General features: G+C 69.6%; 30 protein-coding genes and 3 pseudogenes (1 of these 33 running past the window's edge). 22 read left to right on the forward strand and 11 right to left on the reverse strand.

Annotated elements, in window-relative coordinates; translation table 11 throughout:
- From HDA43_RS34055 to HDA43_RS34110, 12 genes and pseudogenes are all read left to right on the forward strand, one after another.
- Positions 1–1,183, forward strand: the end of a protein-coding gene (locus HDA43_RS34055; protein WP_179829169.1) for an LAGLIDADG family homing endonuclease. It extends 1,715 nt beyond the left edge of the window; the window shows 1,183 of its 2,898 coding nt (coding positions 1,716–2,898); the start codon falls outside the window, past its left edge; its stop codon occupies positions 1,181–1,183.
- Between the two features lie 318 nt (positions 1,184–1,501).
- Positions 1,502–1,903 (forward strand): hypothetical protein, encoded by a 402-nt coding sequence (locus tag HDA43_RS34060; protein ID WP_179829171.1) that lies wholly within the window; start codon positions 1,502–1,504, stop codon positions 1,901–1,903.
- Positions 1,904–1,992: 89 nt separating this feature from the next.
- A complete protein-coding gene (locus HDA43_RS34065) occupies positions 1,993–2,223 on the forward strand; it encodes a hypothetical protein (protein ID WP_179829174.1) in 231 nt (76 codons plus the stop codon).
- A 23-nt stretch (positions 2,224–2,246) separates the two neighbouring features.
- Complete coding sequence (locus HDA43_RS34070; RefSeq protein ID WP_179829176.1) at positions 2,247–4,526, forward strand: phage portal protein; 2,280 nt, start codon at positions 2,247–2,249, stop codon at positions 4,524–4,526.
- 88 nt (positions 4,527–4,614) lie between these two features.
- Complete coding sequence (locus HDA43_RS34075) at positions 4,615–19,914, forward strand: helicase-like domain-containing protein (protein ID WP_179829177.1); 15,300 nt, start codon at positions 4,615–4,617, stop codon at positions 19,912–19,914.
- 12 nt (positions 19,915–19,926) lie between these two features.
- On the forward strand, positions 19,927–20,142 hold the full coding sequence (locus HDA43_RS34080) for a hypothetical protein (protein ID WP_179829179.1): 216 nt from the start codon (positions 19,927–19,929) through the stop codon (positions 20,140–20,142).
- On the forward strand, positions 20,135–20,404 hold the full coding sequence (locus tag HDA43_RS34085) for a hypothetical protein (RefSeq protein ID WP_179829181.1): 270 nt from the start codon (positions 20,135–20,137) through the stop codon (positions 20,402–20,404). Before HDA43_RS34080 ends, HDA43_RS34085 begins: the two co-directional genes overlap by 8 nt.
- A 28-nt stretch (positions 20,405–20,432) precedes the next feature.
- Positions 20,433–20,573: a hypothetical protein gene (locus HDA43_RS34090; protein ID WP_179829184.1), complete on the forward strand. Its 141-nt coding sequence runs from the start codon at positions 20,433–20,435 to the stop codon at positions 20,571–20,573.
- A gap of 1,065 nt (positions 20,574–21,638) precedes the next feature.
- Positions 21,639–21,998, forward strand: coding sequence for an alpha-amylase inhibitor (locus HDA43_RS34095; protein WP_179829186.1), 360 nt, complete (start codon positions 21,639–21,641; stop codon positions 21,996–21,998).
- Between the two features lie 493 nt (positions 21,999–22,491).
- Positions 22,492–23,301: an endonuclease/exonuclease/phosphatase family protein gene (locus HDA43_RS34100; RefSeq protein ID WP_179829188.1), complete on the forward strand. Its 810-nt coding sequence runs from the start codon at positions 22,492–22,494 to the stop codon at positions 23,299–23,301.
- A 209-nt stretch (positions 23,302–23,510) separates the two neighbouring features.
- Positions 23,511–23,906 (forward strand): hypothetical protein, encoded by a 396-nt coding sequence (locus HDA43_RS34105; protein ID WP_179829190.1) that lies wholly within the window; start codon positions 23,511–23,513, stop codon positions 23,904–23,906.
- Between the two features lie 169 nt (positions 23,907–24,075).
- A pseudogene (locus tag HDA43_RS34110) lies at positions 24,076–24,859 on the forward strand (transposase family protein).
- Between the two features lie 75 nt (positions 24,860–24,934).
- Here HDA43_RS34110 and lepB read toward each other — a convergent pair.
- Positions 24,935–25,537 carry a signal peptidase I gene (gene lepB, locus HDA43_RS34115; protein WP_179829192.1) on the reverse strand — a complete coding sequence of 201 codons (603 nt, stop codon included), beginning with the start codon at positions 25,535–25,537 and terminating at the stop codon, positions 24,935–24,937.
- 999 nt (positions 25,538–26,536) lie between these two features.
- Between lepB and HDA43_RS34120 the strand changes: the two genes are divergently transcribed.
- Positions 26,537–26,749, forward strand: coding sequence for a helix-turn-helix domain-containing protein (locus HDA43_RS34120; RefSeq protein WP_179829193.1), 213 nt, complete (start codon positions 26,537–26,539; stop codon positions 26,747–26,749).
- A 383-nt stretch (positions 26,750–27,132) separates the two neighbouring features.
- Here the strand turns inward: HDA43_RS34120 and HDA43_RS34125 are convergent, their stop codons facing one another.
- Positions 27,133–27,672 carry a P-loop nucleotide/nucleoside kinase family protein gene (locus HDA43_RS34125; protein ID WP_179829195.1) on the reverse strand — a complete coding sequence of 180 codons (540 nt, stop codon included), beginning with the start codon at positions 27,670–27,672 and terminating at the stop codon, positions 27,133–27,135.
- Between the two features lie 326 nt (positions 27,673–27,998).
- Between HDA43_RS34125 and HDA43_RS34130 the strand changes: the two genes are divergently transcribed.
- Both HDA43_RS34130 and HDA43_RS36820 read left to right on the forward strand, forming a co-directional pair.
- Positions 27,999–29,753, forward strand: a complete 1,755-nt coding sequence (locus tag HDA43_RS34130; protein WP_179829197.1) for a 2'-5' RNA ligase family protein — start codon at positions 27,999–28,001, stop codon at positions 29,751–29,753.
- A 1-nt stretch (position 29,754) separates the two neighbouring features.
- Positions 29,755–30,177 (forward strand): annotated as a pseudogene (locus HDA43_RS36820) (XF1762 family protein); the annotation flags it as partial.
- 24 nt (positions 30,178–30,201) lie between these two features.
- Here the strand turns inward: HDA43_RS36820 and HDA43_RS34135 are convergent.
- Both HDA43_RS34135 and HDA43_RS34140 read right to left on the reverse strand, forming a co-directional pair.
- Positions 30,202–30,819: a hypothetical protein gene (locus HDA43_RS34135; protein ID WP_376770535.1), complete on the reverse strand. Its 618-nt coding sequence runs from the start codon at positions 30,817–30,819 to the stop codon at positions 30,202–30,204.
- Between the two features lie 46 nt (positions 30,820–30,865).
- Positions 30,866–31,363: an LGFP repeat-containing protein gene (locus HDA43_RS34140; RefSeq protein WP_179829201.1), complete on the reverse strand. Its 498-nt coding sequence runs from the start codon at positions 31,361–31,363 to the stop codon at positions 30,866–30,868.
- Positions 31,364–31,634: 271 nt separating this feature from the next.
- Between HDA43_RS34140 and HDA43_RS34145 the strand changes: the two genes are divergently transcribed.
- The 6 genes from HDA43_RS34145 (at position 31,635) to HDA43_RS34170 (ending at position 35,800) form a co-directional block, all read left to right on the forward strand.
- Positions 31,635–32,963 carry a phage major capsid protein gene (locus HDA43_RS34145; RefSeq protein ID WP_179829203.1) on the forward strand — a complete coding sequence of 443 codons (1,329 nt, stop codon included), beginning with the start codon at positions 31,635–31,637 and terminating at the stop codon, positions 32,961–32,963.
- Positions 32,960–33,337, forward strand: coding sequence for a thermonuclease family protein (locus HDA43_RS36585; RefSeq protein ID WP_179829205.1), 378 nt, complete (start codon positions 32,960–32,962; stop codon positions 33,335–33,337). Before HDA43_RS34145 ends, HDA43_RS36585 begins: the two co-directional genes overlap by 4 nt.
- A 110-nt stretch (positions 33,338–33,447) precedes the next feature.
- Positions 33,448–34,158, forward strand: coding sequence for a helix-turn-helix domain-containing protein (locus HDA43_RS34155; RefSeq protein ID WP_179829207.1), 711 nt, complete (start codon positions 33,448–33,450; stop codon positions 34,156–34,158).
- A 63-nt stretch (positions 34,159–34,221) separates the two neighbouring features.
- Complete coding sequence (locus HDA43_RS34160; protein ID WP_179829209.1) at positions 34,222–34,671, forward strand: hypothetical protein; 450 nt, start codon at positions 34,222–34,224, stop codon at positions 34,669–34,671.
- A 149-nt stretch (positions 34,672–34,820) separates the two neighbouring features.
- Positions 34,821–35,471 (forward strand): hypothetical protein, encoded by a 651-nt coding sequence (locus HDA43_RS34165; RefSeq protein ID WP_179829210.1) that lies wholly within the window; start codon positions 34,821–34,823, stop codon positions 35,469–35,471.
- A complete protein-coding gene (locus tag HDA43_RS34170) occupies positions 35,462–35,800 on the forward strand; it encodes a hypothetical protein (RefSeq protein ID WP_179829212.1) in 339 nt (112 codons plus the stop codon). Before HDA43_RS34165 ends, HDA43_RS34170 begins: the two co-directional genes overlap by 10 nt.
- A gap of 91 nt (positions 35,801–35,891) precedes the next feature.
- Here the strand turns inward: HDA43_RS34170 and HDA43_RS34175 are convergent, their stop codons facing one another.
- The 5 genes from HDA43_RS34175 to HDA43_RS34195 form a co-directional block, all read right to left on the reverse strand.
- Entirely contained in the window at positions 35,892–36,749 is an 858-nt protein-coding gene (locus HDA43_RS34175) for a hypothetical protein (RefSeq protein ID WP_179829214.1), read from the reverse strand.
- Positions 36,746–37,531 (reverse strand): ParA family protein, encoded by a 786-nt coding sequence (locus HDA43_RS34180; protein ID WP_179829216.1) that lies wholly within the window; start codon positions 37,529–37,531, stop codon positions 36,746–36,748. Before HDA43_RS34180 ends, HDA43_RS34175 begins: the two co-directional genes overlap by 4 nt.
- A gap of 157 nt (positions 37,532–37,688) precedes the next feature.
- Positions 37,689–38,108: a hypothetical protein gene (locus HDA43_RS34185; protein ID WP_179829218.1), complete on the reverse strand. Its 420-nt coding sequence runs from the start codon at positions 38,106–38,108 to the stop codon at positions 37,689–37,691.
- A gap of 6 nt (positions 38,109–38,114) precedes the next feature.
- A complete protein-coding gene (locus HDA43_RS34190; RefSeq protein WP_179829220.1) occupies positions 38,115–38,396 on the reverse strand; it encodes a hypothetical protein in 282 nt (93 codons plus the stop codon).
- Positions 38,397–38,454: 58 nt separating this feature from the next.
- On the reverse strand, positions 38,455–39,015 hold the full coding sequence (locus HDA43_RS34195; RefSeq protein WP_179829221.1) for a hypothetical protein: 561 nt from the start codon (positions 39,013–39,015) through the stop codon (positions 38,455–38,457).
- Positions 39,016–39,093: 78 nt separating this feature from the next.
- Between HDA43_RS34195 and HDA43_RS34200 the strand changes: the two genes are divergently transcribed.
- Positions 39,094–39,840 carry a hypothetical protein gene (locus tag HDA43_RS34200; RefSeq protein ID WP_179829224.1) on the forward strand — a complete coding sequence of 249 codons (747 nt, stop codon included), beginning with the start codon at positions 39,094–39,096 and terminating at the stop codon, positions 39,838–39,840.
- 52 nt (positions 39,841–39,892) lie between these two features.
- On the opposite strand, the gene HDA43_RS34205 is transcribed toward HDA43_RS34200, so the two are convergent.
- The gene (locus HDA43_RS34205) at positions 39,893–40,399 is read right to left on the reverse strand and encodes a hypothetical protein (protein ID WP_179829226.1); all 507 of its coding nucleotides are present in this window, start codon (positions 40,397–40,399) and stop codon (positions 39,893–39,895) included.
- Between the two features lie 169 nt (positions 40,400–40,568).
- A pseudogene (locus tag HDA43_RS34210) lies at positions 40,569–41,055 on the reverse strand (hypothetical protein); the annotation flags it as partial.

The following is a 41,055-nucleotide window of genomic DNA, read 5'->3' on the forward strand; positions in this document are numbered from 1 at the left end:
CGGGATCGCCGCCGCCCCGCACAACGAGGCGGCCGTGCAGGGTATCCACGCGGCGAACCTGCTGCTCGTGGTCGAGGAGGCCGGAGGCATCGCGCACACGATCGGCAACAACCTGGCCGGTCTGCTCGTCGGCGAGGGCGCGAAGATGATCGCGATCGGCAACCCGCCGACCGATGAAGTCGGGACCTGGTTTGAGAAGCTGTGCGCCGACCCCGAGGTCAAGACGATCCCCATCTCGGCGTTCAGCACGCCGAACCTGACGGGGGAGGACTTCGGGGAGTGCCAGTCGTGCCCGGGCGGTGGCCACTCCCCCGCCAAGCACATGGTGGATGCGGCGTGGATCGACCGGACGACCCGCGTCCACGGGCCGAAGTCCAACTACGTGCGGGCGAAGATCCACGCCCTGTTCCCGAAGGGCCTGGCGAACGTCGTCATCCCCTCCGACTGGGTGCAGGCCGCCGTCGATGCCGAGGAGCCGGAGCCGCGCGACGGCTGGGTGAGGCTGCGCGCCCTCAACCTGGACAGTGAGGATGGCGATTGGGTCGTCCAGGCCGGCGCGTGGGTGCGGCTCGGCGTCGACGTCGCCGCGGACGGCGGCGACGAACTCGTGGTCGCCCGCCTCGTGGGAGACCTGGCCACTGTGGAGCACTCCTCCAGCGGGCCGGAGAACGCCGACCCGGTCGCCGTGGCGGGGATGGTGCTGACGCAGATCCTCCGGGCGGAGGCGGTCGCGGCCGCGCTGGGGTCGCGGCAGCGGGTGCGGGTGAAGGTCGATGGCAACGGTCTCGGCTGGGGTGTGGCGGGTCTGCTGGCGGCGTGGGGTCGGGAGGGCAGGCACGATGCGGAGATCGTGTCGGTGCTGGTGTCGGAGTCGCCGGGCCGGGAGCCGGATGAGGCGACGCTGCGGCCGTACCGCAAGAGGGATGAGATGTGGCTGGCCGGGCGGGCGCTGGTCCGGCCGGATGAGTACGGCGTGACCCGGCTGAGGCTGCGGGTGGACGACATGACCGCCGCGCAGCTATCGGCGCCGAAGTTGGCGACGAACTCCTCGGGGTACTCGGTCGTGGAGTCCAAGCCGGACATGAAGAAACGGGGCGTGTCCTCCCCAGACCGGGGTGAGGCGATCCTCCTGGCGGTGTACGAGCCCGCGGAGGAGGGGGACGCTTGGCGCATCATCGTCTGAAGCGGGCGAAAAGGACTCCCGCGCCCGCATTTCGGTTCACCAGGTATATGGAATTGTTATTGACCAATGTTTCGCGGCGGGTGTCACTCCGGTAGTTGCCAGGGCCTTTACCGCTGCTGACAGTGATCGTTACGGTGTGAGCCGTCCTTCACCCCGTTGAAGGGCTCCAAGCTTCCCAACACTCGTCTTCGCATGCAGTTTCCGCGTCTGGCTTTTCGCTCCGAGACGCGCCCCGGGACCTCACCGGGCGCTCTCGACCCCCGGAGTGGGCCGCCAGGAGCGGGCACGGTGTGCCGCTTCGCTGGGAGAGATAGCCATATGCCTTATCCGCCGGGCCACGCGTGGGGTGTCGCGCTGTTCCTGGAGCCGGCCGACCCTGACCTGATGTGGCGGCTGGCTGAAAAGCCCTACGTCACCTTCCCCGAAGACCTCAAGCACTTCCCTGGATACGAAGAGAACGGCCTCGTGTTCGAGGCGATGGACCGTTTGTGCGTGAAGTGCTGGCAGCGGTTCGACATGTGCGTGTGGGAGCCGTGCCTGGCCGACACCACCAACGGTGAGCACCTGCGGGGCGGTAACCCCGCCGAGCGGGCCGCCCGTACCCGGCCCGCCCCGGGCACCACCGCGGCGGAGATCATGGCCCGCCGGAGCAAACGGCGCCCGGCCGGTCGGGAGACGGTCGCCCTGATGCAGGCGAGTCGCCTGGACGGCCTCAACTAGCGCCGCATGACGTAAACGCCCTGGGCCCCTACCGTGCCCCGGAGCCCGCCCCCACTACCAGGGCGGCGACCGGTACGGAGGGGCCCCAGGTGTATTTCGACCCGAACGAGCTCGAAATCAGCAGCGACCAGCCTGCGCTGGATCCGGCCGCGGCCCGGCGGCGGGTGCAGCGCGACGTCGCCGGCCTGGTCCTGCTTCTCACCGGCGCGGTGGCCACGGTCGCCGCGGTTGCCGCGTGGTCACCCGCCGCCGCGGTCGCCGTGGCGGGCATCTACCTGATGGTCGCCGGCGGGTTCATCGCCTCCGGCCGGTCGAACTAGACCCGGCGAAAGGGGGTGCGGTGATGGCACGCCGATTCCTGCCCGGCCTCCTGTCCGGCGGGGGAACGCCGCGGCGCTCCCCCGGCGAAGCTTTGGCGATGGAGGTCAAACAGCTGCTGCCCAACTACGGCACGGTCGCAGTCGCGGACTGGTCGAGTCACCTGTCGGTCGCGGCGCGGCGCGCGTGGACCGTTGACCGGGCCGTCGCTGAGGCGTTCGAGCGCACCGTGTGGGTGTTCAAGGCCGTCGACTCCATCGCCGAACACCAGGCGAACCTCGACTTCGTACTACGGGACGACAAGAGCGGCGACCTCATCGAGGACGACCCGCTGCTGGAGCTGCTGAACGACGGCAAGGCCAACCAGTTAGAGACCGGCCGCCAGTTCCGCTACCGCCTGTCGGCGCAAATCCTGTTGTCGGCGCGGGGCGCGTTCGTGGAGATCACCACCGACCGGCGGGGCCGGCCGATCCGCCTGGACCTGCTGCCGCCGGGCCGCACACGGCCGGTGCCCGGCTTCAACGGCGACCTCCTGGCGCATTTCGAGACGATCACCCCGGACGGTACCCGGGTGCCGGTCCCGGCGGAGCGGGTCCGCTGGTTCCGCAAACCCCACCCGACCGACCCGTACATGGGCATCACCCCGTTGCAGGCCGCGGGCCTGTCGGTGGATCAGGACTTCCTGGCGAAGATCTACAACAACTCGTTCCTCCTCAACGACGGCCGCCCCGGTGGGGTGCTGAGCGTGGAAGGCCGCACGAACGAAACGGACGCGCGGAAGCTGGAGGAGCGGTTCGGGCGGGGCCCGGCGGAGGCCGGGAAGCTGACCGTGATCGGCGGCGGCAAGCTCAGCTATGTGGACCTGGGCGCAACACCGCGCGACATGGCGTACGGAGAGATGGCTTCCCGCGCCAAGGAGGAGGTCCTGGCCGCCTACGGCGTCGGCGAGACCGTACTCGGCAACTCGAGTGGCCGGACGTGGGACAACGCCGAACAAGAGCTGTTCACGTTCTGGACGATCACCATGCCTCCGCACCTGCGGATCCTCACGACCGGGTTCGCGGAGGACGCCGGCGACGGGGTCCGCAGCGAGTTCGACACCGGGGCGGTGGAGGTGCTGCGCCGTACGGCGGAGGCACGCCGCCGGGAGGCGCGGGAGGAAGTCAAGGAGGGGCTGATCTCACCGGATGAGTACCGGCAGATCGCCGAGTACGAGCCGTACGATCTGCCGCACACCCGGGCGATCTACATCGCGATGGGGCGGACGCCGATCCCGACGCGGCCGGAGGACGCCGCAGCGCTGGGGTTGGCATCCCCTGATCAGCAGGCCGGTGCGCCCGGCGAGCAACCCCCAGCGGAGGCGGAGCCAGAACCCGCCTCTGACGCTCCCGCCGACGCGGCCGCGCCCGACGCCGGCGACGCCGCGGCGGCGGCCGGTGAGGCGGCGGCGCTGGACGAGACGGATCCCGCGACCGGGCAGGCGTTCGGCATGCTGCAAAACATTCTCAACGAAGAACCCGCCACGGAGACGAAGACGCTGCTCACCCCCAGAACCGCGCGGGACGTGCGCGACCAGATCGAACCGGACCTCCAGGCCGTCCTACAGGCCCTCACCCGGCGCCTCGTGCAGCGCACCGCCGCCCGCGTCGCCTCCCCCAAGCTGCGCAAGCACACCCGCCACTGGCAGGCCGAATACAAGGCCGACACCCGCGTCGGCTCCGCCCCCCTCGACTCAGGCAAAGCCGCCGACGTCGAGCAGTGGCAGCAGGAAGCAACCGCGGCCCTCACCCCCGCCCTGGTGGCCACGGCCGCCACGGTCGCCGGGTTCCCGGACGGGCCCCGCATCAGCGCAGCCTCATGGCCCATCACCGAAGCCCGGGACTGGCTCGTGGCCGGCATTGTCGGCGCGGCCCGCCGGCTCAGCGTGCTCATCGCCACCGGCGACGCCGCCGGAGATGACATTGACAGGCTCGTGGCCGAAGTGCGCGCCCAACTGCCTGGGCTGGAGGAGTGGGCGGCTCGCGCCGGCGTGCAGGCCGCGACCGGCCTCACCCACGCCGTGGAGTACGTCGTCGCCCAGGACGCGGCCGGCCCGGGCGGGCTGGTGTCCGCCCTGTGGCGTACCCGCCGCGACGCCGACGTACGACCCTCACACGAAGCCGTGGACGGGCAGGTCCGCAGGGGTGGCATGCCGTTCCAGGTGGGCGAAGCCGAGTTGCGGTGGCCGGGTGATTTCACCGGCCCCATCGAGGAGACCGCGAACTGCCGATGCCGCGTGTCGTGGACCGTCTCCCCGGCGCGGTGACCGGCCGGGCGGGCTGATGAGACGTTAACGACGCAAGGCGGCACCCTGCACCCCGCAACGCACACACCGGGGCATACGGGGGCTGGCTTTGTCCGAGTTCGACGCATGGGATGTCAAGGCGCGCCGCATCGGGCTCGGCGCTTCCAAGTTCAACGCTGACCTGCATCCCCGGGACCGGAAGGGCCGGTTCATCGAGACCGGCGCCGAGGTGCGGATCTGGGGCGGCGGCCGCGGCACGGTCATCAAGAACGTCGGTGGGGGCCGCATCGAGGTCCGCATGCTGGATAAAAAGGGCCGGCCGACCGACCGGGTCGAGCTGATCCACCGCAACTACCTGACCGTGGAGAAGCGGCCGGACGGCAGCAAGCCGACCAGCAAGGCCGCTGACAACCCCAAGCCACTGAAGGCTGAGGCGCCCACCGCGGGCAGCCGCAACTTCACCCCCAGCACGCCGGACGGGCGGACCCCCGTCAAGGACCTCAAGGGCGGCCAAGCCGTCATCGTCTACGGCCGCACTGGCCAGGGCGACGACCAGGACGTGCGACAGCACGTCGGCATGGTGCGCTGGGTCAAGCCCACCGACGACGGCGGGTGGACGGTGCGCCTGGCCGGCGTGGACGAGATCGCCACACCGGTCGACGTCGAGATCGATGACCGTGACGCCGTCGCCCGCGTTCTGCCCACGGGCAAGATGGCTGAGCTGACGGCCGCGATCCGCGACGGCAAGCCCGAGGCGACCCAGCTCGCGCGGGCCCTGCTCGCCGACGCCGTCGCCGAAGACGACCGGGAAGCCGACTGGCAGGGCCTCACCCCCGACGCCGAGTGGGATGAGTGGGCGGCCACACTCAACGACCAGTTCGGCGCGGACACGTCCGGGGAGGACCTGCGACGCGCCTACGAAAGCACCGTGGGCGACAAGCGGGTACGGCAGGCCGCGACCGCCAACAACGACGTCGAGAACTTCGGCTACGTCTTCGATGAGGCGCTGCAGGACCACATCGCCGAGGAGGCGGACCTGCGCGGTGGACTCGCGCAGGCGTTCTTCGCCCACGACAAGCGTTTCCACGAGACGTTCACCCGCGCCGCGCGGGACCGCGCCTACCAGGAGATCCGCGGCGGAGGATCGGGCGGGCGGGCCGAGCGGCCTGCGCCCGCCGCCAAGACGCCGGCCGCACCGCAGACTGTCGTCCCCGGCGACCTGGAGCGCGATGACCGGGTCACGTTCGACATCCCGGTGACGGCGGCGAACGTCGAACGGTTCGCCGGGGCCGGAGCGAAGAACCCGCCCAAGCCCGGCGCGACGGTGACGGTGCGCGGTGTCGTCGAGGGCGTCGAGACCGACATGTTCGGCGGGTCCCGGGTCCACCTGCGCCGCGACGGCGCCCAGTGGCAGAGCACGGGCGGCGGCGGACGCCTGGACGGCGACGGCCTGGAGTGGCCGCTGGATGAGGACCACGCCGTTCACAAGACCGGCAAGGCTGAAGCGCCTCAGCAGACCCGCCGCGGCGGTGGGTCGGTGCAGACTGCGCCGCAGGGTGGCCTGTTCTCCGACGTCGGCCGGGAAGCCGCGGGCACCGAGGACATGTTCACCGCGCACGAGCGCGACCAGGAGCAGACGGGCGGGAAGATCAGCGGCCGGTCGGACAAGCCGCTGCTGCCGAACCGGTGGGGGGAGGCGTCCGCCCAGGCCGGCGGGATCGTCTACCACGAGGACGGCCAGATCGGTCGGGCCGTCCGGGCGATGGGCGATGACGGCCGCCTGGATGTCGACGGTGAACCGCTGGCCAACGTGCTCGGGCTACTGGCCACGGACGCGGTCGCGGGCCGCATCAGTTCACAAGAGCTGCTTGACCGGGTGAAGGCTCTGCGTGACCGGCTGCCGGAAGGCGGGCGGGCCCGGGCGGCTCTGGACCGGGCGGTCGCCGCGATGGACGCGCCGGACCGTCCGGCGCCGAACCTCCCCGATGGGGTGCCTCAGCCGCTCCGCGACCTGGCGGCGGACCTGCACAAGGTGCCCGCCGTACGGCGCGACCCGGACATGGAGCTGAGCCAGCTCAACGACATCGCCGCCCGGTGGGCGGACGGCGGGCTGTCGTCGATGCGGCTGATCCGCGAGGTGCGCGCCATCGGTAACCGGCGGCACGAGTCCGTCGAGGGCAAGACGGAGATCGACCGCGCCGTGGCGCGGGCCGTGGACGGACTGGAGGAGCTGCGGCGCTCCGACCCCGAGGCGCTGCGCCCCGGCCGCGGCCGAGACGACCAGGACGCGGGCCGTCGCGATGCCGTCCCGGGCAGGGACGAGCAGGGGCGGCAGCCCGCCGAGGTCGCGCAGCCGGAAGACGCACCCGCCCCGGGCACCGCCGCGGCGGCCGCCGGGGGTGAGGAGCGGGCCAAGGAACTGCACGGCCAGGCCAAGGAAGCGTTCGACGCCGGCGACTACAGCCGCGCCCTGGAGCTGTACGACGACGCCGTGGCCGCGTGGCCGGACGCGCCGCCCGCGGTGAAGAAGCGGTTCGCCGAGAACCGGGCCGTCATCGAAAAGCGCATGCTGCGCAACGCCGACGATGCGACGCTGACCGAGCTCGCCAAGCAGCGCATCGGCGACGATTACCGCGTTGAGCGGGTCACCTACCGAGCCGACCAGTTGGAGCGCGGCGACCGGGTGGAGTTCCGCAGTGGCCGCATCGTCACCGAAGGCGTGGTGCTGCGAGCGGAGAAGACCGGGCGGGGCCGCACCGCCAGGGTCCGCATCGACTACATCGACCACAACGGGCAGCGCGGGAGTGAGTCCCGGGTCGGCAACGGCAACGTCACCCGCCTGGTGCTGAACGAGTCCCGCGCTGAGGCGAATTTCCAGGTCACCGGCTACACCTTCGACCATGACGGACGCAACCGGATCAACGCTGCGGGGGCCGCATTCGAGGCGGCGCTGGCCGGTGACGACCCCGACGCGGTGCAGCGGGCGCTCGATGAGCTGACGGCCGCGACGGATGAGGGCGTACGCAACGTCAACCCCAGCTCGTCGTACCGGCGCGATGCCGACAACGAGCGGCGGCGGATCAACGGCGCGGCGGCCGCCGCGCACGAGCGGTGGCAGCAAGAGCACAACAGCAGCCACGGCGACGCTACGCCGGACGTTGGCGGCCGCGGCGGTGAGGACGAGCAGCGGCCGGTGCCGGGCCGGACGCAGGACGTCGAGCAGGAGCAGCGGGCAGCACCCACCGCACCCCCCGCCCCCCGGGCGCAGGAGCGGGTGCAGGACGACGCGCAACACGACTCCGGAGACGGCAGCCAGGGCGAGGGCGGTCTAACGTTCACCCCCGCCAAGCGGCAGGTCCCGATGACCGACGCCAGCCGCCGACGGATCGACGGCGGCGCCGGGCAGGCACGCGACGTCATCGAGGTCCGCCGGCCGGGTGACCCTGCGCATGGGGACAAGCCGCTGGGTGATGTGTGGGAGCACAAGCCCAGGCCGACCCGGTACTCGCCGAACCCTCAGCGTGGGTGGAGATGGTCGACGCCGGACCACGGTACGGAGCAGAGGGTTTATCCGTCCCGGGAGGCTGCGGTCGCTGCGCTGCTGGAAGCCGTCGACGACGCTGACCGGCCGTACCCGACTCGCCCGCAGCATGTGGTGCGGCAGGGCGATGTGATCATCGACGAGTCCGGCGGCGTGAAACGGCTGATCACCGTGGACCGGGTTGAACGTCGCCGTGGCGGCGGGTGGCTGTTCCACGGCCGGGACCGCGACGGTCAGGACCGCACTGTGGAGCGGTCGGAAAGCCAGCCGGAGATGCAGGTCGTCGTTGGCGACCGGCCGGAGGTGCCCGTACGTGACCTGGAGATGCTGGGCCTGATCTCTGGTGTGTGGATCGTCCCGGACGGTCAGACCAAGCCCGCCCAGGTGATGGGCGTGGTGATGACTCCGCAGGAGGTTACGGCGCGGATCCGCCACCTGGACGGCCGTGAGGAAGACCTCACCCTGCCCATGGGCAGGACCGTCCGGCAGGGTTTCCCCTCCGATGTGGCCGATGTGTGGCAGGAGCAGCAGGCCGAGCGGCTGGCCGCGGCCGCGAACGCGCCGGGCGACCGCGTCGCGGCCGGGGACCTGATGCCTGGTGACGTGGTGGACACCGGGGACGGGCCCGCCATCGTGGCGCGGATTCTGTTGCCGCGCGGTGATTCGCTGCTGGTGGATGCGCTGGGTGCGGACGGGACGCGTCACGCGCTGTCGTTCAGTGTGTCGTCGCAGGTGACGCGTCGCCGGGTGCCGGGGGCAGAGCCGCGGAAGCGGGATACCACACCACAAATTGACACGAATCGTGATGATCATGCTACTCTGCGTTCTACAATTGGCGCCCCCAAGACCGGGCCCGCGCCGGACGAGGAGAGAGGGAACGATGAACCAGTACGGCGCGACCGCGATGAGGCACTGGAAGACGTACAAGCCACAGGCGTACGCGGAACTGGACGACCCGGAGACGTTCTTCCGGAAGCTGGGCGAGCGGGTGAGCGCGCAGATCGCGGACCTGGCCGAGGACCTGGCCGAGAAGCCGCCGGCCGGAGAGACGTTCCTGGAGAAGACCGCGCGGCTGGAGGCCGCGAGGCGGCAGGCCCGCGAGAAAGTGATGGCCGAAGAGGTGTTCCTGACGCCCGAACCCGGCCGGGAGGACGAGGAGCTTCCGGAGGCGTAGCCGACGCCGGCGGCCGGTTCCGGCCCGCGTCGCAGGCTGACCTCGCCCCGTCCGGGGAGAAGGCCAAGGCGCGGGCCAACATCGCCGCCGTCCGCACTCTGCGCACCCTCCAGGCCGAGAACCGGCCCGCCCCCGACGAAGAGAAGAAGGTCCTGGCCCGCTGGTCCGGGTGGGGCTCCCTGCCGGTGGTGTTCGAGTCCAAGCCCACCCGCGCCCAGTTCCGCGACGACTCCGGACAGGTGGATGAGCAGGCGTTCGCCCGCCGCCTGAAGCGGTGGGAGTCCTTCGCCTCCGAGCGGGACGAACTCCGGTCCATGCTGTCGGATCGGGAGTGGAACGAAGCCAAGCGCAACACCCTCAACGCCCACTACACCGACGCATCGCTGGTGGGCGCCATCTGGGACGCCGTGCAGAAGCTGGGCTTCAACGGCGGCAACGTCCTCGAACCCGGGAGCGGGTCGGGCACGTTCATCGGCATGGCGCCCGAGCGGGCGCACATGACCGGCGTCGAGCTCGAATCGACCACCGCGGCGATCTCCCAAGCGCTGTACCCGGACGCCGAGATCCGCAACGAGTCGTTCGCCGACACCCGCATCCCCGACGACAGCTTCGACGCTGTCGTCGGCAACGTGCCGTTCGGCGACTACCCGCTGCACGACCGGACCCACAACAAGGGCCAGCACTCGATCCACAACCACTTCATCATCAAGTCCCTGGCCCTGGCCAAGCCGGGCGGCCTGGTCGCCGTCGTCACCTCGCGGTACACGATGGACTCCGAAGACTCGCGGGCCCGCCGCGAGATGGCCAAGATGGGTGACCTGGTCGGCGCGGTGCGGCTGCCCGAGGGGGCGCATCGCGCCGCCGCCGGCACCGACGTCGTGACCGACGTGCTCGTCTTCCGCAAGCGCGCGGAGGGCGAGGAGCCCGGCGACATGGGGTGGGTTGATGCCCCGCTGACGGAAGTCAACGGCTCCCAGCACCCGATCAACCAATACTTCATCAACCACCCCAAGCAGGTTCTCGGTGAGATGACGACCGGGCGCGGCCAGTTCACCGACCACGACCTGACGGTGAAGGGTGACCGGGACGCCGGCCCGGCGCTCGCGGCCGCGCTCGACCGGGTCGTCGCGTCCGCCGAGGAGACCGGCCAGACCTACACCCCGTCCGAGGACGGGCTCGGCGACCGGATCGTGATCGCCGCCGGACGGCAGCGGCATGACGGCGCGCTCGCCATCCACCCGGATGGCAGCTTCACGCAGGTCCTCAACGGGCGCGCGTACCCGCTGGAGGTCCACCCGGACCACCGCGACCAACTCGCCGCCCTGGTCGGCCTGCGCGACGCCGCCCGGACCCTCCTGGAAGAGGAGGCGTCCACCAGCGACGACACCCCGTACCTGGCTGAGCTGCGGGCCGAGCTGAACCGCCGCTACCGGGAGTACACCGGCCGGTGGGGCGCGGTCTCCAAGCGCGCCAACAAGCGGTTCACCCCCGCCGAGGCCAAGGCCGCCGCCGACGCCGAGGGCCGCAAGGCCGGCGACGACGACATGCTGCCCACGGCGGTCGGCCACGCCTGGGACGACCCGGCCATGGCGATCGTGTTCGCCCTGGACGACTACGACCCCGACACCAAGCGGACCCGCCAGGCCGAGATCCTGCACAAGCGCGTCACCGCGGCCCGCTCCACCGTCACCCGCGTTGACGACCCGGCGGACGCGCTCGCGATCGTCATGGACCGCACCGGCGGCCTGGTCGACCTCGCCCAGATCGCCGACCTGCTCGGCGTCGATGAGGACGAGGCACGCAGGCAACTCGGCGACCGCGTGTACGAGGTGCCCGCGACCGACCGGGACCTGCCCAGCGCCGGCGTGCTCACGTCGACGCGGCTGGTGTCGGCGGCTGAATACCTGTCGGGCAACGTCCGCAAGAAGCTCGCCGCGGCCCGCACCGCGGCCGAGGAAGACCCCAGGTTCGCGCGGAACGTCGCCGCCCTGGAGGCGGTCGTTCCCCGGGATCTCACCTCCGGCGAGATCGACGCCAAGATGGGCGCCTCCTGGATTCCCGCGTCGATCATCGAGCAGTTCCTAAACGAGATCGTCACCCCCGGCCACACGGTGGTCCACCCGGGCGGCTCCACCTGGGTGGTCGAGGGCCCGGGTAAGGAGTCCGACGCCGCCAGCGTGGAGTGGGGCACCGAGCAGCGGCCGGCCGCCGCCATCGCCGAGGCGCTGCTCAAGCAGCAGACGATCCGCGTCACCAGCACCGTCAAGCTCGCGGGCGGCGGGAAGAAGTCATACCCCGACCCTGAGGCGACCATCGCCGCGCAGCAGAAGGCGCAGGAGATGGCCGACCGGTTCTCCGAGTGGATCTGGGAGGACGAGGCCCGCGCCGAGCGGCTGACCCGCGAGTACAACGACCGGTTCAACTCCTACGTGCTGCGGTCCTACGACGGCGTCAAGCCCGCGCTGCCCGGCCTGGCCGATGGGTGGACGCCGCGCGACCACCAGAACAGCGCGGTCACCCGCATCCTCAACGAACCGGCCGTGCTGCTCGCGCACGAAGTCGGCGCGGGCAAGACGGCCGAGATGGTCATGGGTGCGATGGAGCTGCGCCGCACCGGCATGGCGAAGAAGCCCGCGATCGTGGTGCCGAACCACATGTTGGAGCAGTTCACGCGCGAGTTCCTGGAGTGCTACCCGAACGCGAAGATCCTGGCCGCCGGGACGAAGGACCTGGAGAAGGACAAGCGGCGCCGGTTCGTCGCCCGCGCCGCCACCGGGGACTGGGACTGCGTCATCTTGACGCAGAAGGCGTTCGAGAAGATCGACATGACGGCCGAGTCTCAGAAGGCCTACATGGAGGAGGAGCTCGCGCAGCTCCGCGCCCAGATGGAGCGGGCCAAGGAGGCGGGCGAGGACTCCCGCGCGTTCAAGCAGCTCGAAAAGCAGCTCATGCGTGCGGAGGAGCGGCTGAAGGCCAAGCTCGACGCCCGCCGCGACGAGGGCAACATCTACTGGGAGCACACCGGCATCGACTACCTGATGGTGGACGAAGCCCACATGTTCAAGAACCTCCGCACCCCCTCGCGGATCGAGGGCGCGAACATCGCCGGTTCGACCCGAGCCAGCGACCTGCACATGAAGCTGCACTACCTGCGGTCCAAGTCCGAGTCCGGCCGCGTCGTCACCCTGGCCACCGGCACGCCGATCGCCAACTCGGTGACCGAGGCGTACACGATGATGCGTTACCTGCGGCCCGACCTCCTGGAGGAGGCGGGCATCGAGGACTTCGACACATGGGCGGCGACGTTCGGCAACGTCGTCACCGACGTCGAGATGAACCCGGACGGCAACGGCTTCCGAATGAAGGCCCGCTTCTCCAAGTTCCAGAACGTCCCCGAACTGCTGCGCATGTACCGCGTCAGCGCGGACGTGAAGACGGCCGCGGACCTGCACCTGCCGACGCCGCCCGTCCGCAAGGACGCCAACGGCAAGCGCGGCGAAACCAAGGTCATCCCCGCCGATGACGCCCAACTGGAGTACATCCAGGAGCTGGGCGTGCGCGCCGAGGCCGTCCGCGCGAAGCGGCCGTGGGAGTGGGTCAACGACCCCGTGCGCGGCATCAAGGGCATGCCCCGAGCGCAGTACGAGGAGATCTACGGGGAGATCCCGGACCCGCCGGAGGACCCGGCCGACCGGGACCCGAACGCGCCTCGCGTGATCGAGGACAACATGCTCAAGATCAGCGGCGACGGCAAGCGGGCCGCGCTGGACATGCGGCTGATCGACCCGAACGCCGGCGGGGAGGGCCGGAAGATCGGCGCCGCCGCCGACCAGATCGCCGAGATCTACGCCGAAACCAAGGACCGCGTCTACCCGGCCAGTAAGGACGACCCGACGCCGCACCCGACGCCGGGCGCGCTGCAGATCGTGTTCATGGACCAGGGCACGCCCAAGGCGAAGTCGTCCAAGAAGAAGGCCGCCGCGGCGGCGCCGGACGAGGACGCCCCGGCGATCGTCGGCGACGGCGACCAGTCCGATTGGGCGGCTTATGACGAGATGAAGGCCCAGCTCGTCGCGCGCGGCATCCCCGAGAACATGATCCGCTACATCCACGAGGCATCGACGGACGCGCAGAAGGCGAAGCTGTTCGATGACGCCCGCAACGGCAAGATCGCCGTGCTGCTCGGGTCCACGGAGAAGATGGGCACCGGCACGAACGTCCAGGCCCGCGCGGTCGCGCTGCACCACATGGACGTGCCGTGGCGGCCGGCGGACCTGGCCCAGCGTGAGGGCCGCGTGGAGCGTCAGGGCAACCTCAACCGGGGGATCAACGCCGAAGGCGTCTACGACCACGACCTGTTCCGCAGCAAGGACCCGAACGCCCCGTTCGGTGAGGTGCGCGTGCTGCGCTACGTCACCGAGGGCACGTTCGACGGCTATTCGTGGCAGACGATCGAGCGTAAGGCGCGGTTCATCGCCCAGATGCAGAAGGGCAACCTCGACTCGCGCGAGATGGAGGACATCGGCGACTCCGCGCTGTCGGCCGCCGAGGTCAAGGCGCTCGCCGCCGGCAACCCCTACCTGCTCGACAAGGCGAAGGCCGACGCCGACGCCCAGCGGCTGGAGAGGTTGCAGCGCGCCCACGGCCGCACTCAGGCCGGGCTGGCGTCCAAGGTGGAGCGGCTCGGCCGCGAGATCCAGATCCACCGCGAGAACATCGACGAGTGGCGCGAGGCCATCGCCGCCCGTACCGACACCCGCGGCGACCTGTTCGAGATGCGGTTCGAGGGCCAGGACGAGCCCATCAGCAAGCGGACGGACGCCTACGCGCCGATCCTGAAGGCCGTCACGGAGATGCGGGACGGCCCGTACCGGGACGGCGACCGCGTCCAGGTCGGCACCCTGGGCGGTCACCCGGTCTACGCCACCCGGACCCGGGTTCGCCGCGGCGACAGTTGGTTCCGCGGCGTGCAGGTCGGGTTCGACTGGCCGGGCGGCTCGCAGTCCTACATCTCCAGCGAGATCACCGAGGGGTCCGAGCGCGGCATGCTGGCCAGCCTGGAGCGGCGCCTGGAAGGGCTGGACTCCCTCATCGACGGCGCTGAGGCTTCGATCCGGACCAAGACCGAGCAGCAGGCCAACGCCCAGGCGATGATCGGCCGGCCGTTCTCGCACGAGGCGCAGCTGCGGGACGCGCAGGCCCGCGCCAAGCTGCTCGACGACATCCTCAAGACGCAGGCCGTCCTGGACGAGCTGAAGGACGAGGCGAAGAAGCCGGAGACGGAGCGGTCGGAGACGTACCAGACGGCTCAGGCGGAGCTCGTCGTGCTCAAGGCGAGCCTCGACGTGGCGCGGCAGCAGGTGGTGCCGGACCCGGCGGCGGAGCCGGACCTCGACATCACGCCGGTTCTGGATGATCCGACGCCGACCGTCCGCACCGATGAGGACGGGTTCGCTGTGCCGGACCTTTCCGACCCCGAAGACACCCCCAGCGCCGACGCACCCGACGTACCCGAGGCCGACGCGGGCGCGGGCGCGGATGGGCCGCCTCTGCCGGCCGGAGTGAAGGAAACCGACCGGGACCTGCTGACGGCGCTGATCGAGGAGGAGGCTGGCGCCTACACCTGGACCGGCTCCCCGAGCCGCTACGTCGCTGAGCTGTTCGCCCAGCAGAGCGGCACCGCCGATCACCCCGGCGACTCCGACCCGGAGGTGCAGCAGTGGATCGAGGACTACCTCGCCGCGCACCCGGAGGCGCTGACACGGTCGGGTGCCGCGCGTGAGCAGCTCAAGCGGCAGCGGCGCGAGCGGGAAGAGCACGCGCGCGAGCAGGCCGTGGCGATACGCAGCCAGGCCAGCGGCCGATTCAAGGCGGGCGACTACGAGGGGGCGCTGCGCCTGATCGACCAGGCGGAGCGGCTTTCTCCCCGGACTGACAACTGGGACAGGATCCGCGGCATCATCCGTGACAAGCAGCAGGAGGAGAGGGGAAACACCACCCCCGACGCTCCCGACGCCCCTGGTGCGGGCGACGCTCCGAGCGCTGCGAACGCTCCCGGGGAGGCGGACACTCCCGGCACCCCTGCGGCCGCGGCCGCGGAGGAGGTTGAGCGGCCCACCGAAGCGGTCGAACCGGAGGACCTTGCGCCCGGGGACCGCATCCGACTCGTCCGCACCAGCGGCGACGTCCGCCGCGTCCGGACCCGGGTCGGCGGCTCCTACCTGACGCAGCGCGACGGCCGCGTCTGGGAGGGCACCATCCCCGGCACCTACCGACCGGGTGAGCCCGTACGGCTGGACGACGTCGTGGAGTACGAGGGTGACCGGCCCGGCCGCCACATCACCGAGCCCGGCCCTGTACGCCTCACAGACACCGTGGAACGGCTCGGCACGGCCGATGCCGCCACCTCCCAAGAAGAGGCCGCCAGGCTGCGCCAGGAGGGCGAGCAGGCGCGGCGAACCAACCAGGACGAAGCGGCGCAGCAGCGCCGCACCATCCTGGAGGAGGAAGGAGGCCCCGAACTCCTCGACGCCGTCACCCGCTTCGACGACCTCGCCGACGCCGTCATGGCCGGCGACGCGCCCGTGCAGGACCTGGAGGACGCGTGGCTGCGCGCGGACGCCGGACTGGCGGCCGCGAAGGAGAGCGCGACGCACTGGACGCGCGAAGCGCAGCTCGACACGATGCGGACGAACCTCATGGTCAAGCTCACCCAGGCCGGTGGCCGGTCGGGTGATGCTCGGCGCCGCGCCGCCGAATGGGAGGAGGCCAAGCGGGAAGCGGCCCGCCACGCCGAGGACGGCATCCCCGAGGACGCGCCGGTCGAGACCGTCGCGCCCGGGGACCGGGTCGATTCCCCGTCCGGGGAGGAGACCGTCACGGTGGAGGAGGTCACCCGGGCCGGTGACCTGACGTTCACCACCGAACGCGACAGCGAGGACCGGCGGACCATCCGGGCGCGTAAGGACGGCGAGACCGTCGTCAAGCGCCGGGGCGGCCGCAAGCCGGCGGAAGTCGGGCCCGCCACCGCCGGGGAGATTGTGGCCGGCGAGTGGCTGGTCGACGACGACGGCACCGCCGTGAAGGTCGTCGGTGTCGAACGTGACGGCGACCGCATCATCTTCGACGTTCTCGGCCCGGCCGGGCCGTCCCTGGTGGAGGCCGACGCCGGTGAGGCGGTGACGCGGGGCCGGAACCTGCGGATGAAGCGGCCGCGCGCCCCGCGGCCGCCGCGTGAGCGTAAGCCGCGCTCGACGATCACCGCGTTGGAGGACGGCACCCCCGCCACCCGGGTACGGCTGCGCTCCGACATCCGTAAGCGGGTGCTCGGCCTGGCCATCGAGGACGACGAAACCGCGTCAGCGGAGGCGCGGGAGGCGGCCGCCCGGCTGCGCGCCTCCCAGCCGGTGTCGGCGGAGCAGATGCGCGCCCTGGGCGAGCACCTGCGCGGCCTCGCCGGGGAGGACCTGCCCGCCGTGCAGCGGCGTGCCCTGGAGCGCGCCGCCTCCTGGGTGGATGCCTCCTACGCGAGGTTGGCCGGGTACCCGACGCCGCCGCACGAGCCGCACCGCGACCGGGTGGAGAAGGCATACCCGGAGAACCTGACCGCCGGTGATGTGGTGGTCATTCCCGACCAGGCCGGCGGTCAGGCGCGGGCGGTGCGTGTCGTGGACGCCAAGCCCACGCCGCGGCTGCCGTTCGTGCAGGTCACGGTCGAGCACGGCGACGGCCGCCGCGAGCAGCGGATCCTCGCCGCGGGAGTGGATGTCTACCTGATGCCGGACCTGCCGGAGGATGCACCGGTTGAGCCGCCGGTGCAGCGGCGCCGCGAGCACATCGTGCCGGGAGCCCTGGAGCCGGGCGACACCATCCACGTCGGCGGCACCGACCGGACGATCACCGCGCTGCGCAAGACGTCGCCGCCGCTGGCGGCGGTGGAGGAGTGGACGGCCACCACCGACGACGGCCAAACCCTCACCCTGACCTCGCGGGGCTTCCCCTCGGTGCTGCGCGTCGGCCGCGGCGAGCTGTCGGCCGGGCAGGTGTGGAACAACGTGGTCGACGACACCACCGGCAGGCCCGTCACGCCGAAGCAGGTCAAGCTCGGCGACCGGATCAGCGTCGACGAGGCGCACGGCGGCGTGACAGGCACCGTGGAGGAGATCGCGCCGCTGACCGACCAGCAGGGCAAGCGGATCGGCACCACCGCGGTGGTGCGCAACTACTCCGATCTGCTGGTGACCGTCGCGATGCTCGACGGTGACGACACGTTGCAGGTCACCCGCCACGCCGAAGGACGCGACAACGAGCACCTGTTCCAGGCCCGTTACCAGGCCAAGCGGCGGCAGAAGGAACGCGTCCGCGCGGTGCGCCAGGCCCTCGGCGAGGCGGAGCTGGACCTGTACCGCAGCGCGTCGGCGGCGATCACCAACGAGCTGAGCATGCGCCGCGTCGCCCCGCCGGACACCGGGGACCGGGCGTGGCTGCGCGCCCCGGACCTGGTGGAGAAGGCATGGAAGCGCCTCGATGACCAGGCGCCGGCGATGCAGGCCGCCCGCGCTCTCGCGGGTGGGGATGAGCAGCATGCCGCCCTGCTGGCGGAGCAGCTTGCGCCGCTGGTGGCGCAGATCCGGGAACGCGCCGCGGAAAACCTCGTCCAGTCGATCCTGGAGGTGGACCCGCTGCCTGGGGAGACACACGACCAGGCGCTCAAGCGGATGCTGGAGCAGTTCCGCACCGACCCGCCGCTGGCGGTCGACTACGGCCTCGCCTACCGCCTGCACGTGGCCGGCCTGGTCGAACAGGACGATCCGGCCCCGGAAGCCATCCCCTCCCCCACCGGTGAAGGGCTGGCGGAGCGGCTGGCGGTCTACCGCAAGGCGCTGCCGGCGAACCTGGCGGAGCTCGGGCACCGGCAGGTGACGCGGACCGTCTACAAGCCGCTGGATCTGTCGGCGCTGGAAGACGCCTACGACCCGGAGACGGAGAAGATCACCGCGACCGTGCCCGACGTCGCCGACGACGACGGGCCGGGCGAGCACGCGATGCGGCACCTGGAGGTCATCAAGGCCGCGGGCGCCGAGGTGGATCGGGAGCTGTCCGCGCGGCTGGACACGCCGGCCTACCGCGACGCCGTCGCCGCCGCCGACAAGGCGCAGGTGGCGATGCAGGAGGCGGAGCGGGTGCGGGCTGAGGCTGAGGCTGCGGCTCTGCAGGAGGCCCGCACCAACACCCTGTCGGCGGTGAGCACGGCGACGCAGAAGGCATTCGAGCGGGCGGAGAAGGACGTCGCCAAGGCGCGCAAGGCCCACGAGGCGGCGAAGGCCCGGGTGGGTGAGCTGCGGCGTGAGGCGGCGCTGACGGTGCTGGGCGAGGTGCGGCCGTTCGGTGGGGCCCGCCTGACGTACCTCACCAAGAGCGGGCAGGCCCGCAAGGAGAACCACAAGCCGGTGCAGGCCATGCGGCGCGTTGAGGACGTCTACCCGGCTGACTGGGTGGCGATGCTCGACGATCACGGCCCGGTGCGGTTGGCGATCGCTCAGCCGAACCTCATGGGCGGGTCGGGCCGCGCGGGCTACAGCAACTCCGCGCACACCGTCGTCATGCCGGACGTCAACGTTGACGAGCAGTTCCGGCAGGGTGTGCATGAGCTGGGGCACGCCTTCCAGCACCGGCTGCCCGGCCTGAAGGAGGCGGAGCGGGCGTTCCTGTGGGAGCGCACCTCCACCGGCAGCGTCGGCCACCGTGAGCGGCCGGAGCTGAAGCAGGTCGGCGCGAACTTCAGGGAAGTCGGCTACGACGGCGGGTTCCCGGCCGCCTACAGCGGCCGCGTCTACGAGGCCGGCAACGGGGAGATCTTCACGACCGGCATGGAGTCGCTCATGGCGGGCTCGAACTACCTCGACGACGACATGCGGGCATGGCTGCTGGGCGTGCTGGCCATGCTCGGCACCGGCTTGGGCGGGCCGGGCAAGGACCCGCTGGACGGGGTGGACCTCGATGAGCTGTCCGTCGATGAGCTCCAGGCGCTGCTGGGGCGGGTCGAATGGAACAGCCCCGCCTACGAGCGGATCATGGCGCAGCTTCGGGGCCGCCGCCTGGACAATGACCCGCTGGAAGGGGTGGACCTGGAGGCGTTGACGCCGGAGGACCTGGCGGACCTGCTCGGGTCACTGGATGACAACTACAGCGCCGCGCGGATCTCCGAAGCGCTCGACCGGTTCGACGCCGAGGAGCAGTCCGACCGGGAGCGCAACGCCCGGATCGACGAGCTGGTCGCATCTGGGGAGCTGGACTATGAGGAGGCATGGGCGCAGGTCCACGGCGTCACCGTGGAGCAGATAGAAGCCGACCGCAGACGCGAAGCCGTCGATGACCGGCTGGCGGGCGAGTCGGTGGAGCGGCGAGTGCGTCGCCAGTACGACGAATGGGTCGAGACGCAGTTCTGGCAGGCCGAGGCCGCCACCAACGGCTACATGGTGAACGCTCGGGGCCGCGCCGCCGGCGTGGACCCCAAGAGCCTGTTCAGCGGCGACTGGAGACGCGTCAACGCCTACGCCAGTGATGAGCTGTACAACTGGTTCCGCGCGAACGGGTGGCGCAACTACACCGAGTACGTCGCGGACGTTCTCGGCCGGGATCGTGATGTTCGAGCGGCGAGGCGGTCGCGTGAGGGCCGCCGCTTCACCCGATAGGAGAAGGGTCCGATGAAACACGACCACGAGCCGGTGGCGGCGGTGCGGTTACGCGCCGCCCGCCTGCTGGGGCGGGCGATCGCCAAGGGCAACGGGCCCATCGAGCGGAACCCATGGAGGGAGCAGGGCGGGCTGTTGTCGCGGGCGTTCATCGCCGGATACCGGTCGGTGAAGCCGGCCGAGCCCGGCGGCGTGTCCTACGACGAGGAGGGGGGCCGCGGTGTTTGAGGTTCACGGCTACATCGACGGGGTGGCGTACGCGGTTACGGTCGGCCGGGCCCGGCCGGAGGCGGCCGCGACGACGGGGGTGGTGTCCGGCTCCCCAATCGCGGTGACGCTCCTGTCGGGGCGGCAGGGCCGCACCGTGCCCGTGCCGCATCAGACGCCGATCGTGTTGGACACCAGCGATCCGGTAAGCGTCCTTACCGCTTTGCGGGTGTGGACGCAGGTGGTCCGGGAGGTGGGGGATGTCCCGGCAGAGATGACGTAAGCTCCGCGGCCCGCCACCTTGCGGCGTCATGGAGTCGGGGATCTGGTGGCGGGCCGGTTTCGCGGCCGGTGTCCTGCTCGGCGCTGCGCTGCTCATGCTGCTGAGCTGGGCCCGGCCTCGGGAGTTCGTCCCGGCCGGGCCGCTGACTCCCCGAGTGGTCGGGGAGTAGAGATGGCCTTCGCGGAAGGACAAGTACCACACTTCGCCAGGGGCAGCGGCCCCAATTGTGGCTCGCCCCAGCAAGATTCCCTGCCATAGAGGCCAAGGACTAAGCCGCGAAGCTAGGGCAAGCCGGAAGGCTGGGGGCACCATTCGCCGCTGGCCTGCGGTCGTCAGCCGTACCAGGCCATCAAGATGAAAATCCTCAGGTATGTGGTTAGAGCACATATATGCATGTGGGGAGGTCACATATCAGGGAGGGAAAAATATTTGAAATGTACTTGCAATATATCGAGATCATGCTCCACGCCTTTCTTTGCCCGGACTGTGATAAACGTCACAGATGACACCCCAGGGTCCTCAACTCGAGCCCGCGAAGCCCGGAACCATAGGATCTGCATAAGGGGAAAGCGTGCTGCGCTGCCGGCCGAGCCATGTGGTGACGGGCCGCTGGGCGTTCCTCGCCTTCTGCGCGTAGTTGCTGCTCGCCGTCACCGGTCCGGTCTTCCTGATCGTCGACGGCTCCTCAATCCATACCACCCGCGCGGTTGGTGACTTCGCCACACGCATGGCCGGCTGCGCCTATTCTTGCTGTCCGGCTACGCGCCGGATCCCAACCTCGGTGAGTGGGTCAACCAGAACATCAAGCCCGGATCGCCCTCGAGGCGATGACCGATGAACACGAACTCGCCGTGGCCATGCACCGCGGCATGCGCCGGCTGAAAAAGCACCCAGGCATCGGCTGAGCCCTCTTCGCCGGTCCTCACCTGACCTGCATCATCCCGTGGCGCCGATAGTCCCAAAACTTATGACGGCTCGGCATCCACGGAGGGGCTTAACTTTATTCATGTCGGATGTCAAGACATGAAGCGACAATGCATAGCGTGATCACTAAATAACTCTAGAGGGATCGACAGCGGTTTGTTGATGTCATACGCTCCCTCCAAGGAGCGAGCGAGTAGTGCTTCAGATCGGCTTTATCAGCAGCAATTCCTAAGCGCCTAACGAGGAGGGTGAGACTAAGTTAATAGAACAGAGGAATCGCTATGCTAATTCCACAGCCTACGCGCCTCCGATGAACCTGCATTCTCCCAAAGAAAGGCAGTCAGACATGCGAAAGATGATAGCTTTGGCTTCCCTCGCCGCCGCTCTGAGCATCGGAGCCGTCCCAGCCGCTGCCTCTGCCAGCACCTCGCCCAGCGATCCCAGCGTCACCAGCGACACCAGCACGCTCGCCGGTACGGCGCCCGACTGCATCAGCCGGACCTTCGTGGGGTCCAAAATCGTGCAGGTGATCAACAGCTGCAGCACCCCCATGAGCGTCAATGTCGTCATCGACTATGGTCCGGACTCCGGCTGCTATTACCTCCCCCGCCACGATGGCTTCAACTACAGCTGGACGATCGGAACCTACGCACGGGTCGAAACCTGCTAGGGAGGTTCTGACCATTCGAGCTGGGGGAACCGTAGCATCAAAGATGCGTTGACGGCGCCTGCGAGATAACGGTTGGCAAGCTTGTCGAAACACCGCTCGACCAGGTAGAACCCCTTATAGATGGTCGCACCGGAGGTGGGAGGGCAACCCTCGCGGGTGGCCCTCCCACTTGCGGTTGACCGTCAGATCAATGCGCTCGAGAATGACCAGGGAATACCAGGCCGACGCAGGCATAGGCAGATCTTTTTAAGTATGATGCAGCCGCTTCACCGACATCGTTAGACTAAGCGGCTTCGCGGGCACCACTGAGGCTTTTCCAACCTGATCGGGCTGATCAGCAGGAGAGAACCGGGACGGGTTGGCATGAGAAGAGGCTCTTGGCAGCTCGTACGCCCGGGTCTGACCCCATGAAGACCAGTAGGCTCCTGGTTGCCGTATGCGCCGGTTGAGCGGTCTTTTGACGGCTCGGATCATGTGTGGAGGGATCTCGGTGATGATGATCAGCCAGCTCCTGATCGCCGGACTGTTGTTACCGAACCTGTCCGTACAGGCACAGCCACCTCTCCTCCACGTGATGACGTGGAACGTCTGTGCGGGCACCAACGCCGGGTGCGCGCTCTTCCGCCGCTCGAACGCCGAGCTGGCCTGGCACGTGGCAGTGCTGGCGACCGAGGCGGACGTGGTCTTCCTTCAGGAGTTCTGCACGGGTGCCGACGCCGACCTGGAACACGAGCTCGAACGCCGTACCGGCCGGAATTGGAGCGTCCGGTCGGCGGGGCTGATGTATTCGGACGGTTCTCCGTACCAGTGCCTGCCCGACAGAAACGGCAGGCCACGCGGGGTGCTGAGCGTCACCCTGGCCGTGGCCGGAACGGACACCGGCCTCGTCGTGCACGCGCTGACCTCGCCGCCGTGGGGAGCCCGCAGGTACGCCGTCTGCACGGCCGACCGGACGTTCTGCACCGCGCACTTCTCGTCGGGATCGAGCTACGACGACAGGCAGAAGGGCAGGCCCTACCGGCACATCCAGTTGCGCGAGCTGTTCAAGCTCGGCCGGGGTGTGATCGGTGGCGACCTCAACCTGGTGCCGCGCGACGCCGCCGCGGCCTACAAGGGCCGCGACGAATGCGACCCGCGCCGGCGCTGGACCTACGTGACCCGCAAGCGGAAGATTGATTACGTGTTCGCCGGCGAGGGCCGCGTACGGAAATGCTTCGTCGATTACGCCCGGAGCACGTGGTCTGATCACGTCCCGCTGCACGCCTGGGTGAGAGCAGGCTCAACGCCGCCTGCACCACGTTGATCTGGCCCAGCACCAGGTTGTTCATCATGCCCTACCAGCGAAACGCGGATTTGCGCATCCAACTTACCGGCCAGGGACGAATTGGGATGCGCCCTCACTGAGCCTTTTTCATCCTGAAATTGCAGCTCATAGCCGGTGAGCCCAGCGATCATCAGGGCCCTGGCCACGTCGACCGCAAGCAGTTCAGCGCCTCTTGCGATGCTGGAGTCATGACCGATCTCGAGTCTGTGGATCTGGAGTTGCTCGCTGGGTTCGCCGCGAAGATTGATCCGTTCATGCAGGGTGTCCTCGTCAGTGGGGATGTGGAGCAGATACGCGGCTTCGTCCTCGAAGCAGCGTGGAACTGTACGGAGCGGCCGTACTTCGAGCACCTGTGGGGGGTAGGCGGGCTCTACCGCGTCTGGATGGGAATCGACGACATCTTCGACGGATGGCCCGTCGACCACGGGGCCGATGCCGATGCCCTGGCCATGCGCGAGTTCAGACTCGCGGCCCAGGAGTGGCTGGACATGCCGCGGACGGAGACTGGGTTCCGGCACTACGTGCATCGGTGGGAGAGACGGGTAGCGGAAGACACCTGGCCCGCACCCGGAGGAGCCAACTGACGGCGGCGGCCGGCCTCGCCCGGCGATCGCGACGACTCCCGCCAACCTTGAGATCCTCACAACCTGACGGCGCTGGTCAGCACAGATGCAGAAGGCCGGGTTGAGGTGAGAGGAGGCTCCCGGTAAGACAGCAGTCGACCAAGATCCGATGCCCCGACCAGGAGCCTCGTTGCTGTCTTACCCTGCCGCGATTCCGCTGTCCAACCGCACCCTTACCCGTCTGGCCAAGCTGATCCGCGCCCACCGCGCCCACCGTCGGTCCCAATGGCGCCGCCTCAGCCCCGGACAGCAGGCTCTTCTGGTCCTGGCCCACCTGCGCGGGCGGCGACACCTACGCCCGTCTGGCCGTCGGCTTCGCCATCGGCACCGCCACCGCCTGGCGTTATGTGCGTGAGGCGGTCGACCTGGTCGCTGCCTTGGCCGACGATGTGCACACCGCCGCGTTGAAGGCCTCCCGTCTGGTCTATGTCGTCCTCGACGGCACGCTCATCCCGATCGACCGTCTGGCCGACGATGCGCCGTACTACTCCGGCAAGCATCATCGGCACGGGGTGAACGTCCAGTTCCTCGCTGATCCGGTTGGCCGGCTGGTGTGGGCCTCGCCCGCACTGCCCGGTGCGGTGCATGACCTGAACGCGGCTCGGCGGACCGGCTTGATCGACGCCCTCACTGATGCCGGTATCCGGGTCTTCGCCGATCGGGGGTATCAGGGTGCGGGCGGGGTGATCCGTACCCTGTTCAAGCGCCATCGGTACCGGCCGCGCCTATCGCGCCATCAGAAGGCGGTCAACCGCTCCCACGCCTGCATCCGGGCGATCGGGGAACGCGCCGCCGCGACTCTCAAGGCGTGGAAGGTGCTGGACCGGCTCCGCTGCTGCCCGCGCCGCGCCACTGCGATCGTCCAGGCCATCGTCGTGCTGCAGACCTTCGAAGCTGACCGCTATTCGAGATGAAAAAGGCTCACGGTCTAAAGCGGCGGCTAGAGTCGAGAGCCTCCGCCGAACGCAGATCGCCTTAGAAGCTCAAAGTTATTTGTCTTTGGTGAACGCCTGGGTGAACGTGTCTGGTGTTGAGAGCATGGCCATCCGGGAGAAGGGCCAGAAGATCACCACAGCACGGCCGATTACAGCGTCCTCCGCGATTGTTCCTTCTCCCTCCTGCTCCTCGTGGCTGCGGGAGTCCCGAGAGGCAGAGCGGTGATCGCCCATGACCCACAGTCGCCCCTTAGGAACAACCTTCTCAAACTCCTCCCCCGAAGGAAAATCGTCAGAGTGGAGATAGTTGTTCTCGTCAAGTGGAACACCATTCACGGTGACCCTCTTCTTGGCATCGCAGCATTTGACGGTGTCACCACCGATCGCGATGACTCGCTTGATGGTGTCCTGGCCATCCCAGCCCTTAAATACCACCACGTCACCGCGTTCAGCCGCACCGTACAGCTTGTTGACGACCACGCCGTCGCCTTCTTTCAAAGTGTTCTCCATGGACTCCGACGGGATCCAGAACAACCGGAAGACGAACACCTGCAGCAGTATTGCCACCACGACGCTGCAAAGCAGTAGGAACAAGATATCGCGCACGCCACCCTTGCGGGACGACTTTTTTTGCTTGCTCTCAGACCTAGCCGTCATGAGCTACCTCCATTAGCCACAAGTTTTCGCAGTGAACTTCACTGATCTCGATCATCTACACAATAATGTTCCTCTGGCCGGGAGGGCAGGGCTTTGTGGGTCCTATCCTCTCCAGTCCACGAAGCGCTTTTATGTGAAGACTACCGCCTCTCACTGCAAGATCTCCATGTTCGCCAACGGCCTAGTTGTAGTGCCGCATGCCATCGGTCGCGTTGACGGCAGAGTAAGGTCTTAGGCTTCGGCTCCTCAGAAACTCATGGCTATTGTGAGCTACTAAACGTTGATTGATGATCACGGTAAGTAAAAAAGACTAGGTGCTTCACCGCGAGCTGACTGAAGCAATCCAGGTTCGGCGAGAGCAAAGACCTAAGCCTACCAGGACTCCCAGGGCTCGGATCATTTCAGGTCAAGGCATGCTCGGATATTCCTATGATCGTCAGTCTGTAGCTGCAGCAGAGACCAGCGGCCGATGGTGCGTCAGCCGCATCTGGGCCGTCTCCGTAGCAGTAATCGCCGCTGCGCTGGCGGCGTTTTTCCACTATGCGATCTTTTCAATCCAGCCTGGCATCGCATCGGAGAACGGGAACGCGCTGCCGCTACTGCGATCGCAGTCGTTCCCGATGGCGCGGTGGTGGAAGCAGCCAACCAGGTAGGGCCGAACCTCTCCAGTAGGGCCAAGATAGTGATCTGGCGGTCCATGCCCCGCCGTGCCTCATGGGTCGTGGCCGACGTTGCCCCACCACAGCCGATGTTCAAGAACATCAAAGAGCAGCGCGACGATGTCACTGCACTACGCGCGCATGGTTATCGAGTTGTCTTCGCACAAGGGGGCTATGTTGTCCTCCATAGCGCTGATACCTGAACCCCACCTTGCCGCCACGTTACGCTGACGCAGTGCTCCCACTATTGGACTTCAACAAGTTTACCGAACCGATCATAAATTTTGCTACTTGTCGGTGATGGTGGGAGATCAGCTTCCAGTGTGGGAATGCTGGGACTATGGCGAGAAAAGGTCGCAGGGCGACGTTTGAGGAGAAGGTCTTCGCTATCCGGCTGCTGGAGCAGGGCGCCTCGCCGGACCGGGTGGCCGAGGTACTGGATGTGGGCCGTGAATCGGTGTTCCGGTGGAAACGCCAGGCGCAAGAGGGCGGCGTCAAGGCGCTGCGGATCAAGAAGGCACCTGGTCGGCCACGGCGGCTGTCACCGGGCTAGGAAAAGAGCTCAAAACAATGGAACGCGCTGTCACACTCTGTTAGGTGCTGGGGATGGCGGTCGTGTTGTGGATGCGGGCGCTGGTGATCACCGCCTGATTCCGGATCAGCATGTCGGTGGCGGCTACCAGGCGGCTTTTGCGCGGCCTGGACCTGTCGTCGCAGCGGCTGGTCTACCGGGCGTCGCACGAGGCGGCTATCGAATGGGAAGGCGGGTGACGTTCCCCTGGATCTGCCACTTGGTCCAGGGGCGGGGCGCGACGGTGCTGTTCGCCGATGAATGAGCATGCGGCTGCGTATCCGCTACGAGCGCCGAGCCGACCTCCGTCAAGGTCTGCTGGAGCCGGGGCATGCGGCATCATCTGCCTTCGCCGGCTCCAGACGTCATTCCGAGGTGCTCGGTAGGGGATCTCGGCGAGCAGCGCGCAGGTGAGCGATGGCGATCTGCACGTTGCCGGTCAGCGAAGCGGTGGAGTCGAGGACGAGGCGGTCCTCGCACCAGGTGCCGAAGTTCGCGCGTCGCGCCTCCACTGACGCCCAGGTCGGCTCGGTGAAACCGTCGATGTCGCGTCGGCGGCCTTCGAGCCGTCGCCGGTGCAGGGCATGATCGGAGCAGGTCACTTCGATGTAGCGCAGCGCCGCACTCCGGCGGCGGGCAAGGCCGCGCCACTGCTGTCGTGCCTCCTGCGCATCGTTCACCGCATCGACGATCACCGTCTGCCCGAGCGCGAGAACGTCGGAGGCCAGCGCCTCCACCACGACGTAGGCCGCCAGCCCGGTCGGCTGGCCGCGGTCGATTCCCGCTCGCCACATCGCGGCCTCCACCGGGTCGACCGACAGCACCGGGGCCGGAAGCAACCGGCCCAGCGCCTGGGCGATGGAACTTTTGCCGGCACCAGGTAAGCCGCTCATCACGATCAGCATGCCCCGAACACTGTCATACGGGACCGACGACCATCCGATGCCGAGGAAGGTCTCTCAGCGGTTGTCAGCCTGCGGCGCGATGGTTCAACTGGTCCATGTCGCTGTTCCGCCGACTTCTTTTCGAAACGCTCAGTAAGAGCGGATCCGCCTCAGAAGTACAAGCACCCACGGACCTTGCTCCTCCCACTCCGTTGACCTGCTGGCTCAGAGCGAGGAATCTCAGCGGCTTTACCTATACCTCATGCTGTGAAGTTGGGGGCAAGCGACGTTAACGCCCGCTCCTGGCACTCTCCCCCGGGAATGTGACACGGGGAGGGGGCTCCAGGATGACGGTGAGACTGGAACGCAAGTCGGTGGCGGTCTCGCCGGGCGTGCTGGCCGACGCGCCGAAGGGGACCGTGACGTGCCTGGTCGCCATCACGGGCGTGCTCGACAACGTGGGCGACATCATCATGCCGGGCGCGTTCTCCCGCACCCTGGCCCAGCGGCGACCGAAGGGGGTGTTCGCCCACGACACCACGACGTGGGTGTCGCGGGCCGAACTGGTCGAGGAGTGGATGCCCGGGGATCCCCGTCTCCCGGCGCGGACGAAGGACGGGCAGCCGTGGCCGGCCGAGGCGGGCGCGGTGTTCGTGCGGGCCCTGTTCAACCTGAAAACCAAGGACGGGCGGGAGGCGTACGAGCGGGTCGTGTTCTACTCCGAAAGCAACGAGTGCGAATGGTCGATCGGCTACTCGGTGCCCGCGGGCGGCGCCCGCAAGGACCCCAAGACGGGTGTGCGCCGCATCTACGACCTCGACTGGTATGAGTTCTCCCCCGTCCTGTTCGGTGCGGCGTCGCAGACCATGACGCTCGCGGTGAAGTCGGGCATGCCGGGGGTGGTGGACACGCCCCAGGATGAGGAGGCGGTTCGGCGGCTGCGGAACTGGTATGTGCGGGGTGAGGGGGCGGCGCGGATCGGCTGGGAGACGCCGGGCGCGTTCGAGCGGTGCGTCGCCCTGGCCGGTGAGCACATGATGGCTGAGCAGGCACGAGGGTTTTGCGCCGAGCGGCACCATGACACGACGGGCCGCTGGCCCGGCCGCCATGAACGCAAGGCCGACCCGGCCGTCGATTCATGGGACGAACTGCTGGCGAGCTACACCGACGACCCCCCCACCGACCCCGTCGCCGACGCCGACGCCGGCGGGGAGGCCGGGGAAACACAGGGCGGGCCGCGGGCGATGGTGTCGCTCACCGTGCCCACCGACGTCGCCCAGGACCTCGCCGTCGACGGCGGGCTCCCGCCGAGTGAGCTGCATGTGACGCTGGCCTACCTCGGTGAGGGCGTGGAAGAGGATGCCCTGGCCGACGCCGCCGTGGTGGTGGAGCAGGTCGCCGCCGAGTACGGCGCCCTGCTGGGCCGTCTCGGTGGGATCGGCGCGTTCCCCGACGATGAGCAAGAGGGGACACCGATATGGGTGCCGGTGGATGTGCCCGGCCTGGTCGAGCTGCGGCAGCGACTCCTGGCCGCGTTGGACGAGGCGGGCATCTGGTACTCGACCACCCACGGGTTCACCCCGCACGTGACGCTCGCCTACCTGGAGCCTGGGGAGCCGCTACCTGACCCGGTCTCCCTCACTCCGGTGGGATTCAACGCGCTGACGCTCGCCGTCGAGGACGACCACGAGGATTTCCCCCTCACCAGCACCGGAACCGGCGCGGCGGCCGCCGCGACCGGCCCGGCCGACACCGACGCGGACATGGACGTCGAGGCGGAGGAGACACCTGATGAGGAGGAGATGGCGGTCAAGAGACTGGCCGGCTGGCAGGTCAAGGCCGGCCGTGTCCTGTCCGACCGCAATCTCCGACGCCTCCAACAGGCCGCCGACATCCTGCGGGAGATCATGAAGGACGCCGGAGCCTGGGACGGCGACGAGCACGACCCCACCCGCCGCCAACCGCCGGAGATGCCGCCCGAGCCGACCATCACGCCCGACTCCACCGCCCCGTCCGCACTGCCCACCGAGATCAAGACCGTTCCTCTCACCGCGGAGCAGGTCCGTGCCGGGTGGGAAATCCTCGAGTTCCTGGGACGCTGACATGGGGCTGCGTCTGGTACCGATCACCTTCGCGCAGGCGTGCGCGTTCGTTGATGAGCACCATCGCCGCCACCGCGCCCCGCGCGGTCACAAGTTCTCGATCGGCGCCGCGCGGGACGGGCGGCTGGTCGGGGTGGCGGTGGTCGGTCGGCCGGTGGCCCGCCACTACGACACCGGGTGGGCGTTGGAGGTGACCCGGGTAGCGACGGACGGCACGCGCAACGCGTGCAGTCTGCTGTACGGGGCGGCGTGGCGGGCCGGGCGGGCGCTCGGCTACCGGCGGATGATCACCTACACCCGGAAGGACGAGAGCGGGGCGTCACTGCGGGCCGCCGGGTGGGAGCCGGTTGCGGTGCGGTCGCCCCGGGGCGGCTGGTCATGCCGGTCGCGGCCTCGCGGCGACGGCCACGCCGAGCGGGTGAGCCGCATCCTGTGGCAGGCCCCCGCCTCATCGGCCTTCGTAGTCGGCGATGGCGTCGACGAGCGCGCCGTGGGTGGCCTTCCCGGCGTTGCTGGTGGGGATCTGCCAGCGGGTCATCCCGGTGGGCGTGGTCCACTCCAGGACGCCACCCTTCTGGGAGACGTCGAAGGAGTAGTAGATCACCTCAGGTGAGCCGGGGTGGGCGGTCACCTCCGTCCCAGGGGTACGGCCCACCCACGGCGTGCTCGACGCCCGGCCGGAGGCGAAGGTGAACACCCTGCCCCCTTGCCGGATGCGCAGCTGCGAGGTGCCGGCGAGCGGCGGCATGGATTCCGGCTTGGACAGGGCGGTGACCCGCAGGGCGATGGCCACGAAATACCCGTTGCGGGGCTTGGTCGCATATTTCCAGGTCGGCTGGTGGTAGTAGACCCCGACCGGGGTGATGCGCAGGGGTCGGCCGTGGCTGCCCATGGTGCGGGTGGCCTGCCCGAACTTCAGGACCTTCGGAGCCTGCACTACGGCCGCCGCGGCGGCGGAGGCCGGGGTGGGGGTGGTGAGGGCTGCGGCGGCGAGCAGGGCGGCTGCGGGCAGTACGGCGAGACGGTGCGGTTGCACAAGGTCCTCCACGTGTTCGGATCGTTCCAACCCCCGAGCTTGATCACCTTAGTGCGCCCATAGCGTGTACCGATCGTCAGATGCAGCGGTTTTCGGACAACCGCGTCATCGTTGTTCCCCGCTCCGGCCACGCCCGCCAGTAGATCGTCCCGCACCGGAAGTTCTGATGAGCTTCGTTGCCCACCCGGTACTCACCCGACGTCGGGTATCCCAGCCATCCCCGCTCGCACCCTTCCTGGCACCACCTTTCGCCGATGTCCCCCCACACCGGCCACGCACCCGTCTGGGGGTGCCAGTAGATCGTGCCGTTCTCGAACTGGCGGCGGCGACCCACCCCATCCGGGTTGACGAGTTCTTCGGTGCGGGGGCAGCCGAGCTGGCCGGTGGGGCCGTCCATCTGCACGTAGCGATGCTCGATGGCCCCCAGCACTTCGAGGCCGCAGTAAGTATGCGGGGCGTCTGCGTGCGCAGGTGTCGCTGCGGCCGCGATGAGCGTGCTGGCGGCGAGAATGAGCGCGCTCAAGCCGGCGGCAATCCTGTTGCGCCGCGGCCTGGCGCTCGTGGTGGTGGTCATGCATGCACCGTCCTTTCCTACCCCTGCGAGGGGTGGCGGGCAGCGGGTGCGCGGTGCCCCCTGCGATTCCTGATGATGCGTACTCTGGCCGCCCCGAACGATCAGGACAAGGGGTGGTCCGGAACGTCCACATACGCCCGTCGATCGAATGCGACGTAAGCGCGGGTTCGGTCTACCTTGCCGCCTTGATCACGGGATGTCCCGGTGCTGACCGGGCGCGGATCGCACAACGAACGCACACCGATGTCAGCCAAACCGGGGGGTAAGGCAGATGACTGCCATCAAGGAGAACGCGCGGATCAGGGAGCTCAAGAGCGCTCTGCAGGCCGAGGCCGACAACATCACGCGCATCCAGAACAGCATGAAGGACGAGACCGGCCGCGGCCATTTCGTCCTGTCGAAGGCCCAGCACGCCGACTACCTCAAGAGCGTGGACCGCGCCACCGAGATCCAGGCGCTCATCGTCGCCGAGGAGAAGGCCGCGGGCATCATGTCGTACCTGGGTGAGCCCAGCTCGGCATCGGTCGCTGGGCTCATGGCCGCCGCCGGTGGCCACGGCATGGAACGCAAGTCGCTCAGCCAGGCGTTTTTCGAGTCCGACGCCTACCAGCAGATGCGGGCGAGCGACTTCCGGGAGCCACGCGGCATCGTCACCATCAACCAGGGCCTCTACAGCTTCGAGGCGAAGGACCTGTTCACGCTCAGCGGTGGGACGCACACCACGCCGGCGTTCGGGACCGCGGAGAACGTCGGCATCTCCGAGCGGCAGCGCCGCCCCAACCGGGTGCGGGACCTGTTCCCCGCCGAGACGACCACGAGCAACATCATCAGCGGTGTCCGGCAGACCGGGTTCGTCAACAACGCAGGCATGATCCCCGAGCGGCGCGCCGCGGACGGCACGTCCGCGCCGACCGGTGGGCCGACCGACACCTGGGGCCGCGCGCCCCGTAGCTCGATCCAGTTCGAGCCGTACACCCGGCCCGTGAGTGAGATCGGGCACTACGAGACGGTCCACAAGAACACCCTGGCCGATGAGTCGAGGCTGAGGGGCATCCTGGAGCGGGACCTCATCGACGGGGTGAAGTTGAAGGAGGACGAGCAGATTCTGTTCGGCGACGGTGTCGGGGAGAACCTGCTCGGTATCACGCAGACGCCGGGTATCCAGCTCTACACCGGTCAGTCGTCCGACAAGAAGACCGCGCAGGTCCGCCGCGCCCTGACCAGGGCGATCCTGTCGTACTACGACCCGTCCGGCGTCGTGATGCACCCCCTCGACTTCGAGGACATCGAGCTGGAGGAAGACGGGCAGGGCGCCTACCGCGTCGCGGTGTCCGTGGCGATCGGCGCGGAGAAGCGCGTGTGGAGGCTGTCGGTGATCGACACTCCCGCCATGGCGCAGGGCAAGTACCTGCTCGGCGCGTGGGGGTACGGCGCCAAGCTGTTCGACCGGGAGACCGTGGTCGTGCAAGCCTCGACCGAGCACGGCAACAACTTCATCGAGGGAACCGTGACGATCAAGGCGAGCGAGCGGATCGGCCTGGCGGTGGACCGTCCCGAGTCATTCGTTTACGGCACTTTCACCACCTACTCGGCGGCGTGACCGGCCGTGTGAAGCCCGCCGCCGCGGCCGCGGCGGCGGGTCCGGACCTGTACGTGTACGCCGCCACGGTGGCGAAGGTCGTCGACGGCGACACCCTGGATCTGCTGGCCGACGTCGGTTTCGGCGTGACGGTCAAGATCCGGGCCCGCCTGGTCGGGGTGTACGCGCCCGAGCTCGGCACCCCGGAAGGGGAGGACGCGGCCGCGTTCACCCGCGCCTGGGTGGAGCAGCATGGGCCCGGCTTCCTGGTGCGGACCTTCCATGACCGTAAGGAGCGCTACGGCCGGTACCTGGCGACCGTCGCCCCGGCGGCCGGCGGGCCGGGCCTGGGTGAGGCGCTGGTCGAGGCCGGGCACGCCACCACCGCCGCCTGACCGTCCCGACGCGACCCCGTGCCTCTCGCGCTATGAGGGGTGCGGGGTTGTGTTTCCGCTGGTAGCGGCGGCGAGGACGTTAGCGGCGGATGTTGCTACGTTCCCGGGCCATGACGACGACCCTCCCGTCGGGTGACCTCGCCCGCGTTGTTGACCTCTACAAGCAGGGCACCTCTCTGCGTCTCCTGGCCGCTGAGTGTGGCGTGAGCTACGGGGCGATGCGGAGCATCCTGATCGACGCTGGGGTGACGCTCCGCAAGCGCGGCCGCCCCCGCGCCGCGGGCCACCACTCCCCCACTCACCGCCCCACCCCGGCCGCGGTGGCGGGTGGGGTTCGTAGGCCGTTCAACGTGGATCGGGCTGCCCGCCTGTACGAGGCCGGGCACACGCTCCAGCAGATCGCCGAACGCACCGGCTACTCCCGCAGCCGCGTCCACGTGCTGCTGCGCGACGCCGGCGTGAAAATGCGGCCCGGCACCGCGCCGCGCGCCTCCCGGATCACCCCGGCCAAGCGGCGGCAGATCATCGCCGGGTGGAAGGCCGGCCACCCGCACGCGCAGATCGTCGCCCGGGCCCGCACGAGCACGGCCACGATCCTCAAGGTCGTCGCCGAGGCCGGGCTACCGCCGCGGCAGCGGCGCCGCTACGACCACGCGCAGATCAAGCAGTTCTACAGGCAGGGCAAGACGTTGACGGAGATCGCCCGCGAGGTGGGGACGACACCTCAGTACGTGTGGAACATCGTCAACGGCTACTACCTCAAGAGCTACGTTCCCCGCGGCGGCCGCCGACGTGTCGCTGCGACGGCTGATGCGACGTAAACGCCGGAATGTGGTTCAGTGCGCGGCGACGTCGAGCAGACCCCGGCCGGGAGGATGGCAGCGGTGACGACCCGAAAGACACGAAGCGCCAGCAGCGAGCAGGCCGCACCCGCTGAGCAGGGCCCCGGCCCGGCCGGTGATGAGGCGGCGCAGCCGACGCAGGCCGCTCCCCTGGAGCCTCCCGCCTCCCCCGCCCCGCTGCCCGCCGATCCGGAGCCGGAGTCGCAGGTGCGGATGCTGGCCGCGCCCGGCAGCGAGTTCGTGGACCTGGTGTGGGGCGACAACCCGGCCGGGCAGCCGCCGGAGAAGGCCCGCCCCGAGGAGCTGTTCCGCGACCCGGGGCCGCAATTCTCCTACGTGATCGTGGCGCGGCCGCTGGTGCGGCTGTTCCACATGCCTGGCGCGACCGAGCTGGGTGAGCAGCTGTACCGACAGGCAGGGGTGTCGATGAGCCGCAGCCACGCTCAGAAGATCGCCGCGGACCTGACGGTGATCCGCGCCGCCGAGGCGTAGCAGGCTCGCGCAACCCCCTTTCTCGGGTTCGTCCCGCGGCGCGGCGTGGTGTCTCTGGGGGGTGATACCACGCCCGTTCGCCGCGTGCGGGCACCTGCGCTGGGGGGTTGCGCGGAAAACCGCCGGAGGACGGTGGGGGGCGTTCGACGGTGGGGACCCGGACGCCTCCCGCCTCCTTCGGCATCAACCAGGAAGGGGTGGGGTCGGTGGAGCTGGTGACACCGGAGAAGGTCGCGGTCCACGCCGGCGTGCCGACGCGGCTGGAGCCCGGTGACCGCGCCGCGATCGAGATGGCCATCGAGGACGCGCTCGCCGAAGTCGCCGCTTACCTCGACCGGCCGCCCCTGCCGGAGCAGTTCACCGAGCGCGGTGTCGTCCCGGACGGCCGCGGCGGCTGGTCGCTGAACTACGATCCGCTGATCGAGGTCGTCTCGGCCACCGCGGAGACGCACCCGGTCACCGGGGAGGCGACCGGCGCGTACACGCTCGTCTACCGGGCCGGACTCGATCCGGCGGCGGATCGGCGTTACGGCGCGGTGCTGGCCCGGTTCGTCTCCTGGGCGGCGGCCGCGCACCCGATCGTGCGGCGCCTGGTGCAGGCCAAGGGGGTGCGTTTGCAGGCGTCGGTCAACGTGGAGGGCCAGGGCGTCACGTACGAGTCCACTCAGGTCGCGGCGGGGTCGGGGGTTGCGGGGGCTCCCCCGACCCTCGCCGACTTGGACGGGTGGGTGCGGCACACCGTCTACCAGGCGCCTGGGCGGGCTCCGCATCCGATCGAGACGGGCGCGGCGTGGCTGTGATCGGCGCGACCCTCACCTTGGGGGTGCGTCGCCGACGTGCGGGGGTCGATGCGCACGGCACGCCCGTCGCGGGGGTGCTGGGTGAGGCCGGCGAGTGGATGCCGGGCCGGATCGTGCGCCGCCCCGACGTCGACGGGGATGTGGAGACCGGGCCGGGTGGGTGGGTTCTGGCGGTTGATGCGTCGTGGTGGCCGGTCGCCGCAGGCGACCAGGTGGTCGAGCAGGGCGGTGCGGGGCGGGTGTGGACGGTCGTTCGGGCGTCGCACCGGCCGAGCGATTTCGATCCGAGCATCGACTATGTCCGCATGGAGGCGTCCCTAGCCGAATGATGCGAAGGGGGGCCCGCGCCAGTGGCGTGGACCCCCCTTTTCACCCTCCGGTCTAGATGATCTTGTCTTACACGTAAGACAAGATCATCTTTCAGGGGGTGGGGCTCTCGGCGCGCAACTCGTTCAGCGCAGCCTCCAGCGTCTTGATCAGCTCTACCGCGTACTCCGGATTCTCTATCGCCACCTGCCGCAGCCGCCGGAAGTCCTGGAACGGCTTGACCGCCCGCTGGTAGACCGGCAGTACCGGCTTCCTTTCCTTCACCGCCTCCAGCGCCTTGGGGGCCTCACCACCCACGGCTTTCCGTGCGGCGTCCAACCCCTTCGCGGAGGTGTCGCCCAGCTCCTCAGCCTTCGCCCACACCTCCCGGATGGCCTTATCGCCCGCCGCCTCATCGCCAGCCGAGTCGTGCGGCTCGGCGACGGACCCCAGAAGGTCCACCTGCCGCACGGTCCAATCGACCGTGACCTCCGGCAGGGCCTGCTGCACGCGCACCGTCCGCATCAGCTTGTAGGCGTGCTGGCGCACCATGCCCCACCGCTGAGCCACGTAGTCCATGAACGAGGTGTAGCCGTACAGCTCGTACAGCTTGCCGTCCCGGATCTCCACCAGAGCCCGGCCAGCGGTCAGGGTCCAGTACCGGTCGAGCGCGCGAGCACCCGTTTCGACGGCTTCCTTCGCACCGCCGATCAGGTTCTCGTAATGCACGAGCTGCGCGTCGCGGCTCGCATCGGGCGAGGCGAGCTCGAACTGCGGGGCCGTGGGGATGTCGAGGGCGACGGGGCTCTTGACGACCCGGCCCACGATCTCCACACCCGCCGTATCCGCCGCGGTCGGCGCGGTCGGCGCGGTCGGCGCATCACTCTTCTCAACGACGGCACCCGGCCCGACACCGCGCTCCAGGACGATCTCGTCTTCGACGTCCGGCAGAGGCCGCCTCTTGCCGCTCATGCCACCGCCTTCATGTAGCGGTCGACGCGGTCCCGGAAGATCTGCTGCACCTCAGGCCCGGCGTTCTGCGGCGGCTCGGCGCGTTCGCTGGCATCCTCCACCGACGCGCGCAGCGGCAGATGCGGCGGCCACACCAGATCCCCGAACCGCGTGATGAGCGCTTCGGTGCGCTGGTCGTGGTTGGCGACCCCGGCCCGCTTCATGTTGATCACGACGCCGATCATGCGGCACCGCAGCCCAAGGCCGGCCCGCTGATCCTCGTTCTCGATGAAGTTCTTCAGCCGGTAGATCCCCCGGACCGAGTCATAGGTGGGGGTGGTGGCCCCGACCACGTAGTCGCTGGCGACGAGTGCGAGGTGCAGCAGGTGGCCGATGGTGGGCGGGGTGTCGATCAGCACGTCGTCGAAGTCGCCGGCGAGCGGCGCGAGGCACTTGTGGAGCCGCTGCCACGACAGGGGCACTCCCGCCTCGCTGATGCGCTCCTCCAGCTCGATCCGAGAGGGGACGAGGGTGATGTTCTCCGCCCAGTCCTGTTCCCACTGGCACGGCAGGAACGACGCGCGCAGCGCCTTGGGCGTGTGGTCCCGGACCGCCTCAGCGATCGTGGGCCGCGTCTCCAGCTCGTGCTCCTGGTAGCCCATGCGGCGCGACAGGTTGCCCTGGGGGTCCAGATCGACGGCGAGGACGCGCCGGCCGCGCATCGCGAGCTCGGCGGCGACTCCTTCGACCTCGTTGGATTTGCCCACGCCACCCTTGTGGTTGGCGAAGGTTGTGACGGGCATAGCGGGTAGCCTTCCGGTCGTTCGGATGTTTCCGCCCGCCCCTTCTTGGTTGACGGCCGAAGGGGCGGGCGTCCGAAACGTTAGCCGTCTCTGCGGCCCGGGGTAATGGCGACACCCTAAAACGGGCGGAACAACACCGCCGCAGTCTGTCCGGTGGTTAGGCGTGGCAGTGGATCGCGGCCGTCGCGATGTAGCGGCCCCGCCCGTCCGCCTCCGGCACCGGCCCGCCGCCGGAAGCCGATGCCACGTCGGTGATGACGACCTGGCCGTCGTCGTACGGCAGCGCGGGAAGGGTGGCCAACTCCTCCAGGGCGACGTACAGGATCTGGCGTAGCTGCCACTCCCCCACGGGCGCATCGGTCGAGTCGAGCGCTTCGAGCTTCACCAGGACGTGCGCCTCCCCGGTGAGGAGGTTGTCGCTGCCGCCCGGCGTCGGCCGTACCCGCAGCCGCGGGTACGGCGGGACATGCTGAGCGCCGACCCGGCCCGGCCCGCCCAGCTCGGCGGCCAGTCGGGTGCTGCCCGCCAGGAGGTCCAGGGCGGCCGGGATCGGGTCGGCGTCCGCGAGGGACCGCATCCTGCGCTACTCCCCCGCGCTTTCGCTCCGGCTCTTGCCCTGGGCGATGGCCGGCTTGGCCGAGGGCTGCGCGGCGGGCTCGGGCTTGACCGGCGTCAGGGCCGCCTGGATGCTCTCCAGGTTGCCCGGCTCGGCGCCGAGGACGAAGCCGGCGCCGACGAGCCGCATCGCGTCGCGCCGCAGCAGAGTCAGCTCCTCCCCCTGCGGGTAGACGCGTTCGGCCAGGCCGAGCTCGATGGCGTCGACGGTGCGCAGCGGGTGGGCGAGGGTGAGCTTCACATACGACATAGGGTTTCTCCTCCACGGCGGGTCGTGTGGTCGCCGGTCATGGTGCCGGGGCGGGGGGTTAACGTCGCCTGGCGTGGTGCTTGGCGGCGGCCTGCTGGGCGGCCGAGGCGAGCCATCCGCCGCCGCGTTCGGCGTGCTCAGACTCGGCGACGCGGGTGAACGACGCGGACACGGTCGCGGTGATGGTGGTGCCCGCCGGCCGGGCCGGGGTGGAGCGGATCCCGGCGGCGACCGCGCCGGGCAGATCGACGGCCTGGCATCGGCAGTTCGCGGCCTGGTGGGTGGGCAGGCGGGCGTCACGCGGCCGGTCGGCCACATCCCACCGGCCGGGAATGATCTTCCACCCGCCGGCGCGGTTGACGGCTTTGCCGTCCGGGCCGAGGCCTTTGCGGACGTACTCCATCGCGGACAGCCGGAAATCGACGTTGCCGGGGATGAGCTGGCCGTGCGCTTCGGCGTGGGAGGGGCGGACTCGTTCGTCGGCGTCGGTCACCCACGTCTTCGCGGCGGGGGCGTTATCGCGGGCGGCCTGGGCGACGTCGTCGGCGACCTGGTCGACGCGGCGGGCGACGAGCGCGGTGATCTGCCGGGTCAGGCCCGGCGTGATGCGGGTTGCCATGGGCGGGGACGGTAGCCGGGCCCGGCGGTTGCGTCCCGCCGCCGGGACGTTAAGGCGCGGGTGCGCCATGGTGGCCGCGTGGACGAGACCCCCTCGCGGCGCGCTCTGGATGTCGCCGCCGCCATACGCCTGTACGTCGAGGACGAGCTGACCGTGCGGCAGATCGGGCAGCGGCTCGGCTGGTCCCACACCGCGATCCATGAGGCGCTGGTCGCCGTAGGGGTGACGATGCGGCCGCGCGGGTCCCGCGCGAAACGCATCCCCTCACAGGTGCGGCAGCGGATCGTGGCGGATTACGTGGCGGGGGAGCCGATGGCGGTTCTGCGGGCCCGGCATGGGGTGGCGGCGCAGACGGTCCGCAACGTAGTCGCTGAGGCGGGGGTGCCGCTGCGGGCGGGCGGGAAGGCGTTGGCCGGGCAGCGGCGGTTCGACCGGCGGGTCGCTGCCCGTTTGGCCCGGCAGGGGTGGACGGCCCCGGCGATCGCGCTGCTGATGGGGTTCAGCGAGGGGCATGTGCGGCGGGAGCTGCGGGCGCTGGGGTTCGGGCGGCGGCCGATCCCGGCGGGGGAGGAGTTGGCGCTGGCGTACGACCGGGCGGGGTCGGTGCGGCGTCTGGCGGCTGAGCTGGGGTGCTCGGCGGGGCGGGTGCGGGCGGCGTTGCAGCGGGACGGGGTCCGGCGGCTGCCGCCGGGCCGGGTGCTGGTCGGCATGGTGCGGGCGGCCGGGTCGGGGCGGGTCGTCGCGGCTGAGCTGGGGTGCAGTGTGGGCCGGTTGCGGGCGGCGTTGGAACGCGGCGGGGTGCGGGTGCGGCCGAAAGCCGCGTGACCACACACGCCCCGGGGGCCCGCTGTTCAGCGGGCCCGCCGGGGCGTGCTGGTTATCTGGTGGCGGTCAGGGTCTTGGCGGCGAGCCGCTCCCGGCGGCAGCGGCGCTCGCTCAGCTCGTACACCACATCATCGGGGCTCTCGCGCGGGCCGAACAGCATGGGATTGCCCGTCTCCGTGGCGATCTTCGCGTAGTAGGCGTGCTCCTCTTCACCGTAGAGGGACCGGTCGACGCCTTCCTCGTAGTCCCGGGCGGCGGACGTCCAGGCTTTCGTGGCGTCGGCCAGTTCCTCCTCCGCGATGACCCACCGGTGGTGGGCCGCCGGCCAGTTCGTGGTCTTCTGGTCGGCCAGGGCGTTCCACGCTGTGTCGGCGGCCGCCCGGGCGGCGGTGAAGCGCTCGTAGCACTCCGCTTCGCGGCGGGCGACGTCGATGGCCTGGTTGTGGTGCTTGGCCACTTGGTGGGCGATGTAGTAGCGGCGTTCGGGGGTGCCGGGTTCGCCGTACGACGGGGTGGTGTCGCGGCCGGTGAGTCCGAGGGGGTAGATCGGGATGATCATCGTGCGGTCCTTCTTGGAGGAGGTCAGCGGCGGGGGCCGAAGAGGTGTCTCTTCGCCGGCTGGTCGGGGGGTGGGCTGGTGGTCTGCCGGTGGGCGGCGGCGTGGATGGCGAAGCAGGCTGAGCACTGGCAGGTCTTCTCGGGGGTGCAGTGGCAGTTCATCGCGGGGCCTACTCGTTGGCGGCGTGGCCGGTACCGGCGCCGACGAGTTCGGGCCCGGTACCGGCGGGGTCAGGTTGGGCGGTATCGGTGTCACTGGTTCCGGTACCGGCGTCGCTGGGCCCGGCGTCGGTACCGGGACCGTGCTCGGGGGCGGGCCCGGGGTCGGTACCGGTCCCGGGGGTGGTGGGTGTCGCATCGGCGGTGCCGGAGCGTGACGGCGAGCCGGTACCGGGCCCGGCGGCCGGGCCGGGCTTCTGGGTGGTACCGGTCCTGGTTGCGGTCCCGGTACCGCTCTGGACCTCCTGCTCGATGAACCGCCGAATGCGCAGGGCCCGGCCGCTGCCCATGCCGGCGTCCATCAGGTCCTGCTTGGTCGGCACATCGCCGGGGTGCTTGGCCATGTACTCCTGGGTGAACTCCAGGTCCCTGGCGGTGAGCAGGGTGGTTCCGTCCGCGGGGTTCGGCTCGCGCGGCCCGCCGGCCGTGGGGCCGGTC

The organism is Streptosporangium sandarakinum (genome assembly GCF_013409935.1).
Lineage (GTDB): Bacteria > Actinomycetota > Actinomycetes > Streptosporangiales > Streptosporangiaceae > Streptosporangium > Streptosporangium nondiastaticum.

Coding starts and splice junctions, on each gene's coding strand:
- HDA43_RS34060 (WP_179829171.1), top strand. CDS start 1,502: ATGCCTTATCCGCCGGGCCACGCGTGGGGTGTCGCGCTGTTCCTGGAG.
- HDA43_RS34070 (WP_179829176.1), top strand. CDS start 2,247: ATGGCACGCCGATTCCTGCCCGGCCTCCTGTCCGGCGGGGGAACGCCG.
- HDA43_RS34080 (WP_179829179.1), top strand. CDS start 19,927: ATGAAACACGACCACGAGCCGGTGGCGGCGGTGCGGTTACGCGCCGCC.
- HDA43_RS34090 (WP_179829184.1), top strand. CDS start 20,433: ATGGAGTCGGGGATCTGGTGGCGGGCCGGTTTCGCGGCCGGTGTCCTG.
- HDA43_RS34095 (WP_179829186.1), top strand. CDS start 21,639: ATGAACCTGCATTCTCCCAAAGAAAGGCAGTCAGACATGCGAAAGATG.
- HDA43_RS34100 (WP_179829188.1), top strand. CDS start 22,492: ATGATGATCAGCCAGCTCCTGATCGCCGGACTGTTGTTACCGAACCTG.
- HDA43_RS34105 (WP_179829190.1), top strand. CDS start 23,511: ATGACCGATCTCGAGTCTGTGGATCTGGAGTTGCTCGCTGGGTTCGCC.
- lepB (WP_179829192.1), bottom strand. CDS start 25,537: ATGACGGCTAGGTCTGAGAGCAAGCAAAAAAAGTCGTCCCGCAAGGGT.
- HDA43_RS34120 (WP_179829193.1), top strand. CDS start 26,537: ATGGCGAGAAAAGGTCGCAGGGCGACGTTTGAGGAGAAGGTCTTCGCT.
- HDA43_RS34125 (WP_179829195.1), bottom strand. CDS start 27,672: ATGCTGATCGTGATGAGCGGCTTACCTGGTGCCGGCAAAAGTTCCATC.
- HDA43_RS34130 (WP_179829197.1), top strand. CDS start 27,999: ATGACGGTGAGACTGGAACGCAAGTCGGTGGCGGTCTCGCCGGGCGTG.
- HDA43_RS34140 (WP_179829201.1), bottom strand. CDS start 31,363: ATGACCACCACCACGAGCGCCAGGCCGCGGCGCAACAGGATTGCCGCC.
- HDA43_RS34145 (WP_179829203.1), top strand. CDS start 31,635: ATGACTGCCATCAAGGAGAACGCGCGGATCAGGGAGCTCAAGAGCGCT.
- HDA43_RS34155 (WP_179829207.1), top strand. CDS start 33,448: ATGACGACGACCCTCCCGTCGGGTGACCTCGCCCGCGTTGTTGACCTC.
- HDA43_RS34175 (WP_179829214.1), bottom strand. CDS start 36,749: ATGAGCGGCAAGAGGCGGCCTCTGCCGGACGTCGAAGACGAGATCGTC.
- HDA43_RS34180 (WP_179829216.1), bottom strand. CDS start 37,531: ATGCCCGTCACAACCTTCGCCAACCACAAGGGTGGCGTGGGCAAATCC.
- HDA43_RS34185 (WP_179829218.1), bottom strand. CDS start 38,108: ATGCGGTCCCTCGCGGACGCCGACCCGATCCCGGCCGCCCTGGACCTC.
- HDA43_RS34190 (WP_179829220.1), bottom strand. CDS start 38,396: ATGTCGTATGTGAAGCTCACCCTCGCCCACCCGCTGCGCACCGTCGAC.
- HDA43_RS34195 (WP_179829221.1), bottom strand. CDS start 39,015: ATGGCAACCCGCATCACGCCGGGCCTGACCCGGCAGATCACCGCGCTC.
- HDA43_RS34205 (WP_179829226.1), bottom strand. CDS start 40,399: ATGATCATCCCGATCTACCCCCTCGGACTCACCGGCCGCGACACCACC.